Below are 55,744 nucleotides of genomic sequence, written 5' to 3' on the forward strand. Positions count from 1 at the left end.
CGACCCGCTACCTCAACATGGATCATCTGCGCGAGCACAAGAAGGAGAACCTGAGGGCACTGGCCGCCTGAGACGCGCCCGCCATGTCCGCCGGGGGCTGCGCGGCGGACACGCCAACGTCACCGCTGAATGCCACGCCATTTTTGCAGAACTTGACGCACACAACTGCCGGGATAATGGCCGATCTCCCCCCGTGTGGGGGAGATGTCCGGCAGGACAGAGGGGGGCGCTGTCCCTCCGGCTTCCACCGCTAGGTCACGGCACAACCGGCCCTTAAGCCGCCTCGGCCAGGCATTTGGCACACGTCCCGCGAAATTCGATCACCGCCTTCTTGGCGGCGAAGCCGGTCGAGCGCACCCATTCGTCGAGCCGGTGTCCGACATCATGGTCGGAAAATTCGGTCACCTGCCCGCATGTGTCGCAGATGGCAAAGGCGGTCATCGAATGGCTGTGGTCGTGCGGCTCGGCGCAGGCGACAAAGGAATTGAGGCTTTCGAGCCGGTGCACGAAGCCGGACTTCACCAGCGTGTCGAGCGCGCGATAGACCTGCAGCGGTGCGCGAAAACCCCGATCGCGAAGCTGGTCGAGCAATGTATAGGCGCTGAGCGGCCCGCTGGCGGCCTCGAGTTTCTCGAGCACGCACAACTGGTTTTTCGTCAGCACATCCCTTGCCGCCATGATCCTGTTTCCAACCCGTTTTGCGCCGCTCGCACGTCATTTCCGCATGCAAGCGGCTCCATTTCTCTCCAGATAGCGACGAACCGGCCTCTTTGCTACTGTTTCTGTGTCGGCATGGCCCAGAAGCCGGCCAACTCCGAGGCATTGTTTGGCTATGCCAATCGATGCAAACCTGAAGTGATTGTCACTTCCGAGACGGACCCTTGCGCTCGGCGGAGGCGGCCCACAGATTGATGTCGGCCTCGCGCGCGTAGGTGTCGATTTCGGCGAGCTCGGCATCGCTGAAGTCGAGCGCCTTCAGCGCGCCGACTCAATCCTCGACCTGTTCCGGCCGGCTGGCGCCGATCAGCGCCGAGGTCACCCGGCCCTTGCGCAGCACCCAGGCCAGCGCCATCTGCGCCAGCGTCTGGCCACGTCGGCCGGCAATCGCGTTCAGCGCCTTGATGTTGGCGATGGTCTTGTCGTTGATGAATGCCGGCCGCAGCGACTTGCCCTGGCTGGCGCGGCTGCCCTCAGGGATGCCGCCGAGATATTTGTCGGTCAGCATGCCTTGCGCCAGCGGCGTGAACACGATTGAGCCGACGCCGAGCCCCTCCAGCGTGTCAAGCAGACCATCGTCCTCGACCCAGCGGTTGAGCATCGAATAGCTCGGCTGATGGATGATGCAAGGCGTGCCGAGTTGCTTCAATATGTCGGCGGCCTCGCGTGTGCGCTGCGAATTGTAGGAGGAGATGCCGGCATAAAGCGCCTTGCCCGAGCGCACCGCGTGATCGAGCGCGCCCATCGTTTCTTCCAGCGGAGTATCAGGGTCGAAGCGGTGCGAATAAAAGATGTCGACATAGTCGAGCCCCATCCGCTTCAGGCTCTGATCGAGGCTGGCCAGCACATATTTGCGCCCGCCCCACTCGCCATAGGGTCCGGCCCACATCTCATACCCGGCCTTGGTCGAGATGATCAGCTCGTCACGAAAAGAGGAGAAATCCGTCCGCAGGATTTCGCCGAAAGCCGTCTCCGCCGAACCGGGCGGCGGGCCGTAATTGTTGGCGAGGTCGAAATGCGTGATGCCGAGATCGAAGGCCTTGCGCGCGATCGCCTGCTTGGTCCGGTGCGGCGTGTCGTCACCGAAATTGTGCCAGAGCCCGAGCGAGATCGCTGGCAATTTCAGGCCGGATCGCCCGCAGCGATTGTAGACCATGTTCTCGTAACGGTTTTCGGCGGGCACATAGGGCATGGAATATCCTCAAATCAAAAGCGAGCCCGGCATTTGCCACCGCGAAAAAAGGGTGAGTCGGCTCTGCCTCTCACCCTTAGCCTCTCGCCGTTCCTATGGGGAGAGGGATCGCTGAAGCGCTTGCGTTACTTCTTCTTCGCCAACAGCCCTTTCTTCTTCGCCAACAGCCCTTCCGCATCCTTGACGCCCAGTGCCGCAGGCCGTTCGCAGGTGGTCTGCATGGCAACGAACTTTCCGCTCGCGCCCGACCGCAACATGCCGGTCATCACATCGACGGCATGCAGCGCCAGTTCCATCGAACAGCGATGCGGCCGGCCCTCCGCGATCGCCAGCGCCATGTCGGCGAGACCGGCGGTGCGGTAATTCGCCATCATGCCGTGCGAATGCATCTGATTGGCCACGCCGAACGGATGCTGCCACTTTGGCAGCTTCTTGACCAGCTTGGCGCCATTTGTGAAGCGAACGTCGCCGCCGAAGAAATTCGGATCCGGCAAAAACACCGTGCCCAATTCGCCGTAGAGTTCCATCGGCGCATGGCCATGGCTCCACACGTCCCAGCTGGTATTGAGCGTCACCACGGCGCCATTTTCGAACTCCATCACCCCGTGGATCGTCGTCGGCGTCGCGACCAGGATTTTTTCACCCGCGCGCGGCTTGGACGAGATCGTCCGTTCCATCGACGGAATCGTCGCCAAGGCCGCCACCTGCTTCACCGGCCCGATCAGCTGGATCAGGTTGGTGATGTAATAGGGTCCGATATCGAGCACCGGACCAGCGCCAGGCTGGAAGAAAAAATCCGGATTGGGGTGCCAATGCTCCATCCCATGGCTCATCACGTGGCATGTGCCGCTGGTGATCTTGCCGAGCTTGCCACTGTCGATCAGGTTGCGGACAAGCTGGTGCGCGCCACCGAGGAAAGTGTCGGGCGCCGAGCCGATGCGCAGTCCGTCTCTCTCCGCCAGTTTCTTCAGGTCGAGCCCTTCCTTGACCGACAGCACGAACGGCTTTTCCGAATAGACGTGCTTGCCGGCATCGAGGATCTGTTTCGACACCTCATAGTGCACCGCCGGAACGGTGAGGTTGACGATGATGTCGATGTCGTCGGCCTTGAGCAGCCCTTCGACTGTCTCGGCGCGCAGCTTGAACTCCTTCGCCCGCGCCTTGGCTGCATCCATGTTGATATCCGCGCAGGCGCGCATCTCGATGCCGCGAAACAGCGGCGCCAGTGAAAAATACGCCTTCGAGATGTTGCCGCAGCCGATGACGCCGACCCCAAGTTTTCTTGCCATGCTGGTTTGCTCCTAATAGGTCTTGGCGGCTGCGATCGAGCGGCGGGCGAAGCGCTCGATGTCGTTGGGGTTGTCGTGTTCCATGACGTAGTATTTGGCGGCGCTTTTGGCGCGCAGCGCCTGGATCAGAGCGGCCCAGTCGATCGTGCCGTGGCCGACATCCGACCAGCCGTCCTCGTCGAGGCCCTCGCCGGGCTTGGCGATGTCCTTGACATGGACGGCGGCGATGCGTTTGCCATGCTTCTCGATCCAGGGCAGCGGATCGTCGCCGCCGCGCACCACCCAGGCGACGTCCATCTCCCAGCCGATGTCGGGCGCTGCCGCCAGGATATGGTCCTGCGGCACCGAACCGTCGGCAAGCTTCTTGAACTCGAAATCATGGTTGTGCCAGGCAAAGCCGTAGCCGGCCTTTTCAGCCGTCTCGCCGACCTTGGCCAGGCGTGCGCCGAAGCCGCGCCAGCCGGCGGCATCGGTCGGCCTGCTCTCGGCGACCAGATAGGGGCAGATGAGCAGCGTGATGCCGAGCGCGTCGGCGATTTTGCGCACGCCGTCAAAATCGTTCTCGAGCGCATCGATCGAGAAATGGCCGGTCGGCATGGCGAGGCCGTTCTTGTCGAGTTCGGCACGAAAAGCCTTGGGGTCGTCATAGACGCCGCCGAACCCTTCGACTTGCGCGTAGCCGAGCTCGCCCAGCATCTTGAGCACCCCTGCCCAAGGCTGGAAGTTGCGGGCGCTGTAAAGTTGGAATGACCAATTCATCGTCTCTGTCCGTTCTCTGGGGGATGGATGTGCTTGAGGGTGAAATTCCCGGGGTATTACAGGCGGGTGTTACAGGCGGGTGCCGGTGGCAGCGTCGAACAGTGAAGCGCGCATCGGGTCAAAACCGATGCTCACGGTGTCGGCGTTGTTTGGCGTGCGCTCAGATGTCACCCGCACGGTGAAATTCTGATTTGCGAGCTTCAGCCAGACCAGCGTGTCGGACCCCATGGGTTCGACGACGACGACATTTGCCGAGGCTGTGAACGGCCATCCGGAGCCGCTGTTGAAGGCGACATGCTCGGGCCGGATACCGAACACCGCCGATCCCGGCACGGGCTCCTTTTCGAAAGCGTAGGTGGCAAGCGGGATCCGCACATCGTTGGCGACGAAGTGCCAGTTGCCATCGTCCTTCTCCAGCCGGCCGTCGAGGAAATTCATCGCCGGCGAGCCGAGGAAGCCGGCGACGAAACGGTTGACCGGGCGGTTGTAGATGGTCTGCGGTGCGTCGAGCTGCTGGATGACGCCGCCCTTCATCACCGCGATACGGTCGGCCAGCGTCATCGCCTCGATCTGGTCGTGGGTGACATAGATCATCGTGTTCTGCAGCTTGCTGTGCAGCAGTTTGATTTCGACACGCAGCTCGGCGCGCAGCTTGGCGTCGAGATTGGAGAGCGGCTCATCGAACAGGAAGACGTCGACGTCGCGCACCAGCGCCCGCCCGATCGCCACACGCTGGCGCTGGCCGCCCGAAAGCGCCGACGGCTTGCGTTGCAGCAATGGCTCGATCTGCAGGATCTCGGCGGCCCGCGCGATGCGCTTGGCGATCTCGTCCCTGGGAATGCCGGCAACGCGCAGCCCGAACGACAGGTTCTTCTCCACCGTCATCTGCGGGTAGAGCGCATAGGACTGGAACACCATGCCGATGCCACGGTCCTTGGGCTCCTCCCAGGTGACGTTCTTGCCCTTGATGAAGATGCGGCCGTCCGAAACGTCGAGCAGACCGGCGATGCAGTTGAGCAGGGTCGACTTGCCGCAGCCGGACGGCCCGAGCAGCACGATGAACTCGCCCTCGGCGACGTCGATGTTGAGTGTTTCCAGCACCGAGATTGCGCCGAAATTCAGCGAAAGGTCCTGGATTGAGACGCTGGGATTTTCGAGTCTTGTCATCATCATCCTTTCACCGCGCCGGCGGCGATGCCACGCACGAAAAGCTTGCCGGAAACGAAGTAGACGACGAGCGGTACCAGGCCGGTCAGGATGGTGGCGGCCATGTTGACGTTGTATTCCTTCACGCCTTGCACCGAGTTGACGATGTTGTTGAGCTGCACCGTCATCGGATAGGTGTCGGGGCGGGTGTAGACGACGCCGAACAGGAAGTCGTTCCAGATGCCGGTCACCTGCAGGATGATGGCGACGACGAAGATCGGCAGCGACATCGGCAGCATGATCCGGAAATAGATGCCCCAGAAGCCGGCGCCGTCGACGCGCGCCGCGCGGAACAGTTCCTCCGGCATGGAAGTGAAATAGTTGCGGAACAACAGCGTCAGGATCGGCATGCCGAAGATGGAATGGACGATCACCAGGCCGCTCAGGCTGCCATAGAGGCCGATCTCGCGCAGGATGATGACGATCGGATAGATCATCACCTGATAGGGGATGAAGGCGCCGACGATCAGGATCACGAAAGAAAGTATCGGCGCCCTTGAAGCGCCAGTTGGCAAGCGCGTAGCCATTCACCGAAGCGATGGCGATCGACAGGACGACCGACGGGACGGTGATGCGCACCGAATTCCAGAAGCCGCGCGAGAGCCCGTCGCAGTTGAGACCGGTGCAGGCGCTGGACCAGGCCTTCACCCAAGGCTCGAAGGTGATCTCCAGCGGCGGCGAGAAGATGTTGCCGAGGCGTATCTCCGGCATGCCCTTGAGCGACGTCACCACCATCACATAGAGCGGCAGCAGATAATACAGCGCCACCACGATCAGCGTGCCATAGAGGAAGATGTTGCGGCGCGAGAACACATGCCGCGGCTTGGGCCCTCGCGGCCCGGATGCCTCAAGCCCGATAGAGCCCGTACCGGCAGGCAGGGGAGCGGCAAGATCAGCCACGCTTCTTGCCTCCGAATTCGAGATAGGCCCAGGGAACGATGACGACCACCACCGACAGCAGCATCATGGTCGAGGCAGCAAAACCCTGGCCGAGGTTCTGGGCGAAGAACATGTAGTCATAGACATATTTGGCCGGCACTTCGGAGGCGATGCCGGGACCGCCGCTGGTCTGGGCGACAACCAGGTCATAGACCTTGACGATGCCGGCGGCGATGATGACGAGCGCGGTGATGAAGACCGGTCGCATCATCGGGATGATGATGAACAGATAGGTTTTTAGGGTGGGTATCCCATCCACCCTCGCGGCCTTCCAGATATCCTCGTCGATGCCGCGCAGGCCCGCCAGCATCAGGCACATGATCAGCCCGGTGCCTTGCCAGAGCGCGGCGATCAGGATGCCGTAGATGACGATGTCGGAATTGTAGAGCGGATCGAAGCTGAAGCTTTCCCAGCCGAGGCCGCGCACCACCCCCTGGATTCCGAACTCCGGGTTGAGCAGCCACTGCCAGACCAGGCCGGTGACGATGAAGGAGAGCGCGAACGGGTAGAGGAAGATGGTGCGGAACGTGTCCTCGAAGCGGATCTTCTGGTCGAGCAGCGCCGCCAGCATGAAGCCGATGACCAGAGAGAACACCAGCGACAGCACGCCGTAGACCAAGAGGTTCTCGATCGAGACCAGCCAGCGCGGCGTCGACCACAGTCGATAATACTGGTCGAGCCCGACGAAGTTCAGCCGCGGCAGCAGTTTTGAATTGGTGAAGGAATAGAGCACCGTCCACGCGCTGCCGCCAACGAAGATCACCAGTGCGGTGAGGACCATCGGAATAGAGGCGACCTTGGCATTAAGGTTGCGGAAGAGTTGGTTGGGGCGTTCGCTCTTGCTCATCTGCACAGCCGGGCTGGATCGGGTAAGGGCGGGAGGGTCAAAGCCGAAGAGTCTCTTGACCCGGAGCTCCCGGCCCCGCGGTCGCGGGCCGGGAGCGAGCGGTTCGTCGGTCGTCAGTCCGCTGAGGCGACGATGTCGGCGAAGCGCTTTTGCGCCTCTTCCACGGTCATGTCCGGCTTGGCGAAGAACTCGGAGAAAAGGTCCTCTTTCTGCTTTTGGGTGTCTTGCGACAGCAGCTGGTCCGTCCACGGCATGACGCTACCCTTGGCCAGGATGTCGAGTCCTTTCTTCATGCAGTCGTTCGCCGCCTTGAGGTCGATATCGCCGCGCACCGGCAGCGAGCCCTTCTTGAGGTTGAAGGCGACCTGCGTCTTGGGATCGAGCAGCGTTTTAGCCAGCGCTTCCTGCGCCTTGGATTTTTCAGCGTCCTGCAGCAGCGGGAAGTAGAAGGCGTCGCCGCCGGTGGCGATGACCTCGTTCAGCCCAAGGCCGGGAAGGCACGTATAGTCCTTGCCGGCGGCCTGCCCGGCAACCTGGAATTCGCCCTGCGCCCAGTCGCCCATGATCTGGCCGCCGGCCTTGCCGGAGATGACCATATTGGTAGCCTGGTTCCAGTCCTGCACATTGGTGTTCTTCGCCATCTTGCGGGCATCATCCGCGGCCTTGAACACCTTGGCGACCTCGGGCCCGGCGGCGAATCCGGCATCCTTGTCGCGATAGACCTTCAAGAAAGCGTCCGTGCCGCCGACGGCCGTAAGCAGCACGTCGAAGGCGCCTGAGGATTGCCAGGGCTGCCCGCCGACCGCCAGCGGTATGATGCCTGCCTTCTCCAGCGCAGGGGCAGCCGCGACATATTCATTCCAATTCTTCGGCACCTGCACACCGGCCTTTTCGAAGGCCGCGTTCGACAGCCACAGCCACTGCCAGGAGTGAATGTTGACCGGCACGCAATAGATCTTGCCGTCGAGGGTGCAGCCGTCGAGCAGGCTCTTCGGCTGCACGATTTCCGCCCACTTGTCCCTGGTGGCGAGCTCGGTCAAATCGCGCATCAGACCGGCCTGCACCAATTCTTCCGCTTGCCTTCCGTGGTTGAACTGGGTGGCGCCCATAGGGTCGCCGCCAGTGATGCGGCTGATCATGATCGGCCGCGCCGTGCCGCCGGAGCCGGCGATGGCGCCGTCGACCCAATGATTGCCTGTCGCGTCGAACGCCTTGGCGAATTCGGCGACCGCCGCGGCCTCGCCGCCCGAAGTCCACCAATGGGTGACTTCCAGATCGGTCGCTGCCGCCGGGGCGGCGAGCGCGGTTGTCACTGCCAACGCAGCGGTCATGATTTGGTATCGCATTTCGGCTCCTCCCAGAATCTGAAACGTTACAGATTTTCGATACGGCAATTGTTGGAGGCGCGCAACCCCCGAACAGGAGCAGCTCGGCATTTTTTTCGAGCCGCGAACAAACCCGCCGCGCAATGTCCGCCTACTGCACCGCAGCAAGGCAGGTTGCCTTGCAAGAATGATGCTGCAATGCGTGAAATTCAGCAAAACCTTGCTCGGCGGGCAAGCCTTGCCGACGCACACCGACTTTGCGCCGAACGAAGCGCCGCTCATCCAGGCCAGCTTTTATTGGCCGCTGCGCGATGGCAAGTGACAATCTGTAACGTTTCAGTGTATAGGATGTTCATCGCCGATTGCCGACCTGCACGGCAACTGCTATGCGGCTGACGGGCGGGATGAATGGACAGAGATCAGACGGAAAAGGACGAGGCCTCGGCACTGGGCAGGCCGACATTGAAGACGCTTGCCTTCATGACCGGGCTGGGCGTCACCACCGTGTCGCGGGCGTTGAAGGACGCGCCCGAGATCGGCGCCGAGACCAGGCGACGCGTCCAGCTCGTCGCCAGGCAGATCGGTTACCGCCCCAACCGCGCCGGTGTGCGCCTGCGGACCGGCAAGACCAACGTCATCAGCCTCGTGCTCAATACCGAGCGCGAGATCATGAGCTTTGTCTCGGACATCATCTACGGCGTCTCGGAAGTCATCGCCGACACACCCTATCACCTGATCGTCACGCCCTATTCACGCTCTCAGGATCCCCTGGACCCGATACGTTATCTCGTGGAGACCGGCTCCGCCGACGGCGTCATCATTTCGCGCACCCAGCCGAACGACCCCAGGGCCCGTTACATGCTCGAGCGTGGCATCCCCTTTGCCACGCATGGCCGCACCGACATGGGGCTGATCCACCCCTATCATGACTTCGACAACTACGCGTTCGCGACCGAGGCTGTGCGCCACCTGGCCGGCATCGGCCGCCGCAGGCTGGCTCTGCTGGCACCTCCAGTCGAGCTGACCTACCACAGTCACACGCTGAACGGCTTCACCGATGCGCTGAGCGAGGTCGGCGCCAGCGAGATCCCGTTCAACACCGTTTCGGTCGACCATTCGATCGAGCAGATCAGGATGAGGACCGCGCAGCTGATGCGCCGTGATGTCAGGCCGGACGGTTTCGTCAGCAGTGCCGCTGCCGCGACACTCGCCATCGTCGCCGGCATCGAGGACGCCGGCCTCAAGCTCGGCCGGGACGTCGACGTGGTGTCCAAGCAGTCGTCCGACCTGCTGCACCTGTTCCGCAGGGAATTGCTGGTGGTCAACGAGAACTTCCGGCTGGCCGGCGCCGAGCTCGCCCGCTCGGTCCTGGGCTGGATCGGCGGCGCAACACCTGGCTCCTTGCAGAGCCTGAGCAAGCCGACCGAGGTTCTGGCCTATCGCCGTCCCGACTAGAGCGGATACGTTCAAATTGAACTGGCATCCCGCTCCATCTATTTGTCTTAGCCGCATTTCTGCGGCGCCAAGTGATTCCACTTGGCTGCAAAGTGCGCGCTGCTGACTGGCAGGTTTGGGGCAGAAAACGGACCGGCAGCTGCGGAACCTGGACCTTCAGAATCGGACAGGGGTGACGGCGACGGCCGTAAAAGGAGCATCGAAGACAGGTGGATGCTCGGAGATGATGGCGCCACTCCAATCAGCTTCCCAATGCTAGCCTTACGGCTGAGATCTGAAGCGGTTCATCTCGGCCTCTAATCGCATGAAATCCGAGGTTCTCCGCGACGAGATGTGGAGGTAGAACACGGATACCGGCGAGAATATCTGCGGAGACCAGAATAGGTTGACCGAGAACCTTGGATAGCGACTCCAGACGTCCAGTGGTATTCACGACATCGCCGAAATACGCAATCTTGTGTCGCTCAAGGCCAATCTCAGCCGTAACCACCGACCCGCAATGCAGGACGGCGCGAAACTCCGGCACTTGCCCGAAACGCGCTTGCCACGCCGCCGCCTGATCCCTTATGGCCGCCGCGAAGTCGAAGACGCAACGAAGACACGCGGCGTCCCGCATGCCGCGATCCATGGGCCAGGTGACCAGCGCCATATCGCCGATATAGTCGTCAATAGAGCCCTGGGAGCGACGAACAGGCGACGCAAGTGCGTTGAATATCTGTCCGAGATAGGCCTGGGTTTCCAGATCGCCGTATCGCTCCGCGAAGTGCGTGGATCCGCTGACATCGAGAAACAGAAAGATGCGCTCCTCCTCGATGGGCCGGTGATAGCGCCCAAGAAGCAGGCTGGTGAACAGGCTCGGCCCGATAAGGTCACGCAGTCGGAACACGAATGCGACGAGCGTGGAGACACCGAGTGAATACAGAAGACCGGACTCCGACATCACCATGGCTTCCCGCGCGGTGCTCATATAGCCGATGAGATGGTGAAGCGCTGTGCCGGCGGCGGCGTTGCCGATCAAGATCATCAAAACGTAGGTCGCGATCGTAGTCACGACGAAGACTGGCGTTGCCGCTTGCCGGATGATATCGCGCCATCGGCGCAAGATAACGCCGCGCTCATACAACAGAATAGGAGTTCCGATGAACACGCCCCTGACTGCGGAGTGCAGGGCCTCGACGTCGAACATCAGTGCGTAGGCCAAGCCGGCCACTGCCCCCACAATGGGTGCGAGGAGCCACTGCAAAGGGCGACGAAAGCGGTCCCGGCCGCGCCAAATGTTCATTTCGTATCGGAGGGGTTGCCCCGGGTGTGATTTCATCAGTTTCGCCCTGGGCACCCTCGATCATGTATCGTGGCATGCCGTTTGCTCAGGCTAGACTCGCCACCTGAATTATGGCGTCTGCAAATGCCTTCGGTGCTTCCTGAGGAAGATTATGCCCTATGCCGCCGGATATGAGCCGGTGCTCGTATTTGCCGGAGAACATCTTGGCGTAGGCGCTGGGGTCGGGATGCGGCGCGCCGTTGGCGTCGCCCTCCAGTGTGATCGTCGGCACGGCGATGACCGGAGCTTTCGCAAGTCGCTGCTCCAACTCGTCATATTGTGGCTCGCCTTCCGCCAACCCGAGCCGCCAGCGGTAGTTGTGTACTACGATGTCGACATGATCCGGATTGTCGAAGGCGGTAGCGCTGCGCTCGAAGGTTGCGTTGTCGAAATTCCACTGCGGAGAAGCGAGCTGCCAGATCAGCTTGGCAAAATCCCGCGTGTATTTTCCGTAGCCAACGCGGCCCCGCTCAGTGGCGAAGTAATATTGGTACCACCATTGCAGCTCGGCTTTCGGCGGCAGCGCCATCTTGTTGGCCTCCTGGCTGCCGATCAGATAACCGCTGACCGAAACCAAGGCCTTGCAGCGTTCCGGCCACAATGCCGCGACGATGTTGGCCGTGCGTGCGCCCCAGTCGCAACCGCCGACGATCGCCTTATCGATCTGCAGTGCATCCATCAGCGCAATGACATCAACCGCGACCACCGCCTGCTGGCCATTGCGTGGCGTTTTGTCGGAGAGGAACCGCGTGGTGCCATAGCCGCGCAGATAGGGGACGATGACCCGAAAGCCCCTCGACGCCAAGATCGCCGCAACGTCGACATAGGTGTGGATGTCGTACGGCCATCCATGCAGGAGGATGACGACCGACCCTTTGCCAGGACCGACCTCGGCATATCCAATGTCGAGTACGCCAGCTTGAACCTGCTTCAACGGACCGAACGACGTGTTTGCTTGTGGTTCGATTGTGCTGGCGTCCGGTTTCGTAATGCTGGACTGCGCATTTGCCGAGCCCGTCATGGCAAACTGAGCGGCCGCGACGGTGGTGACGGCCACGCCCAAAAAGTGACGTCGATGGAGGTCGATCTGTTCGGTCATAGTGGTTTGTACCCGTTGATAAGGCATGGTGCCTGGTGGAGGATTATCTTCGGTCGACTGTCACATCGGACACGTCGACCGTGATCGGTGCGAATGCTTGGTTTGCGACCCCTCGGCGTCATGTAGGAGCACACGCCGCCGTGTCGGGAATACGAACCCGTCTTTACTCAGGCTGACTCATTGAGTTTGGCTACGCAGCCACGGCGATGCCGTACCGCGCCGGCGAGGTGTTGAGCGAAAGGTTCGGGATGAGTTTCTGCCGGGCCGCTTCATAGGCGTGCCAGTCGGCTACGTCGGGAAGCGAGGGAATAGTCACCAACTCGCCCCGGTCGAGGCCGGCAAGGGCCGCGTCGACGAGGTCATCGGACTGCATGATCGCCTTGCTCGGCAGATCGTCGAGTGAACCTCCTGACACGTCCCAGAAATTGGTGGCGATGGCGCCGGGCAGAACCGCCTGGATGCGCAGCCTCTTGTCCGCAAGCTCCTTGTGGAGCGACAGGCTGAAAGCGAGCACAAAGGCTTTCGTCGCGCCATAGACACCGTTGAGGATTTCCGGCGCGATGGCGACCGCTGACGAGATGTTGATGATTGTGCCGCCGCCGCGCGCCACAAAGGCGGGAGCCGCGGCATAAGTCAGGCGGGTCAGCGCCGTGATGTTGAGCCCGATCATCGCTTGCATCTTGTCGATGTCGGATTCCAGGAGCGGCGCGACGGCGCCGATGCCAGCGTTGTTGACCAACATCGTGATGGCGGGATCGGCGCCGAGCAAGGTCGCGATCCGGCCCAGATCCGCCTTGTCGTTGAGGTCAGCGGCAACGGCGCTGACGTTGCAATTCGTTGAGCCGGCGATGCGCTTGGCCACTTCGTCCAGCCTCTCCTGGCTGCGCGCCACGAGAATGAGGTCATAGCCGCGGCGCGCCAGCCGGTCGGCGTAGATCGCTCCGATCCCGGCCGAGGCGCCGGTCACCATCGCGATGCCCATTTTGGAGTGCGTCATGATCGTTCTCCCATTCGATTGCGCCGGCAACAGCGCGTGAAACATCAGCGGCAAACCAGGCTTGGATCGCCGGTTGAGCTGGGCGGCGGGACGGCGACCCGTCCCGCTCACCCGATTTGGGTTGCTGCTTAGAGCGGCAGCGGCTTGCCCGCCTGCTCCGCCACCATGTACTTGGCGTACCAGTCCGGCCAATTCTCATCGCGTTGGCCGCCATTGCGCTTCTCGTGCTCGCCATGAGCCTCAGATGCCCGCCGCATCGCAGAGGCCAGATCGGCCTCAGAAGCGTAACTCGTCATGTTGGTGTCGATCCGGCCGGGAAACCGGGTGGTGACTTCCTGCAGCAGCCATTCATTGCCGTCGGGATCGCTGAATGTCGCGTATGTGAAATAGCTGCGGCGCTCGGGATCCGGACCGCTGATCACAGGCTTTCCAGGCCCGGCGCGGTGGAAGATCTCGCCCACCTCGACACCGTGAGCGATGAGCTCGGCACGCGCTGCGACGATGTCCGAGACGACCAGATACAGTCCTCGAGCCGATCCCGGGGTGGCCGACGTGATCCCCTTTCCGAAGTGAATCGAGCTCGGCGAACCTGGGGGCGTGAACTGAACGGCGTGAAAGTCGTCCCCGACGGCAAAGTCGGCGTCAAGCCGCCAGCCCAGCTCGCCGTAGAAGCGCTTGGAACGCTCGACATCCGAGATTGGGATAACGACGACCTCGAGCTTCATGTCTGTCGCCTGCGTGGAGGACGCGACATCTCTTGCAATAACAGCCTGGTTCATGATGGTCTCCTATTTCCCGTTGGTTGTGTTGACGTGCGCATGCTTCGCTGGGGGTCACTTGCTAGGCGCTATTCATCCAGCGCGACGAGCGGCTTTCCTTTTTCGACGATGTAGGTAGCGAGCTCGAGCGCTTTGCCGCTGCCCACGTTCTTGGCCGTGTGGCTTGTTCCCTGGGGGATAAAGAGCGTATCGCCGGCGTTGAGTGTCAGCGGCGGCTTACCCTGGAGCGTGTACTCCAGCTGGCCCTCGACGACATAGGCGATCTCTTCGCCAGGATGCGCGTGCCAAGGCGCCGTCACGCCCGGTGCGAATTCGACAAGCACCTGAATGACTTCACGTCCGGGGGTGCCGAGGTCCGCCCGCAGCAAGTCGGTGCGCCCAACACCGGGCAATTGTGCCTCTTCGGTTTGCGCTAGCAACGGCGTGAGAACAGCGCCGGCGAAAAGCGTCGCCGCCGCGATCATTCGAAACGTTTTCATGGCTATTTTCCTTTGGCGTTCGCGGTTTGAGTATTAGTGTGCCGGCCGCAGAGACCTGAACGCGGCGCGCAGTTCGGCCGAGAAGAGTTCCGGCTCCTCCCAGGCGGCGAAGTGGCCGCCCTTGTTCACTTCCTTGAAGTAGATCAGGTTGGGATAGGCGCGGCGGGCCCAGGTCTCGGGCGCTCGATAGACCTCTTCGGGGAATACCGAGATGGCGACCGGGAGCCCGATATCGGAGGTTTTCTGCGCCGCTGCGAGAAGGACACTCTGGCCCATCGTCTCCCAGTAGAGCCGGGCCGCCGAAGTCGCGCTGTTCGTCAGCCAGTACAGGGTGACGTCGTCCAGCATCTCGTCCTTGCTGAGCAGGCGCTCGGGTTCGCCGTTGTTGTAATCGTACATCCAGCCGGCGAGCCCGGCCGGCGAATCCGTCAATGCGTAGCCGATCGCCTGAGGCCGCGTGCCCATCATTGCCGCGTAGGCCCGATATTTCTTGTAAAAGGTTTCGAGCGAACCAAACGCCACACCTTCCTTCTCGGTGAGGCTGGCTGGCGCCGGCCCGCCGGCGGCAAGGACTGCGGCCACGTCCGCCGGTATCGTTGCCGGCAAATTGATGTGGATGCCAAGCAATCCCTTTGGCGCCTGGCGTGCCATCGCGCTGGAAACGGGCGCGCCCCAGTCGCCGCCCTGGGCAACAAAGTGGTCGTAGCCCAGGCGCTGCATCAGTTCGGTCCAGGCACTTGCGATGCGGTCTGGATTCCAGCCCACGCCGCGCGGCTTGCCGGAGAATCCGTAGCCGGGCATCGAGGGCAGCACCAGGTCGAAGGCATCCTCAGGCTTGCCGCCATGCTGCGCGGGGTCCGTGAGCGGGCCGACCGTCTGGAGCAGTTCGAAGACGGAGCCGGGCCAACCATGCGTCATGATCAGCGGCAGGGCGTTGGGTTGCTTCGACCGAATGTGCAGGAAGTGGATATCGAGCCCGTCGATCTCGGTCATGAACTGCGGCAGGGCATTCAGCTTTGCCTCAGCCTTGCGCCAGTCGTACTCGGTTCCCCAGTAGCGGACGATCTCCTGCAATCGTGCGAGCTGAATGCCCTGCGACCGATCGGCGACTGTCTCCTGGTCAGGCCACCGTGTCGCCATGATGCGCCGGCGAAGCTCGTCAATCTCTTCCTGCGGGATGTTGACCGTGAACGGACGGATCGAACTGCTGGTGGCTGCAGCGTTAAGCGTTCCCGGAAGCAAGCCCACGGCCCCGGCGGCGGCGGTCGCAACAAGAATTTCGCGCCGAGTAAGTGACCGTGCCGACATGACACCCTCCCTGTTTGCTGATGCTTTTGGACGGCACACAGATCGACTGTCAGGCGAGGCAAATCTATTGCACGATGGTATCGGCGATACCTTTGTATTGGCCCGGCGATGCCTCATCGTCCCGTCGGACCGACACCAAGGCACAATGGACGCCGCTATCACGCCGGCGCATTGTCACGGCACGCGATAATCGCGAAAGGACCGCAATGGAGATCGAGCAGAGCCGCGTTTTGGATGCACTTCCGGCTATGGTGTGGACCGCGAAACCGGACGGGCATGCCGACTTCGTCAATCGATGCTGGTCAGACTATACGGGGCTCGATCTTGATCAAGTCCGCTTCTCCGGGTGGCAGGCTGCGATCGACCCGCAAGACTTGCCGAACCTGACCGAGAGTTGGCGATCGATACTGGCTTCCGGGGAACCCGGCGAAATGGAAGCGCGCATGCGGCGCGCCGACGGACAATACCGATGGTTCGTGATCCATTGCAGTCCGCTGCGTGACGATGTTGGTCGTATCGTCGAGTGGTATGCGATCAACACCGACATCGATCAAAGGAAACGCGCCGAAGAAACGCTTCGGCAGGACGAGGCGAGGCTGACCGCCGCAGAGCGAGATATTCGGCAGACGATCGATACGATCCCCGTATTCGTTGCAACATACAGTCCGGACGGAACGCGCACTTTCGTGAACCAGACGTGGCAAGACTACATGGGCCTGACGCTTGAGGACGCCACAGGTCCATCTGGGAAGACATTTCCGCATTTCTATCAAGATGATGTAGAGCGCAACGATGCGGCGTGGAGAGTTGCACTGGAAAGCGGCGAGCCGCTTACCATTGACGTGCGGGTTAGGCGCGCCGATGGACAATATCGCTGGCACACATCTCGCCGCGTGCCCCATCGCGACGAAAACGGACGCGTCATCCGTTGGTATTCGGTCGGCATAGACATTGACGACCAGAGGCGCGCCGAAGAGGCGCTGCTTGCGAGCAGGCACGATCTTGGCCTCATCATCAACACCATACCTGTGATGGCATGGTCGGCTCGTCCTGACGGGTCACCTGAATTCTTCAACCAGCATTATCTCCACTATGTCGGCCTCTCCATTGGCCAGTCGAAGGATTGGGAGCCGGCCGGTCCATTGTCCGAGTATTGGGACTTGACTGCGGCTGTCCATCCCGACGACGTGGACCGGCTTGCCGCCACATGGGAGGCCATATTGGCGTCAGGCAAGTCGGGGGAAGCGGAGGCGCGCCTCCGCCGCTTCGACGGCAAGTATCGGTGGTTCCTGTTTCGGGCCAATCCCCTGCGCGACGAAGCCGGAAACATCGTCAAATGGTACGGCACGCATACCGACATCCACGGGCGAAAGCGTGCGGAAGACGCGCTCAAGCGCAGCGAAGCGTTCCTGTCGGAGGGTCAGTACCTTGCCCGCATGGGGAATTTGTCCTGGCAAGTCGCAACGGGCAAGATCACCTGGTCCGAGCCTCTTTACCGCATCTTCGAGTTCGAGCCGGGTACGCTCGTAACGCTCGAAAGAATAGCCAGCCGAGTTCATCCCGAAGACCTGCCTCTGATGGGGGACATGGTTGAACGGGCGCTGCGCGGTGATAGCGACTTTGAATACCAGCACCGGATTCTCTTGCCCGACCTGTCGGTCAAGCACCTGCACTTGATCGCCCACCGCGCACACAACGATTCCGGCCCCATCGAGTATGTCGGCGCGGTTCTTGACATCACACAACGGCGGCGCTCCGAAGAGGCGCTGGAGAAAGTCCGATCCGAACTTGCACAAGCTACGCGGACTATGAGCTTGGGTGTGTTGACCGCGTCGATTGCACACGAAGTGAACCAACCGCTCTCGGGCATCGTCACCAACGCCGGCACCTGCCTTCGCATGCTGGCGGCCGACCCGCCTAACGTTGACGGCGCGCGGGAAACTGCGCGGCGCACAATCAGGGATGGCAACCGCGCGGCTGATGTGATCGCCCGGCTTCGCGCGCTGTTCGCCAAAAGGGCCACGTTAGTTGAACCGATCGATCTCAACAACGCTGCGGCAGAGGTGGTCGCATTGTTTTCCGGAGACCTTCAGCGCAACAAGGTGCTCCTTCAGACCCAGCTTGCAGACGGACTCCCGCTCGTCGGCGGCGATCGGGTCCAACTGCAACAGGTCATCATGAACCTGTTGCGCAACGCATCCGACGCGATGGTCGCCGTCGACGATCGACCAAGACTTGTCGTGCTTGGCACTCGGCTCGGGGAGGACGGTAAGGTGCACCTTTTCGTGCGGGATAGCGGAATCGGGTTCGATGCTCAGGGTGCGGAGCGGCTTTTCGAAGCCTTCTACACGACCAAAGCCGAGGGCATGGGAATAGGCCTGTCCGTCAGTCGTTCCATCGTCGAAAGCCATGGCGGGCGGCTTTGGGCGGAGGCGAATGTCGGTCCTGGATCGACCTTCTCGTTTTCGATCCACGAATATCTACGCGCAGAACCACCACCTGCCCATCCGTCTGGCGCCATATCGGCGCCGACCAGCAGCAGCGCCTCAATCCAACGAGGTTTTTCATGAACGCTCGCCGCCCACTCGTGTCGATCGTCGATGACGATGAATCCGTGCGCGAGTCCCTGCCCGACCTGTTGAGCGAGTTCGGCTTCCGTGCCGAAGCGTTCTCTTCGGCGGAGCAGTTTCTGCGGTCAGGCATCATCAACGAGACCGAGTGCCTGGTGCTTGACATCAGCATGCCCGGCATGACGGGGCCTGATCTCGAACGAGAGTTGGCGCGCCGGGGCCAGGCTATCCCAATCATCTACATTACGGCGCAGAGTTGTGAGACCGCGCGGCCGGACCTTTTAAAAAAGGGTGCGGTAGAATGCCTATCCAAGCCGTTTAGCGACACAGCCCTGCAGAAAGCGCTCAACCTGGCCTTCGCTAATGATTGAACGCGACTTGCTATGCCGATCCGCAACGGATACTTCCGCACACACGGATTTGGCAACTGCACCGAGCAAGGGCAAGGCCGGCATCATGTCACACGAAACGCCTGTCGTATTCGTCGTTGACGACGACATTTCTGTGCGTGAATCGCTCGAATTGCTCATCCGTTCAGCGGGCTTCCATCCGGAGCCCTGCTCATCGGCGCAGGAATTTCTCTCTCGGCCCCGAGCCCTGGTTCCGAATTGTCTGATTCTTGACGTCAACCTTCCCGATCTCAGCGGGCTCGACTTGCAACAACTTGTTTCCGTCGAGCGAACCGACATGCCGATTATCTTCGTCACCGGCTACGGCGACGTGCCGATGACAGTCAAAGCGATGAAGGCTGGAGCCGTAGAATTCCTGACCAAGCCGTTTGGGGACGACGTGCTCATGACGGCCGTCGAGTACGCACTTGAACGTAGCCGGGCTGCACGTGCGAACGAGTTGGACAAGCAAGTGCTCCGTGAGCGCTATTCATCACTCAGTCACCGCGAAGCGGAGGTGATGGCGCTGGTCGTAACGGGACTGTTGAACAAGCAGGTTGGCTTCGAGCTCGGCATCAGCGAGATCACAGTAAAAGCCCATCGCGGCCAGGTTATGCGAAAGATGAAGGCCGGTTCCCTTCCCGAACTGGTCAACATGGCTGCACGGCTGAATCTCGGGCAGTCACCGCATCTCAGCTAGTGCGTCCTGGCGCGACGGCTAAATAGCCAAATCAAAAATTCGGTGCACACTGTTGGCGCGCAATTCACCACCATGACCGCTATCCAGCAAATAGCAACGCGGGTTCCGATTTCGCGGCGCAAAGCGGAACGGCGCTTATACAGCCGTGTTTCGGCCTTTTGATCCGAGTTCCCGTGCCAGCTCAACGAATGCTCTGTGCGCCGCGGATGGATTCCGTCGTCCCGGGTAATAGATGCAGAGTTCGTCGGAAGGCGGCAGCCACTCCTTCAGAACACTGATCAGCCGCCCTGCCTCAATATCCTCGCGCACGTCACGTTCCATTACGTAGCCCAGCGCCACACCTTCTAGCACGGTGCCGCGGGACAGGCTTGCCTCATCCAAAGTCATCGGTCCGTTCACATCGATCAATAGCGGTTCCCCATGCTTCTCGAAGCGCCAGCGAAAGAGCGCGCCATTCGGCAGCCGGATACGGATACACCGATGTTGAAGCAGGTCAGTCGGCGTGGAAGGCGTACCATAGCTTTTCAAATAGTCGGGCGAGCCTATGACCACATTTCTCTGCGGCCGACCCAGCGAGATCGCAATCATGTCACTCGGCACGAGGGTGGCGCGACGCACGCCCAGGTCGAAGCCTTCCGCGACGATGTCCAAGAGCCGTCCCTCGGTGACCAGATCGATATGGACCTGCGGGTAACGCCTGATGAACTCCAGAAGCAGGGGTGAAAGGATTTCTCGCGCGGCAGTGGCATAGGAATTGATGCGGAGCGTTCCCGTGGGGTTTGCCTGCTTTGAGCGCGCTGCATCCATGGCACCGTGGATGTCCTGCAACGCAGGACCGACGTTCTCGACGAACAGGCGACCGGCATCCGACAGGGATACGCTGCGTGTGGTTCGGTTGAACAAGCGAACGCCAAGGTGGGCCTCCAACTTGCCGACGGCATTGCTAAGGGCAGTCGTCGACATTCCCAGTTCAAGCGCCGCGCCGCGGAAAGAGGATCTGCGAGCAACGGCTACGACAGCTTCCAGATCGTGAAGGCCAGGCCTCGCCAATATCCCACTTTCCGCAATTCGACATCCATGTTTATCCCAATTATCCGAACACCGGAATACGCCTACTTGTGGAGCGAACAACCCCAAGAGGAGATGAGAGATGCAACTGCCTCAGGCGATCCAGGCATATTTCGAAGCGGATCGGAAGAACAACTGCGAGGCTCTGCTGGCCTGTTTCGCGCCGAGCGCCGCTATCCATGACGAGGGCCGCTCCCACTCCGGGCACTATGCCATCGGCAGCTGGTGGGAATACTCGAAAGCCAGGTATCGGCACGTCGTCGAGCCGCTCGAGGCCCTTACCGACGAGCATGGAACGAAGGTGATCGCCAAGGTCACCGGTGAATTTCCCGGCAGCCCTGCAAATCTCACCTACGTTTTCCGTCTGATGGGCGACAAGATCGCAGCCTTGGAGATCGGTGCATGAGCGACTTCCTGAATCTCTCAGGCAAGCGCGCCCTGATCACCTCCGGCACAAGGGGAGCCGGGGCGGCGACCGTCGACCTGTTTCGCAAACTCGGCGCGCGGGTGCTGACGACGGCCCGCTCGTTCCCCGCAAGTTCTTCGGCGGACCTCTTCGTGGCTGCCGACCTCACCACCAGCGAAGGCTGCTTTGCGGTCGCCAAGGCAGTCAGGGGGCAGTTGGGCGGCGTCGATCTCATCGTTCACATGCTCGGCGGTTCTTCCTCGCCGGCCGGCGGCTTCTCGGCGCTTGGCGAAAGTGATTGGCACAAGGAACTCGATCTCAACCTGTTTCCCGCCGTGCGGCTCGACCGAGAACTGATACCGGGAATGATCGCGCAGGGCAGCGGCGTGGTGATCCACGTCTCTTCCATCCAGAGGCTGCTCCCCCTGCCGGAAGCCACGACCGCATACGCCGCGGCGAAGGCGGCGCTGTCGACCTACAGCAAAAGCCTCTCCAAGGAGGTGTCGCCGAAAGGCGTGCGTGTCGTTCGCGTGTCGCCGGGCTGGATAGAAACCGAGGCTTCCGTCAAGCTCGCCCGACGTCTCGCCGATGAGGCAGGCACCGACATTGAAGGCGGCAAGAAAAAGATAATGGCCTCCCTCGGTGGAATCCCCCTCGGTCGCCCGTCAAGCCCGGCCGAGATCGCCAATCTAGTTGCCTTTCTGTCTTCCGATCGTGCCTCTTCGATCACGGGTGCGGAGTACGTAATCGACGGAGGAACCGTGCCTACAGTGTAAAAAAGCCTCCCATGCTTGCCGGCTTAGGCCGTGCTCCTCCAGACGCCCGTATGTTCATAGATCGCGTCACGCAGCTCCCTGACGTCACGGTTGATCTGGTTGAGATGCGCTGGGCTTTGTCCTGAGGAGGAAAGCAGAGCGTCAGCAAGGCAGCCTGCACGAGATCTGAGTTCGCGTCCCCTGTCAGTCAGCGCAACCACGACCTGCCTCTCGTTCGCGGGATTCCGTGTCCGGCGCAGAAGTCCTGCCGCTTCGAGCCGTTTGAGCAAGGGCGTCAGAGTGCTCGACTCCAGCGCCAGCCTTTCGGCGATGCTGCCAACGGTCAGCTTGTCCTCGCGCCAGAGGACATTGAGTACGAGGTATTGGGGATAGGTCAGGCCCAAATCGTCCAGCAGTGGTTTGTACACTCTCTGGATGGCCATGCCGGCAGAGTAGATCGCGTAACAGAGCTGATCGTCGAGCGGCAATGGGTTGTTGAGTTTTTTCGGCGGCATGGGTGGCTCTCCTTGGACTCGATATAGCCTACCCGATCGCAAAAAAGAATATCGCGATAAAAATTATGCTGGACATATCGCGGCTGGAACCGTAGAGAGAAACATATCGCGATAATCATTATCCTACAAACAAGAGGAGATCAGCATGACTTCCAGGACGACAAACCTTCTGGCCGCAACTGCCGCTGTCGCAGGAATTGCCGCAGCCACGGCCGCGCACTCTGCCGAGATAATTCCCGACAACCAGACCGTCCGGAACGTGGTGCTGGTGCACGGCGCGTTCGCTGATGGATCGGGTTGGCGCGGCGTCTATGACGAACTGACCGCCCGCGGCTATCGCGTGTCGATCGTCCAGAACCCGCTTACCTCGCTAGCGGACGACGTTGCCGCCACCAAACGCATTCTTGACCGTCAGGATGGACCTGCGGTCCTTGTGGGACATTCCTGGGGCGGTACCGTGATAACGGAAGCAGGCGCCCATTCAAACGTCACAGGCCTGGTTTACGTATCGGCCTTGTCGCCGGATGCCGGAGAGACGACTGCGCAGCAGTACGAGGGTTTTCAGACCCTGCCTGAATTCGTCATCGAAACCACCGCGGACGGCTTCGGCTTCGTTTCTCCCGAAAAGTTCAAGATTGGCTTCGCCAACGACACGACGGACGCGGATGCCGCTTTCATGCGGGACTCTCAGGTGCCGATAAACATGTCCGCCTTCGCAACCCGGCTCGAGCATGCCGCCTGGCGAAGCAAGCCGAGCTGGGCAGTGATTGCAACCGACGACAAGGCCTTCGACCAGCGTATGTTGCAAGCGATGGCAAAGCGCATCGGGGCGACAATCACGGAGGTCGCGGCAAGCCATGCAGTCTTTATGACCCAGCCAAAGGTCGTCGCTGACGTGATCGACGGAGCTGCCCGCAAGAGATCTGTCGAAGCGCGATAGTTCGCCACGCACCGTGTGCGGACATTTCGAGCATTAAGGTGTCATAACGAAAATACGGCCGCCGGATGGCGCATCCGGCGGTTTTGTTTCGAGAGTGTTTCTCTCCAACGCCCGCAGACCGGTTGCGCGGGCAACGCCTATCGGCCGCGCTCGGCGCGCCACGTTTTGAACCGTTCGGCGTGTTCGTCTCGCGTGCAGGGATAGAGCCCGATTATCGGAACGCCCCCCTTGACCTGTTCGACCACGAAATCCTCGTAGACCGTCATCTCAGCCGCCTCATCGGCCACCTCGCCGGCGATTTCCCGCGGAATGACGATGACGCTATCATCGTCTCCAACCACGATATCTCCGGGGAACACAGCCACGTCACCGCAACCGATCGGCACGTTCAGGTCCAATGCCTCGTGCATAGTGAGATTGGTCGGGCTGGACGGCCGCGTATGGTAGGCCGGGATATCGAGTCCGCCGATCACCGCGGCGTCGCGGAACCCGCCGTCCGTAACGACGCCGGCGACCCCGCGCACCATCAGGCGCGTCACCAGGATGTCGCCCGCGGATGCCGCCCGGGGATCCTTGCGGCTGTCCATGACGAGCACGTGGCCCGCCGGGCAGGTTTCGACGGCGACGCGCTGCGGATGATCCGGCTTGCGGAATTCAGTGAGTTGGTTACGGTCCTCGCGCGCGGGGATGTAGCGCAGCGTAAAGGCCGGCCCGACCATGTTGCGGCCTTTTCGCTGCAGCGGACCCACGCCCTGGATTACCTGGTTGCGCAGGCCGCGCTTGAACAGCGCTGTGGCCAGGGTGGCGACGGAAACGCCCATCAGTTTTTCGCGCAGTTTCTCGTCCATGTTCGCTTCCTCAATTCAGGTGCTGGCACTGCAAGCGCCGTGGTTTCTCCGGTCGCCGGTGTGGGCGGAAGGCAATTCGTAATTCAGTTGGGATTTCCCGCCGCAAGGCGGTTCGCGACTAAAAAGGCGTCGAGCCTCGCCTGCTGCGCCGAAGTGAGCGGCCAGGCCGAGGGCGGGCGCGTCGGTCCGCAGCCAAGGCCCTGCGCGATCAGCGCCGCTTTTACGCCGGTCACGTTGGCGCCGCCCATCTCCTCCGCGCGGATGTCCTCGAAGACTCGCATTCCATCGATGAGCGCGTTCGCCTTCTCGAATTCGCCGGCCTCGAGTGCGGCATGGATCGCGACCGACCGTTCGGGCCATACGTTTATCAGCCCGGAGGTGAACCCTCGCGCGCCGACGGCATAAAAAACCGGCGCCCAGACCTCGGCGAGCCCTCCCACCCATACGATCGACGGGTCGCAGGCGGCCCGCGCTTCCGCCAGGCGCAGCGGGTTCGGTGTCGCCCACTTCACGCCCTTGACACCTGGAAGGCCGCACAGCTCGGCGATGGCGCGCGTGCCGATCGTGTCGTTGCGCAGATAGAGCATCATGGACAGGCCGCCCGACGCGTCGGCCACCGCGTTCAGGTAGTCGACCAGCCCTCGCGGCGCGACGAATGCGTCGGGCGGCTGGTGCACCATCAGCGCCGCGGCTCCGGCCTCGGCGGATGCTTTCGCCAGCTTTCGCGCGTCACGGATGCCCCGGCCGACGCCCGCGAGCACCGGCGCGCGGCCGGCTACCATCGAGACGACCTCACGCGCCATCGTCACCGCCTCGTCGGTTGTCAGCGCATAGAACTCGCCGGTGTTGCCGTTGACCACCGGCATGTGCACGCCGGCGTCGAGCGCCCTGTCGAGGATCGGGGAAAGCCGTTCGGGCGCGATGTCGCCGCGTTTGTCGTAAGGCGTAACCAGAATGCCCGATATGCCGGTCAGCGCCTTGTCGAGGGAAAATGTCATGCCTGGCCTTTCAGAAGATGTCCGGTTCGCCGGTTGAAGCGCCGAAATCGCGTTCGAGGAAGTCGAAGTCGCAACCTTTGTCGGCCTGCGTCACATGACGCGAGAACATCCAGCCCCAGCCCCGTTCGAAATGCGGCGCCGGAGGACACCGTTCGGCCCGGCGTCGCGCCAGTTCGTCGTCCGCCACCAGCATGTCCAGGCGCCGGTTCGGCAAATCCAGCCGCACGATGTCGCCTGTCCGCAGCAGCGCAAGCGGCCCGCCGATGTAGGCCTCCGGCGCGACGTGAAGCACGCACGCTCCGTAAGAGGTTCCCGACATCCGCGCATCGGAGATGCGCAGCATGTCGCGGTGACCCTTTCTGATCAGCGCCCTGGGGATCGGAAGCATGCCCCATTCGGGAAAACCCGGTCCGCCGAGCGGGCCGGCGTTCCTCAGCACCAGCACGTGGTCCGGCGTGACGTCGAGATTTTCGTCGTCGATCGCCGCCTTCATCGCCGGATAGCTGTCGAAGACAAGAGCCGGGCCTTCGTGAATATGGAATCGAGGGTCGCAGGCGGCCGGCTTGATGACGGCGCCATCTGGGCAGAGGTTGCCGCGCAGCACGGCGAGCGACCCTTCTGAATAGACCGGGTTGGACAGCGGGCGGATCACGTCGTCGTTCCACACCTGCGCGCCCTCGAGCGTTTCGCCGAGCGATTTGCCGGTGACCGTCAGCGTGGAAAGGTCGAGCCGCTCGCTTAATTGCGCCATCAGCGCACGGAGGCCGCCGGCGTAGTAAAAATCCTCCATCAGGTAGTCCTTGCCGGCGGGGCGGACGTTGGCGATGAGCGGGGTGGCACGGCCGAGCGCGTCAAGATCGTCGAGAATCAGCGGCACGCCGGCGCGGCGCGCCATCGCGATGAGGTGAACCACGGCGTTCGTCGAACAGCCGGTGGCCATCGCGACGATAGCCGCGTTCCTGACGGCTGCCGCGGTGACGATCTTATCGGGGGTGAGGTCGTCCCAAACCATGTCGACGATGCGCCGTCCGCATGCTGCCGACATGCGCTGGTGGTCCGAATCGACGGCGGGTATCGAGGAAGCGCCCGGCAGCGACAGCCCCAGCGCTTCCGTGATCGCGGTCATCGTCGAGGCCGTGCCCATCGTCATGCAAACGCCGGCCGACCGCGCGATGCCGCCCTGGATACCCGTCCACTCGTCATCCGAAATCTTGCCCGCACGCCTCTCGTCCCAGAATTTCCAGGCATCCGAACCGGAGCCCAGCGTCTTGCCGGCGTAGTTGCCGCGCAGCATCGGGCCGGCGGGAAGGAAGATCATCGGCACGCCGGCGCTGAGCGCGCCCATCACCAGCCCCGGCGTGGTCTTGTCGCACCCGCCCATCAGCACCACGCCGTCGAGCGGATGCGAACGGATCATTTCCTCTGTCTCCATCGCCAGCATGTTGCGGTAGAGCATCGAGGTGGGCTTGGTGAAGCTCTCGTCCACAGAGAGCGCTGGCAATTCCACGGCGAAACCGCCGGCCTGGGCGACACCTCGCTTCACGTCCTGCGCGCGTTCGCGAAAATGCGCATGGCAAGAGTTCAGCTCGGACCATGTGTTGAGAACCCCAATCACTGGCCTGTCGCGAAAATCCTCCTCGGAATAGCCGAGCTGCATCAGCCGCGACCGATGGCCGAAGCTGCGCAGATCGTCCGGCGCAAACCAGCGTGCCGACCGCAGCGACGCCGGTGTTCTGCGCTTGTCGTTGGGCATGACATCCTCCACGCGTATCGATGGATGTATGCGGTAACATTCACGTTTGTCAATTTGGCACGCGGGCCAAAATTAGAATTGCGGCTGCAAATGCCGATGTTGTTGACAGAAACACTCGTTTTCGTGCATGAAGATGTATGCGCTAACATAGACGCGCACGGGAGAGGGTTGTGTGGCAGCGGGAGACTGCCGCGCGACCCTGAGATCGCGCCGCGGGTTCCGCGGCCCAGGGAGGACATCATGAAACTGACCCGCAGATCACTTCTCGCAACAGGGGCCGGGGCCGCTGTTGTACTAGCTACTCCGTTCGTTGCGCGTGCGCAGAGCTTGCCGCGCAACATCCGCATGGTCATTGGTTCGACTTCGACGGGCGGCGACACCTACCAGAACTCGTCGATCATCGCCGAAGCGCTGGCGCAGAAGCTGGGCGTGAACATTCGCGTCGACCCGGTGGGCACCAATGAGGCGCTGAATGCGACCGGCCGCGATTCCCGCGGTACGACGATCATGCTGCACCACGACCAGATCTATCTCTCCTATCTCTACGGGGTGCCGGGCGTCCCCGATGCCTTCGCCGATTTCGCCATCGGGCCGACGGTAGCGATCAACCCCGGCGACTGCTTCCTCGTCCCCAAGAAGTCCCCTTATCAGTCGATGGAGGACATCTTCGCAGCGGCCGCAAAAGGCGAGAAAGTTCGCGTCGCCATCCAGCCGGGCGGCGTCTCGGAGATCGGCTTCACCGGCATGCGCAATGCTGCTCGGGTGCGAAATCCGGGATCGGAAGCCAACATCGTGGCGGTCAACACCGGCTCGCAGGCAGACAAGAACCAGGCGATGTGGGACGATTTGGCCGACGTGATCAACGGTTCGATCCAGGCCAACGAGCAGTTCACCCAACTGCCGGAGGACGACCGCACTGCAATGCGCTTCGTCTGGATCACTGCGCGTCCCGAGACGCTGGCGCAGGCGCCGAAGGCAGGGATGGGTGGAACAAGCCGGGAAGATATGCTCAAATTCGCCAGCCCCCAGACCAGCGTCACGCTCGACGGCAGCAAGGATTTCACCTTCGACAAGGAGTTTTTCCTGCTGTTCAACAAGGAGATGGACGCCGCCATGGCGTCCGAGATCGACGCCGCGCTGAAGGAGATCTACGCCGCCGGCGAGATCCAGAAGCGGCAAGCCAAGGCCTTCTTCATCCCCAACTACCTGCCGCAGGCCGAGGCGAAGGCGCATCTGACGTCCAAACGGGATACGGTGGCCTCGATCATCGAGAAGCTGAAGAGCTAGGCCTCTTGTCCGGCCTGCACGCAGGCCGGACGCAGCTCACGCATGGAGGAGCACGCGGCAGATGGGCGATTTCACGCGCGTCACGATCGATTTCCAGACATCACACCTGGTGTTTCCGACACTGATCGGCGGCATCCTGCTTGCGCTGGGGATGGCCATTCTCGTCACGCGCCGGCAGGCGATCGCCGGCGCCGGCCGCTACTGGTCGCAGACCCTGGCGGCGATGGACAAGCCGCGCTTCTTCGGGACGATCGTTTTGACGATGGTTTATTTCCTGCTGATGGTCCCTGTCGGCAATTTGTGGCCCAATACGGGCATGGGCTTCCTCATCTGCTCGATCCCATTCGTGGCGCTCAGCGGGCTGCTCTACCTGCAGGAGCGTACAAGCTCCGCCGTCATCGTGCTTGGCGTGGTGGCGGTCGCCGCGCCCGTGCTGGTGTGGTGGGTGTTCGCGCACGTCTTCTTCCTGACGCTGCCCTGACAGGGAGAGCCCAATGGAACTGTTCGGTTTCGTCACGCCTCTGTTCGTGCTGCTGATCGCCGGCGGAACGGCAATCGGCATTGTCTTCGGCGTCATTCCCGGCCTGACGGCAACGATGGCGGTTGCCGTCTGCCTGCCGATGACCTACTCGCTCGGCCTCGAGAACGGCCTCGCCCTGCTGATTGGCCTCTATGTCGGCGGCATCTCGGGCGGGGTGGTGCCGGCGATCCTCATCGGCATACCCGGCACGCCGTCGTCGGTCGCGACCACGTTCGACGGCTTCCAGATGGCCCGCCAGGGCAAGGGCGAGCAGGCGATGCGCATCGCCATCATCGGCTCGCTGATCGGCGGCCTGATCTCGCTCGCCGCGCTATACATGTTCACGCCGTGGCTGGCCGATTTCGCGATCCGTTTCTCCTATGTCGAGAAGTTTTTGATCATCCTGTTCGCGCTGACGGTAATGGGCGCGCTGTCGAGTGACATGCTGCTGGGAATCTTCTCCGGCTTTCTCGGCATCTTCGTCAGCCTCGTCGGGGTCTACGATGTCACCGACGGCGGCAACGGGCACTTTCGTCTCATACCGCCCGGCATGGAGGACGTGCTCTACAGCGGCTTTGCGCTGCTGCCGGTGCTGATCGCGCTGTTCGGGCTGACAACGGTCCTAGAGGAGGCCGAGATCGGCATGCCGAAGGGACCCTCGATCAAGGAGCTGGAGTCGGGCGGCAGGTCGAAATTCTCGTGGTCGATCTTTCGCGGTCAGACGCTCAATCTCATTCGTTCTTCCGGCATCGGCACGTTCGTCGGCATCCTGCCGGGGATCGGCGGGTCGGCGGCGTCTATCCTCGCCTACACGGCGGCGAAGACGAGTTCGTCGCATCCGGAAACCTTTGGCAAAGGCGAGCCCGCCGGCGTCATCGCCTCGGAGACAAGCAACAACGCGCTGACCGGCGGGGCACTGGTGCCGCTGCTGTCGCTCGGTATCCCGGGCGATTCGACCACTGCCCTTCTGATCGGCGCCTTCGCGCTTCAGGGTATCCAGGTCGGGCCGCTGTTCATAGGCCAGCATCCGGAAACGTGGAACTCGATGATCATCGCGATGCTGCTTGCCAACCTGGTCACGTTCGCGATGATGTACTACGCGATCCGCTGGTTCTCGCTGGCGGTGGCGATTCCGAAGGCGATCCTCTATCCGGTGATCCTGATGATGTGCGTCATCGGCGCCTATACAATCAACTACGGCATCATGTTCGACGTCTGGACGCTGCTCTTCTTCGGCGTCGCGGGCTGGATCGGCGTCAAGCTGGGGCTCGAAACCGCTCCGTTCATCATCGGTTTCATCCTCGGGCCTTCGGCCGAAATCTACTTCGTCAAGAGCCTGGAGTCGTTTGGCGACCTGACGATCTTCTTCACCAAGAGCTGGATCGCAGCCTTCCTGTGGGTCCTGATCGTGGCGTCGATTGCGGTTTCGGTCGTCATCGGCCGCCGCCAGCGCGCGGAGAAGCTCGCCGCCGGTTGAAACTTGCCTTTCGGGCCGTCCGAAGAAATAAGTCGTACATGGTTGAGGAGGAGACTTCGACTCGCGCCAGGCGCAGACGCTCGTCAGGGGCGGTGACCATGCAGACGGTCGGCCGTATGGCCGGCGTCTCGCAGGTCACGGTCTCGCGCGCGCTTTCCGAACCCTCAAAGGTCTCTGCTGAGACGCTTCGGCGCATCCACGAGGCGATCCGCGTCACCGGCTTCGTTCCGAATGCGCTCGCCGGCGCGCTCGCCTCCCAGAGGAGCATGCTGGTTTCGGCGCTGGTTCCGTCGATCTCGAACATCGTCTACGCCTCGATGATCACCTCGTTCAACGAACGCATGCGCGCGCGCGGCTACCAGATTCTGCTGTCGGAGACGGGTTTCGACCCCGGCGACGAGGAGGCGTTCATCGCCACCCACCTTTCGCGCCGGCCCGACGCGATGCTGCTCACGGGCATTCACCACTCCGCGCAGGCGCGGCGCATGCTGCTGGCGGCGGGCATTCCGGTCGTCGAGGTCTGGGACATCAGCACCACGCCGATCGACATCTGCGTCGGCTTCTCGCATGTCGAGGCGGGCCGCGCGGCGGCCGACTTCGCGATCGACGCAGGCTACCCGCGCGCGGCCTGCGTGTCGGCCGGCGACGAGCGGGCGCGCCGGCGCCAGCAGGCGTTCTCGGACCGCTTCGAGCGGAGTAGCGGCCATGCCGTCCTGAAATCGGCTTTCGACGCGCCGGCGACTCTGGCCAACGGCCGGGCCGGGCTTTCGCGCCTGCTGCGGGAAGGCTTTTCGGACGGCGTCGTGTTCTGCAGTTCCGATCTGCTCGCGCACGGCGTCCTAATCGAGGCGCTTGCGCGAGGACTTTCCGTACCGGGCGACGTGGCGGTGATCGGCTTCGGAGACCAGGACTATGCCGCCGCGGTGGAACCTGCGCTGACCACCGTACGCGTCGACCGCGAAGCGCTCGGCGCTGCCGCCGCCGAGGCCATCCTGTCGCGCTTCCGCGGCGAGGAGCAGGCGGAGAACGTCATCGACATCGGGTTCAGGATCATTCGGCGAGCATCAGCCTGAGCACGTTTCGACGGCAACCCCGTGGACCCTGTGAAGCGATGTCAGGTTCCACAAACCAGTTGTAACGACGACTTCTCGCGCGACCACGACCTCTAGCTGGTCACGCACAATATCTGCTTCCAGGGGCCGGCAAGGTGATTCTTACGACCGACATTAGGCGCTAACCTGCCGCTCCGCTCCCCCAAGGGCCATGGAAAGCGCCCGGCCCGTCGATGCGTTCGAAGCCGTGCGCGCCGAAGAAATCGCGTTGCGCCTGGATCAGGTTCGAGGTGCCGCGGCCCTGGCGATAGCTGTCGAAATAGGCAAGCGCCGACGACAGCGCCGGCACCGGCGAGCCGGCTTCCGACGCCCTTGCCACGATGCGCCGAAGCGATGGATGCGCCTCCTGCATCATCGCGATGAAGGCCGGTGCCGTCAAAAGATTGGTGGCCGCCCCGCCGGTGCCGAAGGCTTCCGCCATCGTGTCCAGCAATTGCGAGCGGATGATGCAGCCTGCCCGCCAGATCTTGGCGATGGTCGGCATCGGCAGGTTCCAGTTGAATTCCTTCGATGCGCCGCTCATCACCGCAAAGCCTTGCGCATAGGCTGATATCTTGCCGGCGAACAGCGCCAGTTCGAGATCGCCAAGAAGCGCGTCCTTGTCTCCGGAAATCCTGGTCACGCCGCCTTTGCCATAGGCGTTTTCGGCGGCCAGGCGCTCGTCCTTGATCGACGACAGGACGCGCGCCGCCACCGCGGCCTCGATCGCGGTGGCCGGAATGCCGAGCTGCTGCGCTTCGATGACCGACCATTTGCCGGTGCCCTTCTGGCCGGCGCGGTCGAGGATGATATCGACCACCGGCTTGCCTGTCTTCGGATCGTCGGCGTCCAGCACCTTGGCGGTGATCTCGATCAGGTAGGAGTTGAGCCGGCCCTTGTTCCAGCCGGCAAACACCTGTGCGATCTCCTTCGGCCCCATGCCTAACCCGTCGCGCAAGATGCCGTAGATCTCGGCGATCATCTGCATGTCGGCATATTCGATGCCGTTATGGATGGTCTTGACGAAGTGCCCGGCGCCATCGGTGCCAAGCCATGCCGCACAGGGTTCATCCCTGAACTTGGCCGAAATGGCGGTCAGCACCTTTTCGACGCGTTTCCAGGACTCTTCGGTGCCGCCGACCATGATCGACGGTCCATGGCGCGCGCCCTCCTCGCCGCCGGACACGCCCATGCCGATGAAGGTGAGACCCGAATCGGAAAGCTCGGAGAAGCGCCGCATCGTGTCGCGGAAATTGGCATTGCCGGCATCGATGACGATGTCGTTGGCCGACAGCGCGCCGCGCAGTGCCGCGATCTGCTCGTCGACCGGCTTGCCGGCCAGCACCATGATGATGATCGGCCGCGGCGGCCGGATGGCGGCGGCGAGTTCCTCCAGGCTGTAGCATGGCACCACCATATCCCTGAGCGCCCCGGCATTCTCGACAAAGGCGTCGGTGCGTGCCGTGGTGCGGTTGAAAACGGCTATGCGGTGCCCCTTCTCGGCGATGTTGAGCGCCAGGTTGGAGCCCATCGTACCAAGGCCGATCAGACCGATTTCGGCTTTTTCCATCGTTTCTTCCCTGTTTTCGGATCTTTTGTTGAGGCGGCGATTTGTGGCGACGCCAATTCTTGTCGGGATGCCATTCTTTGCCGGGATGCCATTCTTGCCGAAATGAATGACGGGCCTTCAGAGCCGCGTCAACCGCCTCGCCGAATTGTGTTGCAAACGGCAAGCTTGTCTCACGGCCTGATGTCGATCGGCGCCTCGATCTTCACCATCTCGAAATCCGAGACGAGAATATCGAGCCGCGCTGTCCATCGGCCGGAAACCGGGACGACGAGATCGTTGACGCGCCAGCTGCCGTCGCCGCGCTTTGTCGCCGCGCGCTTGATCGGCTCGATGCCGGAGTCGGGTTTTGACAGCACCAGCGTCACTTGGCTTGCATCGAGCGGGCCGAAATCCCCGGTCATGATGACGATCGAGGCGGCAACCGGCCCAACATGGCCGGGTGTGATGCTGAGGTCGGCCATCGCCTTCGGCGTGTGGATATGCACCGATGCCGGCTGCACTGCTGCGGCCGCCAGGGCACGTGGCGGCGGCGTGAAGCGCCAGCCGGCGGCAACGCCTGATATCGCCAAAACGATCAGCATCTCAATGCCGATCGAGCGAACCAGCCTCCTCTGTGCTTCCGTCTTCCCCGCTTCCGCCGGACTGGTCAGCCTCCAGCGGTTTATGGCGGCCAGAGTGAACAGAAACAATAGCAGCGCCAGCTTGACCAGCAGCAGCCGACCATAGGCGGTCTCGAGCAAAGCTGCGGGCGCCTGCACCTGGATGACAGCCAGCGCGATGCCGGTGGCCGCAAGCACGGCCACGACAGGCAGGATCGCCTGGGAAAACCGACGCAGGAAAGCCGCGGCCTCGGCCGGCTTCCGCCTGATAGTGAGACCGAGCGGCGCCAGCGCCCCGGCCCAGAATGCGATGGCGGCGCCGTGCAGAAACACCATCGGTCTTGTCAGCCATTGCGGTTCGGCCGCACTTGCATGCCCGCTGGCGGCGAGGGCGGCGCCGACACCGGCCAAGCCGGCAGCGGCAAACAGTTTTGCGCCGCCGCGCGGCCCGACCAGCGACAGCAGGCCAAGCCCAAGCGCCACCAGCGCGATCAGCACCGTCCAGCCGAAGCTGGTGGCGAGCCCGGCCCGCCAGATGTCCGGCTGCGCCAGTCGGGCGAGCGCTGCACCGAGCGCGTCCAGTCCCTGCAAGTCGAGCGACAACGGCGCCGCGACGAGGCCGCACAGGATCGCGGCGATGACGAAGCGCCGGCCGGAATGCCCGCCTTTTGCCCACCAGGCGATGGCAAAGGTGCCGCCGACGCCGAGAAACAGGCCGATATAGAGCAAGACCTTGCCGATCCAGATTGCCGATCTCAGGCCCCGGTCGACAGCTTGGGAGACGGCCGGCGCAGCACTCGGCGCGCCGATGGAAAACAGCACTGAGCCGCCGACCGGATGGCCATCGGCGGAAATCACCCGCCAGCTCAGCACATGGGTGCCGGATCCGAGCCCTTGCGGACTGTCGATGTTGAGGGTCTGGCCATTGAGCCGAAACGACCTCAGCCGAATCGGCGTTCCATCAGGCCGCACCAAGGTCAGCACCAGCGGTGACACCGGCTCGCTGAAGGTCAGCGACAGCTGCGCCGGGCTCTGCGCCAGCACGGCGCCGTCCGTCGGCTCGGTTGTGACCAGCGCCGCGTGGGCGAAGGCCTGATTTGGCGCGGCAATGGCGGCAAGCAGCACGATCGCAGCCAGCAGGCAGATCGCAAATCGGCCGGCTGTGCAGACCGTTCGCAGCAGGGATGCAGCACTCATGTCACGGTCACAAAAACAGCGGCGCGCTCTTTCGAACAAAGCGCGCCGCCAAAAAAAAATCACTTCTTCGGCAGCAGCTTGAGGCCGGGCGCCGGATATTCCAGAGAATCCTCATCCTGGCCGGCCGCTGGAATCTCGATCCAGCGTTCGGCGGCGCCCTCGCATTCCTGCACCACCGGGAAATAGAGCATCTGGCCGGCCGGCAGATCCGCCGCCAGTGTGCCGCGGAAGACGAATTCGTCGTAGAACTCGTCCGGCAGGCTGCCGCCGCTCCAGTCGATTTGCTTGGCGCCTGATGTCACCGCCTGGCCGTGGAGCTGGTAGGATTTTTCGTATCTGCCTTGCTTGGCCTGCAACGTCCAGCCGGGCTTCGGCATCGGCTTTACCGAAATCACCCCTTCCGGGATCTGCACGCGCACGGCGGTCGTCGCCTTGCCCTCGCAGCCATGCGGCACGCGCAGGATCGCCTTGTAAGTCGAGCCGACAGGCGCCTCCTGGGTTTCGAGCGTGACATGGGCGAAAGCTGCACCCGTCCCGAAGACGAGAAACGCGCAGGCCGACAAAAGATGCTTGTTCATGATGGTCTCTCTGAGTTGCTTCTGGTTACGAATTTAAGCTTTTTGCCGGATCAATTGGCATGGTCGTGCATGCCGCCCGTCTCGCCCATGCCCTCGACAGTGAACTCGACGGTCACCGTGCCGGCCTTCTCGAAGGTCAGCGTGGCGGGAAACGTCTCGCCCTGCTTGGGCTGACGCTTGAGGCCGATAAACATCAGATGATAGCCGCCGGGCGCCAGCGCGACCTTGCCGCCGGCCGGGATTTCGAGGCCGCCGCTTACCGGCCGCATGGTCATGACGCCGTCCTTGACGCCCATTTCGTGCAGTTCGGCCTTGGCCGAAACATCCGAGGAGATCGACAACAACCGGTCCGGCGAACTGCCGGTGTTGGTGACGGTGAAATAGCCGCCGGCCACTTTGGCGCCGGGCGGCGTGGCGCGCGACCAGGGATGCACGATCTCGAGGTCGCCAACCCTGAACTCATGCGCGAACACGGCTTGGGCGCTGATGGACAGGAGGGCAAGGAGGAACACGGTGATGCTGAGTCGCCGCAAGAACGAGTTGTTGCGGCCGAACCGCGCGCGAAAAGTGTGAGACATGATAGCTCCAGGAACTGAGAGACCCGCGCCGTCGGCCGGTCGCGAACAGTTTTGATATTGAACGAATTCGCCCGCGAAAAATTCCGCTAGGCGAACTGGGACGGATCAGGCCGTCACCGGAGGCGCGCGCGGATTCGACGGAGAGCGGTCGCGCGCAAAGTCGAGATGCCTGAACGCCGGCAGCACAAAGGCCACGGTTTCGACGGAAAAATTGCCGGACAGCGTGGCGGCGGCGGGCGGCGGCGCGTAGACAGCCGAGGCCATGCCGCAGCCGAGCATGCAGCAGGTCGGCGTGTGCTGCTGGTGCGGATCGCCGCCGGGACGCTGGGCGGCGCCCTCCTGGGTGCAGATGATGTTGCCGAAAGCGTCGCGTTGCAAAGCATCCGGTCCGATGCCGAAGGCGAATGCGCCAAGCACCGACTGGAGCACAAGCAAATAGGCCGCGGCGAATGCCGCCGGCATGCTCCATCGTCTCCGCCGGATATTCAAACGCCTGCCTCCTCACGCAGCAACGGCAAGATATCTAGCACGCGGCCGGCAGGTGGAAAATCGCCAAATCACCACTGCGGCAACGCGGCGCTTTAATGCAACAACCTAAAGCTCGCTACGCTTGCTGGCCTTCTGGAATCGACGTCAGCAGCGTGTGCCGCGCGGACTTCAGATGCTTGCGGCAGGCGGCGTCTACCTTGCCGAGATCGCGCGATTTGAGCGCCGCGATATAGGCCAGGTGTTCCGCGACCGCCACTTCGTTGCGCTCCCGCTCCTGCGCCTTGTTCCACTGATAGTGGTAGTGGAAGATCATGGCGATGACGTCGTAGAAATCGACGATGAAGCGATTGTGCGACGCGCGGTGGATCAGCCGGTGAAAGCGCTCGTCGAGTTCCGAGAATTCGTTGAAGCGCGTGGCGATCTCGCGCGCCAGCAGGCGATGCTCGTCCTCCAGCAGGTCGAGGTCGGCCCACACCGGGCTGTCTTCCGGCAGCGCGGCGAAGGCGGCGGCCGAGCGCAGTTCGAACATCTCGCGGATTTCGGTCAGTTCCAGCGCGAAAGCGCGGGTAAAGCCTTTCAGCACCCAATGGCTGTTGCGGCGCTTCTCGATCAGCCCGAAGCGGGAAAAGCGGATCAGGAACTCGCGCACGCTGGTGGTGCCAACGCCGATCTCGCGCGCCAGCTCGAGTTCGTTGATCTGCATGCCGGGCTCAGCACCGCCGGCAAGCAGCCGCCGCATGAAGGAGCGCTCGATGATCTGCGAGAGCGTGTCGGTTTCTTCCTCGGGAAAAAAGTCGTCCGGCCGCGGCACGCGCAAAACCGTCTTGCTGCGCTTGTTCCAGGCGATCAGCCCGGTCTCTTCCATGCGCGCAAGGATGGTGCGGATCGTCGTGCGGCTGACGCCAAGCAGGGTGCCCAGCTCGGGCTCCGACGGCAGGCTTTTCGTTTCGTCGAGCAGCCGCAAACCGCGATTGTAGGCGTCCTTGTAGACGTTGTTGCTCTTCGACATCCCCTGCCCCGTTGCGCGCCGGCGCTTGCGGCGGCCGGCTTGAAGCGCGATATGCAGATGCTTCTGGCGCAGGCTCCCGGGAAGCGGAATCGCTTTTCGGAAGTCAGGCCTGGTTCCAGTGTCCGGTCCTCTGCGCATTCACGAGAACGCGCGGCTTCGTCACGAAAAAACAATTGACGCAAAACTGTTTTTTCACGATAAAAGACATTAACTGTTAACAGGCGCGTGTCAATCGCTTGCCGATCCCAGGAACACCCAGGAAACTCCCCGTGAACACCGCAAACAGCATTCTTCTGTCCCCCGCCGACAATGTCGCGGTCGCCAACGGCCGCATCGAGATCGGCGCGGTGCTGCCGGGCGGCGCCGTTGCCACGGCGCTGATCGAACCCGGCCACAAGGTGGCGATCAGGCCGATTGCCGCCGGCGAGGCCGTGGTCAAATACGCCCAGGCGATTGGCCGCGCCACTGAAGCCATTGCGCCCGGCGAGCATGTCCATTCGCACAATCTGGTCTTCGAATCCGGGCGTTTGCCGGTGGTGCCGCCGAGCGAGGCCGTGCACGCCACAGAGGCCGATCGCGCCCGCACCTTCATGGGCTACCGCCGCGCCGACGGCCGTGCCGGCACGCGCAACTTCATCGGCGTTCTCGCCAGCGTCAATTGCTCGGCCACCGTTTGCCACGCCATCGCCGACGAGGCGAACCGGACGCTGCTGCCCAGATATCCGGGGATCGACGGCTTCGTTCCCATCGTTCACGGCCAGGGCTGCGGCATGAGCGCCACCGGCGACGGCATGATGGTGCTGCACCGCACGCTTGCCGGCTATGCCCGTCACCCGAATTTTGGCGGTGTGCTGATGGTCGGTCTCGGCTGCGAGGTCAACCAGCTCACCCTCTATGGCCAGAAGGGCGTCGCCGCGGGAAAGCGCCATTTCAACATCCAGGAAGCCGGCGGCTCGCGCAAATCTGTCGAGAAGGCGTTGGTCGTGCTGGCCGAGATATCAGAGGAGGTCGGCAAGCTTGAGCGTGAGCCGATCCCGGTCAGCGAGATCGTCGTCGGCCTGCAATGCGGCGGCTCCGACGGCATGTCCGGTATCACCGCCAATCCGGCGCTGGGCGCCGCCGTCGACATCCTGGCCGGCGTCGGCGGCATTGGCATCCTTTCCGAGACGACGGAAATCTACGGCGCCGAGCATCTTCTGGCCTATCGCGCGGCGACCCCGGAGATCGCCGCCAAGCTCGATGGCTATGTAAAATGGTGGGAAGACCATGTTGCCAAGCATGGCGCCTCCATCGACAACAATCCGTCGCCAGGCAACAAGCGGGGCGGCCTGACCACCATTTTGGAGAAGTCGCTTGGCGCGGTCGCCAAGGGCGGCCAAACGCCGCTCAACGGCGTCTTTGGCTACGCAGAGAAGGTCGCCGGCCACGGGCTGGTGTTCATGGACACGCCCGGCTACGACCCGGTTTCCGCCACCGGCCAGGTGGCAGGCGGCGCCAACGTCATCGTCTTCACCACCGGCCGCGGTTCCTGTTTCGGCTGCCGGCCGACACCGTCGATCAAGGTCGCCAGCAACTCGACCATGTACCATACGATGGAAGAGGACATGGACGTGAATTGCGGCGTCATCGCCTCGGGCGAAAAGACCATCGCCGGCATGGGCCGCGAGATTTTCGAGCTGATCGTCGAGACGGCTTCCGGCCGCAAGACCAAGAGCGAGGAGTTCGGCTACGGCGACAACGAGTTCGTGCCGTGGCACCTTGGAGCGACCCTCTAGAACAGCCACCAACTGACTTAAGACATGGACGGGGCCGGCAAATGGCCGGTGGGAGGCTTTGCATGAAGAAACGCCGTGTCGGCAGCACCGGGCTGGAAATAACCGAGGTCAGCTTCGGCGGCGCGGCGGTCGGCGGACTCTACCGAGCCTGCCCACGCGAGACGGCGATGCAGACGCTGCAGGTCGCCTGGGATGCCGGCTTGCGCTATTTCGATACCGCGCCGTTCTACGGCTTCGGCCTTTCGGAACGCCGCTTCGGCGATTTCCTGCGCGACAAGCCGCGGGACTCCTACGTGCTGTCGACCAAGGTCGGGCGCCTGTTGCGGCCGGTGCCGGAAGACCGGATTCCGGACCATTCCTATGTCGATCCGCTGCCCTTTGCGCCCGACTACGACTATTCCTACGACGGTATCATGCGCTCGGTCGAGTTCAGCTATGCGCGGCTTGGCCTCAATCGAATCGACGTCCTGTTCGTCCACGACATCGGCGTCTATACGCATGGCGTCGAGAAAACGAAGCTGCATTTCCGCCAGTTTATGGATGGCGGGCTGAAGGCGCTGGAAGAGCTGAAGTCACACAAGGTCATTTCCGCCTACGGCCTTGGCGTCAACGAGGTTCAGATCTGTCTCGATGTGCTGCGCCAGGCGCCGCTCGACTGCATCCTGCTCGCCAGCCGCTATTCGCTACTCGACCGCACCGCCGAAGCCGAATTGCTGCCGCTTTGCCGGCAACGGCAGACCTCGCTGATCATCGGTGGCGTCTTCAACTCGGGCATCCTGGCGACCGGCCCGGTGCCGGGTGCGCATTTCGACTACCTGCCGGCCACCGAGGACATTCTCGACCGCGTCGGCGCCATGGAAAAAATCGCCGCCGAGGGCGGCTATCCGCTTGCCGCGGCGGCATTCCAGTTCCCGCTGCACGAGCCTGTGGTGGCTTCTGTGCTGACGGGCACCGCCAAGCCGGCCAATCTGGAACGAAATCTGCAACTGCTCGACATCCAGGTGCCCGAAACAGAATTCGCCAAATATGATCCCTACACGGTCGTTCAGAAGCTCGGCTGATGCGTTGCGGCCTTCGCCGGTTGAACGGCGGACGGTGCGATCAGGAGGCGCCCCACCCTATGCTTCAAAAAAGAATGAATATTCCATCTTGACCGGAAGATGGAATTAATATTCCATACCTTTTTGGAGAGGATTTGTGGGGTTTGACAATGAGGATCGGCACTCCCTTTCCGGTCGAGGCATAGGCAGGACGACACGAAACACCGCTTGCGTCGACCGGACCGATGCACTATCAAAATGCGGTAAATGTTTTTTATTGATAAAGTTCCGTTTGGCCAGCGCCTATCCAAACCGAGCTTCCGCTACGTTCACCAGGCGACCTAGGGAGGAAGTCTAAATGAAATTCATGACCAGCATTCTCAACCGCCGCGTATTCGTGGCGCTCGCCGCCGCCTCGATGCTTGCCGGCGTGATGCATTCGGCGCCGGCTTCGGCGGCGGATGTAACCATTCCGATCATCGTCAAGGACACCACCTCTTTCTACTGGCAGATCGTGCTGGCCGGCGCCCGCAAGGCCGGCAAGGACCTCGGCGTCAACGTGCCGGAACTCGGCGCCCAGGCGGAGACCGACGTCAACGGCCAGATCTCGATCCTTGAAAACGCCGTCGCCGGCAACCCGGCTGCCGTGGTCATCGCACCAACCGAGGCCAAGGCGCTCGGCAAGCCGATCGACGAGGCAGCCACCAACGTCAAGATCATCGGCATCGACTCCGGCGCCGACTCCAAGGCCTTCACCTCGTTCCTGACTACAGACAATATTCAGGGCGGCCGCGTCGCCGCTGACGGGCTGGCCGCCGCGATCGGCGAAGCCAATGGCGGCAAAATCGAGGGCGACGTCGCCCTGATCACCGCGCTTCCGGGTGCAGGCTCGCTCGAGCAGCGCGCCCAGGGCTTCAAGGAACAGCTTGCCGCCAAATATCCCGGCCTCAAGCTCATTGCCGACAAATACGCCGACGGCCAGGCCACCACCGGCCTCAACATCGCAACCGACCTGATCACCGCCAACCCGAACCTCAAGGGCATCTTCGCCTCCAACCTGATCATGGCGCAGGGCGTCGGTCAGGCGATCGCCGAGAACAGCCTTGCCGGCAAGGTCGGGCTGATCGGTTTCGACAGCGATGAGAAGCTGGTCAAGTTCCTCAATGACGGCGTCATTTCCGGCCTCGTCGTCCAAGATCCGTACCGGATGGGCTATGACGGCATCAAGACGGCGCTCGCTGCCTCGAAGGGCGAGAAGGTAGAGGCCAATGTCGATACCGGCGCCAACCTCGTCACCAAGGCTAACATGAAAGATCCGAAGATCGACGCGCTGCTCAATCCGAAGCTCGACTGAGCACCGGCATTGGCACACCGTTTCCGGGGCTTTTTCCCCGGAAACGACCTACACGCGTGCCACTCGTGAGGCCGATCTGGGAGGCCAATCTGGGAGGCCAATTGGGAGGAACGTCATGACGTCGACGGCGCAGGAACTGCATCCCGCCCCAACGCTGGAACCGGGCAGGACGATCCTCGAACTCAAGGGACTGGAAAAACGATATCCCGGCACGCACGCACTGAAGCCGGTTAACCTCGCCTTCAAGGCCAGCGAAATCCACGCCATTGTCGGCGAGAACGGTGCCGGCAAATCCACCCTGATCAAGCTTTTGACCGGCGTCATGCCGCGCACCTCCGGCGATGTCATCTGGGAGGGAAAGCCGGCAGCGCTGGCGACGCCGCATGAGGCGATGGCGCTCGGCATCAATGCCGTGCACCAGGAGGTCGTTCTGTGCCGCCATCTCACTGTCGCGGCCAACATGTTCCTCGGCGAGGAGGATTCCCGCTTCGGCATACTGCAGCAGCGGGCCATGGTCAGGGAAGCGCAGAAGATCATCGACGATCTCGGCTTCGATCTGCCGGCGCATGTCGTGCTGGGTGACCTGACCATAGGCCAGCAGCAGCTGATCGCTGCCGCCCGCGCCACCGTGCGCGGCACCAAGTTCCTGATCTTCGACGAACCGACTGCCTATCTCACCCGCAAGGAAGCCGACCAGCTGTTCACGCTGATCCGCCGGCTGAAGGGCGAAGGCGTCACCATCATCTACATCAGCCACCGCATGGAAGAGGTGTTCGAACTCGCCGACCGCGTCTCGGTGCTGCGCGACGGCACGCTTGTCGGCACCAGGAACATCGCCGAGACCAACGACGCCGAGCTGGTCAAGATGATGATCAACCGCTCGATCGAGCAAGTCTATCACAAGGAGCATTTTACCCCGGGCGCGACGCTGCTCGAAGCCAGGAATCTCTCCGGCAAGGGCTTCGAAAATGTCTCGATGACGGTCCGTGCCGGCGAAATCGTCGGGCTCTACGGGCTGATCGGCGCCGGGCGCAGCGAGTTCGTCACCACGCTCTACGGCCGTCACCGCAAGTCGGCCGGCCAGATCCTCTGGGAGGGCAAGGAGGTTCAGGTCAACTCCGAGCATGACGCCATCAGGCTCGGCATGGCGCTAGCGCCGGAAAGCCGCCGTGACCAGGGCCTCTGCCTCAACCTGCCGGTCGGCCTCAATCTCAATCTGCCGATCTACAAGCGCATCTCCAGCAATCTGCTGATCTCCAGCGCACAGGAGAAGACCGAGGCGGATCGCCAGATCGCCAATCTCAGGATCAAGACGCCGACGCGTCACGCCCTCGCCTCCAGCCTGTCCGGCGGCAACCAGCAGAAGATCGTCATCGGTAAATGGCTGGCGCACGGCGCCAAGCTGTTCATCTTCGACGAGCCGACAGTGGGCGTCGATGTCGGCACCAAGGCCGAGATCTACCGCCTGTTCGGCGAACTGTTGTCAAAGGGCGCCGGCATCATCCTGATCTCGTCCTATCTGCCCGAGGTCTATGAACTGGCCGACACGCTGCATGTGTTCCGGCGCGGCAAGCTGGTGGCCACTCATGGTTTCCACACTGCCGACCATGAGGAAATCCTCACCCAGGCGCTGGCCGAGAAACAAGAAAAACCGGGAGGACAGATATGAGCACCGAGGCGATTGCCGCCGAAAGGCCGAAACGCAACTACAACGCCCTGTTCGGGCTGACGCTGCTGGCGCTGCTGGTGCTCTTGTGGGTCATCCTGTCGGTGGCGACGCCGAGCTTCGCCTCCGCCAACAACATCTCCAACCTGCTGCGGCAAGGTTCGATGATCGCCATCCTGGCGGTCGGCCAGACCTTCGTTATCATCACCGGCGGTATCGACCTTTCCGTTGGCGCCGTGGTTGGTTTCGCCACCGTCATCGTGGCGATGCTGATCAATGCCGGCGTGCCAATTTACCTCGCCATCCTGATCACCTTGCTGGTCGGCGTCGCCATCGGCCTGTTCCACGGTTTTGGCATCGTCAAGATGGGCCTGCCGCCCTTCATCATCACGCTGGCGACGCTGACCTCGCTGCGCGGCATCGGCCTTTTGATGACCAACGGCAACTCGATCTCGATCAACAACGACGCCTTCCAGACATTTTCGCGCAGTTCCTTCGCCGGTGTCCCCAATCTGTTCTGGATGGTGATCCTGGTCGGCATCCCCGCCTACATCTTCCTGCATCACAGCCGCTGGGGCCGGTATCTGTTCTCGGTCGGCTCCAACGCCGAGGCCTCGCGTCTGTCCGGCGTCAACGTCCAGCGCACCATCTACATGGCCTATACGCTGTCTGGCCTCTGTGCGGCTTTTGTCGGCGTGCTGCTTGCGTCGCGCATCGGCATCGGCAATCCGACGCAGGCCGAGGGCTGGGAGTTGCAGGCGATCGCCTCGTCGGTGATCGGCGGCACCTCATTGTTCGGCGCCGTCGGCTCGGTGCACGGACCGCTGCTCGGCGCCTTCATCCTCGCCACTATCAACAACGGCGCCAATCTCTTGAACGTCAATGCCTTCTGGCAGCGCATCATTACCGGCGTGCTGATCATCGTCATCGTCTATTTCGACGGCCTGCGCCGCCGCGGCAAATAGACCATCTTAACAACCGCCGGCCCGGCGATCGGGCCGGCGGCGCCATGAACCGACTGGATCAAAGCATGAAAGCCGTCATCTGCCGTTCGCCCGGCGATCTTGTTGTGGAAGACCGCCCGGCGCCGAGCACACCACCGCCGGGCTGGGCGCTGGTCGCGGTCAGTCATGTCGGCATCTGCGGCACCGACTATCACATCTTCGAGGGCAAGCATCCGTTCCTCGCCTATCCCCGCATCATGGGTCACGAGGTCTCCGGCACCGTGATCGAGGCCGGCGAAGGCGTCGATCTGGCTGTGGGCGAGCCGGTGATCATCAATCCTTATCTCGCCTGCGGCAAATGCATCGCCTGCCGGCAGGGCAAGCCGAATTGCTGCGTCAGGATCGAGGTGCTCGGCGTCCACCGCGACGGCGCCATGTGCGAACGGATCCTGGTGCCGGCGCAAAATCTTTACCCGGCCAACGGCCTGTCGCTGGCCGATGCCGCCGCCGTCGAATTCCTGGCGATCGGGGCGCATGCCGTGCGGCGCTCGCTGGCTGATCCCGGCGCGCGCGCGCTGGTCATCGGCGCCGGGCCGATCGGCCTCGGCACAGCGCTGTTTGCCCGCATCGCCGGCCTCGACGTAACGCTGCTCGACATGAGTGCGGAGAGGCTGGGTTTTGCTGCAAGCGAACTCGGCTTCGCCACCCTCGACGGTTCACGGCAGTCTGCGACCGATTTGGTGCGCGAGGCGACCAACGGCGAAGGTTTTGACGTGATTTTCGATGCCACCGGCAACACCCAGTCCGTGCAGTCGGCCTTCGCCCATGTCGCGCATGGCGGGACGCTGGTCCTGGTCAGCGTCGTCAAGGACGACATCGTCTTTTCCGATCCCGAATTCCACAAGCGTGAGATGACGCTGATCGGCAGCCGCAACGCGCTGCGCGCCGACTTCGACCATGTCGCTGCCTCGATCCGCGATGGTGCTGTGCCGCTGGAAAAGCTCGTCACCCATCGCACGACGCTTGTCGACACGCCGCGCGACCTCGCCCGCTGGGCGCGTGAGAAATCCGGCCTGATCAAGGCCGTCATCCAGGTCGGATAAGACCAGACCTAAAGCGCCGATATCTTGAGCTCGACCCGCTCGGCCGGAAACCGCGTTTCGGCGAACTGGATCGGCTGGCCGTCCGGCGTGACGTTGACGGCGACCGTGACCAGCACGATGGCGCCGGGCTGCAGATCGAGATCGGCAAGGTCGGCGGCGTCCGCGTGGCGGGCCGACAGCACCGTCGATTGCCTGAGATAGTCACCGATGCCGAAACGCTGGAATGAGGCGGTCACCGATCCGGTTTCGGCCATGGCGGCATCGATGCCGGCGAAGCGTCCCGCGTCGAACCAGCCGGTGGCACGCGAGACCGGTTGCCCATCGGCTTCGCCGCGTGTCTCGAGGCGTATTACATCAGAACCCCTGGCAAGCCCCAGCCCTTCGGCGACGCGCCGGCTGGCCGGCTCGACCGCCGATTCGAGCAGCACGCTGCGACGCTCCGACGCCTGCCCTTGCAAGCCCTCCGAAAACCGGGTGCGGGCGCCTATCGGGTAGGACAGGCGCTTGCGCGACAGCACGAAAGTGCCGCGCCCCTGTTCGGCCCTGAGCACGCCATCCTGCACCAGTGCGGCGATGGCGCTGCGCACCGTATGGCGGTTGACGCCATAGCGCTCGGCCAGTGCAACTTCCGGTGGCAACGCAGCATTCTCGGCAAAGTCGCCAACGGCGATCGAATGCAGGATCTGGTCGGCGATCTGCCGCCACAGCGCGACGCCGCTGCGCCGCTCCAAGCTGCTGGCCATCTGCTGACCGATCATCTCTTTGCCCCGATCTTTTTCGCTGTCATCCATCCGTCATGGACACGCTTTAGAAAATAGATATAATTTGTATAATTGTCTATATCAATAGATGAATTTTCGATGCAAGGGAATGTTAACCATGCGAGGACAGGAAGCGCGCGATCAGCAGCTTGAGCGCAAGGCCGTCATGGCGACGTTGGCGCAATCGACCGGCGACGATATCGTCCGCCTCTGGAACGAAGCCGGCCTGCCTTCGGAAGCAGAGCTCCTGCGCGGCCCCGAAACCGGCCTGGTCACCGTGCGTGGCCGCATCGGCGGCGGCGGCGCGCCGTTCAACGTCGGCGAGGCGACGGTCACCCGCGCGACGGTGCGGCTTGCCTCGGGAGAAGTCGGCCACTGCTACGCGCTGGGCCGTGACAAGCAGAAAGCAAGACTGGCGGCGATCGCCGACGCGCTCTGGCAGGATCCCACCCGCCGCAACGAGGTCGAGAGCAAACTCATTGCGCCGCTGCAGGCCGCACTGGCCAGCCGCCGTGAGCGGCGGCGCGCCGAGACGGCGGCAACGAAGGTCGATTTCTTCACCATGGTACGCGGAGAAGACTGATGGACATCGCAACCCAGGCGATCGAGGGCGGCTTTGCCGATCCGGTGTTCGACGCCCAGACGGTGTTCCGCGCCGTGATGGACGCAATGGCGCGGCCGGGCACCCTGCAGCCTCTGCCAGTCTTTGCCCGCCCGCCGGCGCCGCTGTCGGCCACCGCAGGCGCCATCGCGCTGGCGCTGTGCGACAACGACACGCCGCTCTGGCTCGACCTCGTTTTGCAGGCCCCAGCAGCGGTGAAATCCTGGCTCGGCTTCCACACCGGCGCGCCACTGGCCCACACGCCAGCCGATGCGCATTTCGCGCTGATCGCCACGCCGGCCGAGATGATGGCGCTCGACGGCTTTTCACAAGGCACCCAGGACTATCCCGACCGCTCGACGACGCTGATCCTGCAGGTCAGCGATCTCGTCTCAGGCGCCCCGCTGCTGCTCGAAGGGCCCGGCATCGAAACTACCGCGACAATCGCGCCGGCGCAGATGCCGCGCCACTTCGTCGAACAATGGAAGCAGAACAATCAGCGTTTCCCCCGTGGTGTCGACATTATCCTCGCCACCCCGGAAGGCGTTGCCTGCCTGCCGCGCACGACGCGCATCAAGATGATGGAGGCGTGATATGTATGTCGCGGTAAAAGGCGGTGAAGCGGCCATTGCCAACGCCCACGCCCTGCTCGCCGACCGCCGCCGCGGCGACCGTTCCGTGCCGGCGCTTCGCCTCGACCAGATCGTCGAGCAGCTGGCGCTCGGCGTCGACCGGGTGATGAGCGAAGGTTCGCTCTACGACCGCGAATTGGCGGCGCTGGCCATCGTTCAGGCGCGCGGCGACATGATCGAGGCGATCTTCCTGGTTCGCGCCTATCGCACCACGCTGCCGCGCTTCGGCTACACCAGGGCGATCGACACCGGGGCGATGCTGGTCGAGCGGCGCGTGTCGGCGACCTACAAGGATCTTCCCGGCGGCCAGCTGCTCGGCCCGACCTTCGACTACACCCACCGGCTGCTCGATCCCGAACTCGCCGCCGCCGGCGACGTCGCCGAGCCGCTGCAGCGCGCCAGCGACGCGGAAGCCATGCCGCGCGTCTCCGCCATCCTCGCCCGCGAAGGCCTGATCGAGCCCGACGGCGACATGCCGCAGGACCATATCCCCGGCGACATCACCCGCGAGCCGCTGGAATTCCCGATGGCGCGCGACATCCGCCTGCAGGCGCTGTCACGCGGCGACGAGGGTTTTTTGCTGGCGCTCGGCTATTCCACCCAGCGCGGCTATGCTCGCAACCATCCGTTCGTCGGCGAGGTTCGCATCGGCGAGGTCGAGCTGGAACTCGACGTGCCGGAGCTGCCATTCGCCGTACCGCTGGGTACTGCGCGTGTCACAGAGTGCCAGATGGTCAACCAGTTCAAAGGCTCGGCCAAGGCGCCGCCGCAATTCACCCGCGGCTACGGTCTCGTCTTCGGTCAGAGCGAGCGCAAGGCGATGGCCATGGCGCTATGTGACCGGGCGCTTCGTGCAACCGAATTCGGCGAAGATGTCGTCGCCGCTGCCCAGGACGAGGAATTCGTCATCTCGCATTCCGACAATGTCCAGGCGACCGGCTTCGTCGAGCATCTGAAGCTGCCGCACTATGTCGACTTCCAGGCCGAACTCGACCTGGTGCGCCGCATGCGGGCCGAGCACGACGCCCGCGAGAATGGCAAGATGGAAGAAAAAAGGGAGGCCGCGGAATGACCGCACAACCGACCGACATCGCCACCTACAACTTCGCCTATCTCGACGAACAGACCAAGCGGATGATCCGCCGCGCGATCCTCAAGGGCATCGCCATTCCCGGCTATCAGGTGCCGTTCGCCTCGCGCGAAATGCCGATGCCCTATGGCTGGGGCACCGGCGGCGTCCAGGTTACCGCTTCGATCATCGGCCCCGACGATGTGCTGAAGGTCATCGACCAGGGCGCCGACGATACCACCAATGCGGTTTCGATCCGCGCCTTCTTCAAGAAGGTCGCAAATGTCGCCGTTACCACCGACACGGCGAAGGCGACCATCATCCAGACCCGCCACCGCATCCCCGAGCACCCGCTGACCGCAGGCCAGGTGCTGGTCTATCAGGTGCCGATTCCCGAGCCGCTGCGCTTCCTCGAGCCGCGCGAGACGGAAACGCGCGAAATGCATGCGCTGGAGGAATACGGCCTCATGCATGTAAAACTCTACGAAGACATCGCCCGGCATGGCCGCATCGCCACCACCTATGCCTACCCGGTCAAGGTCGAGGGTCGCTATGTGATGGACCCGTCGCCGACGCCGAAGTTCGATAACCCGAAAATGCACCGTTCGCCGGCCCTGCAACTGTTCGGTGCCGGCCGCGAAAAGCGCATCTATGCGCTGCCGCCTTTCACCGAGGTAGTCAGCCTCGACTTCGAGGACCATCCGTTCGAGGTGCAGACCTTCGACCAGCCCTGCGCACTGTGCGCGGCCGAAAACGTCTATCTCGACGAGGTCATCCTCGACGACCATGGCGGCCACATGTTCGTCTGCTCCGATACCGACCATTGCGAGAAGCGGCGCGAGCAAGGCCATCGCGGCCACCTTGCGCCCGAGACCCCTCCTGCCCTGGAAAAAAGGGAGCCGGCGCAATGACCGACGAGCCGCTGCTGCGCGTTTCCGCGCTGTCCAAGTTCTACGGTTCGCGCATAGGTTGCGAGAACGTCAGCTTCGACCTGTGGCCGGGCGAGGTGCTGGCAGTGGTCGGCGAATCCGGATCCGGCAAGACGACGCTGCTCAACTGCCTGTCGACCAGATTGCTGCCGAGCTCCGGCACCGCCAGCTACCGCATGCGCGACGGCCAGTTCCGCGAGCTTTACCGCATGAGCGAGGCCGAGCGCCGCTTCCTGATGCGCACCGACTGGGGTTTTGTCCATCAGAACCCCGCCGACGGGCTGCGCATGACGGTTTCGGCCGGCGCCAATGTCGGCGAGCGGCTGATGGCGGTCGGCGACCGCCACTACGGAAAAATCCGCGCCACCGCCGTCGACTGGCTGTCGCGCGTCGAGATCGACAAGGACCGTATCGACGACGAACCGCGCGCCTTTTCCGGCGGCATGCGCCAGCGCCTGCAGATCGCCCGCAACCTCGTCACCGGGCCGCGGCTGGTGTTCATGGACGAGCCGACCGGCGGCCTCGACGTTTCCGTGCAGGCGCGCCTGCTCGACCTGTTGCGCGGCCTGGTCACCGATCTCGGTCTCGCGGCGATCGTCGTCACCCACGACCTTGCGGTGGCGCGTCTGCTGTCGCAACGCATGATGGTGATGAAGGACGGCCGCGTCGTCGAAAGCGGCCTCACCGACCGCGTGCTTGACGATCCCCGCGCGCCCTACACCCAGCTTCTCGTTTCTTCCATTCTGCAGGTGTGATCATGGCAACCCCGCTCGTCGTCTCCGATGTCGCCAAGAGCTTCACCATGCATCTGCGTGACGGCATCAGACTGCCGGTCGTCGCCGGCGTGTCGTTCTCGATCAGGAGCGGCGAATGCGCCGTGCTCGGCGGCCCCTCCGGCGCCGGCAAGAGCTCGATCCTGAAGATGCTCTACGGCAACTATGCCGTCGATGCAGGCCAGATCATCGTCCAGCACGAGGACGGGCTCATCGATCTGGCGACGGCCAGCCCACGCACCGTGCTTGCCGTGCGCCGGCTCACGATCGGCTATGTCAGCCAGTTCCTGCGCACCGTGCCGCGCGTCTCGGCGCTGGATGTCGTCGCCGAACCGCTGGTCGAGCGCGGCGAGGACCGCGAGGTCGCGCGCGGCAAGGCACGCGCCTTGCTGGCGCAGCTCAACCTGCCGGAAAAGCTCTGGGCACTGCCGCCGGCGACCTTTTCCGGCGGCGAGCAGCAGCGCGTCAACATCGCGCGCGGCTTCATCACCGAGCACCCGATCCTGCTGCTCGACGAACCGACCGCCTCGCTCGACGCCAGCAACCGTGACGTGGTGATTGCGCTGATCGCGGCCAAGAAGGCGGCCGGCGTCGCCCTGCTTGGCGTCTTCCACGATCACGACGTGCGCGAGGCAGTGGCCGACCGCGTCATCGACGTGACCGCTTTTGCCGCCGGGAAAATCGCCGCATGACCAGAAAACTGTCGGAAACGCCGCTGGTCCACGAGACAGCGGAAGTCGACAACTCGACGCTCGGCCGCTGGACCGAGATCGCCGAACGCTGCCGGCTTTCGGAAAGTACGCTCAGTGACTATTCCTACATGATGCAGGACTGCAGCGCCTGGTGCGCGACGATCGGCAAATTCGCCAACATCGCCGCCAGCGTGCGCATCAACGCCACCAACCATCCGACCTGGCGGCCAACGCTGCACCATTTCACCTATCGCGCCTCTGACTATTGGGACGACGCCGAGCACGAGAGCGAATTCTTTGCCCAGCGCCGCGCCAAACGGGTCACCATCGGCCACGACACCTGGCTTGGCCACGGCTCGACCATCCTGCCCGGCGTCAGCGTCGGCGACGGTGCGGCGGTCGGCGCCGGCGCCGTGGTGTCGAAAGACGTCGCGCCCTACACCATCGTCGGCGGCGTGCCGGCCAAACCGATCCGCGAACGCTTCGACCGCCGCACGGCGGAACGCTATCAGGCGCTTGCCTGGTGGGATTGGGACCACGCCCGCCTGCGCGCCGCGCTCGACGATTTTCGCGCGCTTTCGGCGGAAGCATTTCTGGAAAAATACGGCGGCTAGTGAATGGTGAATGGTGAATAGTGAATGGCGGCAGGGAAGCCGTTCTTGTCAGCATTCACCATTCACCATTCTCTTGATCGAACAGCGGCCGCCGGCTCGCCCCTTTCAGCCTGTGGACGGTAACAAAACTGACATCAATCCGACACCGCGGTTTCATGCGGCTGCGCTAGCCAAAGGTTAACAGACCTTCAACTGCGACTGGACTGGAACTTGCCTATGTCAGCAATCTCAGCCACGCTCGAAATCCGCGGCGTCACCCGTCGGTTTGGCAGGAACACCGCCGTCAGCAATGTCGACATCTCGATCCCGCACGGCCAGATGGTCGGCATCATCGGCCGCTCGGGCGCCGGGAAGTCGACGCTTTTGCGCATGATCAACCGCCTCATCGATCCGAGCCAGGGCTCGATTTTCTTTGACGGCGCCGAAGTCTCCAGCCTGCGCGGCTCGCTGCTCAGGCGCTGGCAGCGCGACTGCGCCATGATCTTTCAGCAATTCAACCTGGTGCCGCGTCTCGACGTGCTGACCAATGTACTGCTCGGCCGGCTCAATCACCGTTCGACCGTTGTCAATCTGCTCGGTGTCTTCTCCCGCGAGGAACGGGCCGAGGCGATCGCGGCGCTCGAGCGTCTCGACATCGCCCGCACGGCGCTGCAGCCGGCCGGCACCTTGTCCGGCGGCCAGCAGCAGCGCGTCGCGATTGCCCGCGCCATGATGCAGCAGCCGAAAGTCATCCTCGCCGACGAACCGATCGCCTCGCTCGACCCGCTCAATGCCAAGGTGGTGATGGATTCGCTGCAGGACATCAATCTGCGCGAGGGCCTCACCGTGGTCACCAATCTGCACACGCTGGATACGGCGCGCAACTATTGCAACCGCATCATCGGCATGGCCGCCGGCAAGGTGGTGTTCGACGGCCCGCCCGAAGAGCTCAATCGGGAGGCCGTGCGCATGGTCTATGGCGCCGACAGCAATGGCGGCGAAATCTCCGAGGCGATCACCTCGACCAGCGTCGCCCTCAAGCAAAAGATCGCCGCATCCGCCGGACCGCTCGAGCCGGCATTTCCCGGCTACTAGGTCGACGATCCGGCAAGTGGATACCGGTATACGAGTATACGAAAGCAGACGACGAAAGAGCGCCTGGACCGCCAGTCCGCATCAAGGCCGGGCATAAAAAAGCCCGTCAAAATTCGAACGCTGCCGGCGCGATGCCGGAACCAACAGGAGAGACGCGAAATGTTTAGAAAAATACTTTTCGGTGCCGTTTCCATCATCGCCATGGCGGTGGGCGCGGTTCAGGCACAGGATCTGAAGGAATTCCGCGTCGGCATTCTGGGCGGCGAGAACGAAGCCGACCGCCTACGCAACTACCAGTGCTTCGCCGACCACATCAAGCAAGTCCTCGGCGTCGAAAAAGTTTCGCTGTTCCCGGCCGCCGACTACGACGGCGTCATCCAGGGCCTGCTCGGCGGCACGCTCGACTTTGCCGAGCTCGGCGCTTCCGCCTATGCCAAGGTCTATCTCGAAAACAAGGACGCGGTTCAACCGATCCTGACGACGATCCAGACCGACGGCTCGACCGGCTACCGTGCGGTCATGGTCGCGCGTGCTGATTCCGGCATCAAGACGCTCGCCGACATGAAGGGCAAGAAACTCGGTTTCGCCGATCCCGATTCGACTTCTGGTTACCTGATCCCGGTCACGTCACTGCCCAAGGACATCGGCATGGATGTGAAGAGCTACTTCGCGTCGACCGGTTTCGGCGGCGGCCATGAACAACTTGTCCTTGAAGTCCTGAAGGGCACCTTCGACGCCGGCACCACCTGGGCCTCCGGCGTCGGCGACTTCAACGACGGCTACAGCTCAGGCAATCTGCGCAAGATGGTCGACAAGGGCGTCCTCAAGATGGATGACCTCGTCGAACTGTGGCAGTCGCCGCTGATCCCGAACGGCCCGCTGGTATTGCGTACGTCGATCGACGCCGGCGCCAAACAGAAGATCACCGATTTCCTGACCAAGCTCCCGGAAACCGATCCGGCCTGTTTCTCGGCAATTCAAGGCGGCGAGTACAAGGGCTATTCGCCGGTTACCCCGGAATTCTACCAGCCGATCATCGACGCCCGTAAGGCGAAGATCGGCTCGTAAGGCAAACTGCCAAAACGCCGCCGGGGCCACGTGCCGCCGGCGGCGTTGCCGCATCAGGGGCCGGGGATCTATCGATGAGTGCGACCGAAATTTACCGCGCGCCCGCGCTTTCACCGGAGGGAGCCACCGTCGAGCGGCACTGGCGCGATCTTGCCGCCCGCCGGCGCCTTTACACGATCGGCGGCCTGGTTTTCCTGTTTCTTGCACTCTCCGGCTCGCTCTGGTTCGCCAACGAAACCAACGCCGGAAAGTTCTTCGACCGCCTTCCCTACGTCGCCGACTTTTTCGCCGAATTGAAGCCGCGCGACTGGTTCGACCCGGTGCGCGCACTGTTCGACCTGCCGTCCCCCTATGACGACGGCAGCCTCAAGTTCGACTACCCGGAGGGCCGGGTCTACCTCACCCAAAGCATCTACATTCCGGAGTATTTCCACCGGATGGTCGAGACGCTGAACATCGCCCTGTTTGCGACGCTCGTAGGCTCTACATTCGGTTTCCTGCTCTGCTTCCTCGCTGCAGGCAATATCACCGCCAACCGCTGGCTCCGTTTCTTCACGCGCCGCTTCCTTGAAATTGTCCGCGCCTTTCCGGAAATTGTCATTGCCGGCTTTTTCCTGGCGATTTTCTCATTAGGGCCGATTCCGGCGATCATTGCGGTCAGCATCCATACCGTCGGCGCGCTCGGCAAAATGTTCTTCGAAGTCGTCGAAAATGCCGACATGAAGCCTGAAGAAGGCTTGCGCGCCGTGGGCGCCAACTGGGTCGAGCGGGTGTGGTTCGGCATCGTGCCTCAGGTCCTGCCCAACCTCGTCAGCTACTTCCTGCTCCGCTTCGAGATCAATGTGCGCGCTTCGACCATACTTGGCGCCGTTGGCGCCGGCGGCATCGGCGAGTCCCTGCGTCTTTCGATCGGCCGGGGCCATGAGGCCAAGACCATCGCCATCGTCTTCCTGCTGTTCTGCACGATTGTCGCCGTCGACCAGCTTTCGGCATGGCTGAGACATCGTCTTGTCGGCCGGCAGGCGTTCGCATACGGGCGCGGAGAGTAGTGCAATGAATGCTGACGCCATCAACGACATCGCCGCTCGCCATCCGGATGCTTTCCGGCGCTCGCTGTGGAAGCGCTACGCCACCCCGATCGGCATCCTTCTTTGCATTCTCTACACCTTCTATTGTTCGTGGTTCTTCTCGGTCGCCGGAGTTCTCGAAAAGGCGAACTGGAACCTTGCCGGCGCGTATCTCGCCGACTGGGTGTCTTACGAAATCCGGCCCGACATCGAATTCAAGGACAATCATCTGACAATCGACTACTCCCGCTTCTCCAAGCTGGGATCCAATCCAGATCCCGACTGGGTGGCCAAGCAGATGGCCATCATCGAGCGGCAGGTCGAGGCAGTGCCGGCACCGGCGGTCGCGACCAACAAGTCGTCGCAGGATTCGTTCATGGCGCCTGGTGCGCCAACTGCCGAGAAGCCGGCCGCCCCCTCGGGCCAATCCGCTCCTGCGGTGCCTGAAACGGTGCGCGAAAACGCCGTCGTGGCGGCGACCGTCACCCTTGGCAATGGCCAGATCGCCGTCACGCCAAACCTGGTCACCGTGACGCGCGGCGCCGAAACCGTCGTCTTTGAGATCGCCAAGGGCAGTTCTGTGACACCGCGCACACCGCTGCCTGACTGGATCGAGCAACGCAGGCCAGGCTCGACAGCCTATGTCTCGTTCGGATTTCTCGGCCGCGCTGAGGTGCAGAACGACGAGGTGGTCGCCTGGCGACGTTTCTTCGGCTGGGCCAATTTCGTGTTCGACACGAACTCGCCATTCTGGGGAAAGCCGTTCAGCGAGGTCGTTTCACTGATCGTCGCCGGGGCTCGCATCGACCCGTCGCGGTCAAACGCGGCGCTCGCCTGGGACAACATTTTGAACAACGCCGAGTGGCAGCACGGCGACGTCTGGATGAAACTCTTGCAGACCATCGTCATGGCTTTTGTCGGCACCGTGCTGGCCTCGATCGTCGCCTTTCCGCTCGCCTTCCTGGCTGCGCGCAACGTCACGCCGAGCCGCATAGCCAACCAGGTGACAAAGCGCTTCTTCGATTTCCTGCGCTCGGTCGACATGCTGATCTGGGCGCTGTTTTTTACGCGCGGCTTTGGTCCTGGGCCGCTGGCCGGCATGTCGGCTATCTTCTTCACCGACACCGGAACCCTGGGCAAACTTTATTCCGAGGCGCTGGAAAACATCGACGACAAGCAGCGCGAGGGCATCCGCTCGGTTGGCGCCACCCCGGCAATGGTGCAGCGCTACGGCGTGCTGCCCCAGGTTCTGCCGGTATTCCTCAGCCAATCCCTTTATTTCTGGGAATCCAACACTCGGTCAGCGACGATCATCGGCGCTGTCGGCGCCGGCGGCATCGGCCTGAAATTGTGGGAGGCCATGCGCACCAACACCAACTGGGCCAATGTTTTCTACATGGTTCTGCTGATTCTGCTCGTCGTTTTTATCTTCGACAGCATCTCGAGCTATCTCCGCCGCAAGCTGATGGGGACTGTCGCAAACAGCAATGATGAGCGGCGCGTTTCCGCCCGGCCGCCGGCAGTTCAGATCGC

General features: G+C 62.8%; 52 protein-coding genes and 2 pseudogenes (1 of these 54 cut by a window edge). 28 read left to right on the forward strand and 26 right to left on the reverse strand.

All coding sequences use genetic code 11. From position 1 onward, the window contains the following. Positions 1-273 precede the first annotated feature (273 nt). From AC0L3H_RS19830 to AC0L3H_RS19865, 8 genes and pseudogenes are all read right to left on the reverse strand, one after another. Positions 274-678, reverse strand: a complete 405-nt coding sequence (locus tag AC0L3H_RS19830; RefSeq protein ID WP_023797411.1) for a Fur family transcriptional regulator — start codon at positions 676-678, stop codon at positions 274-276. 184 nt (positions 679-862) lie between these two features. Beyond that, positions 863-1,909, reverse strand: a pseudogene (gene mgrA / locus AC0L3H_RS19835) (L-glyceraldehyde 3-phosphate reductase). A 125-nt stretch (positions 1,910-2,034) separates the two neighbouring features. Next, a complete protein-coding gene (locus tag AC0L3H_RS19840; protein ID WP_473586609.1) occupies positions 2,035-3,198 on the reverse strand; it encodes a Gfo/Idh/MocA family protein in 1,164 nt (387 codons plus the stop codon). 12 nt (positions 3,199-3,210) lie between these two features. After that, positions 3,211-3,957, reverse strand: a complete 747-nt coding sequence (locus tag AC0L3H_RS19845) for a sugar phosphate isomerase/epimerase family protein (RefSeq protein WP_473586610.1) — start codon at positions 3,955-3,957, stop codon at positions 3,211-3,213. A gap of 69 nt (positions 3,958-4,026) precedes the next feature. After that, positions 4,027-5,124 carry an ABC transporter ATP-binding protein gene (locus AC0L3H_RS19850; RefSeq protein ID WP_473586611.1) on the reverse strand — a complete coding sequence of 366 codons (1,098 nt, stop codon included), beginning with the start codon at positions 5,122-5,124 and terminating at the stop codon, positions 4,027-4,029. A gap of 2 nt (positions 5,125-5,126) precedes the next feature. Further along, a pseudogene (locus AC0L3H_RS19855) lies at positions 5,127-5,898 on the reverse strand (carbohydrate ABC transporter permease). Positions 5,899-6,055: 157 nt separating this feature from the next. Next, the gene (locus AC0L3H_RS19860; protein ID WP_027153094.1) at positions 6,056-6,949 is read right to left on the reverse strand and encodes a carbohydrate ABC transporter permease; all 894 of its coding nucleotides are present in this window, start codon (positions 6,947-6,949) and stop codon (positions 6,056-6,058) included. 113 nt (positions 6,950-7,062) lie between these two features. Beyond that, positions 7,063-8,295, reverse strand: coding sequence for an ABC transporter substrate-binding protein (locus AC0L3H_RS19865; protein WP_473586612.1), 1,233 nt, complete (start codon positions 8,293-8,295; stop codon positions 7,063-7,065). A 387-nt stretch (positions 8,296-8,682) separates the two neighbouring features. Here AC0L3H_RS19865 and AC0L3H_RS19870 point away from each other — a divergent pair, with 387 nt between their 5' ends. After that, a complete protein-coding gene (locus AC0L3H_RS19870; RefSeq protein WP_473586613.1) occupies positions 8,683-9,729 on the forward strand; it encodes a LacI family transcriptional regulator in 1,047 nt (348 codons plus the stop codon). Between the two features lie 241 nt (positions 9,730-9,970). On the opposite strand, the gene AC0L3H_RS19875 is transcribed toward AC0L3H_RS19870, so the two are convergent. The 6 genes from AC0L3H_RS19875 to AC0L3H_RS19900 form a co-directional block, all read right to left on the reverse strand. Further along, entirely contained in the window at positions 9,971-11,011 is a 1,041-nt protein-coding gene (locus tag AC0L3H_RS19875) for an adenylate/guanylate cyclase domain-containing protein (protein ID WP_473586614.1), read from the reverse strand. Between the two features lie 85 nt (positions 11,012-11,096). Then, entirely contained in the window at positions 11,097-12,149 is a 1,053-nt protein-coding gene (locus AC0L3H_RS19880) for an alpha/beta fold hydrolase (RefSeq protein WP_473586615.1), read from the reverse strand. 190 nt (positions 12,150-12,339) lie between these two features. Continuing rightward, positions 12,340-13,146, reverse strand: a complete 807-nt coding sequence (locus tag AC0L3H_RS19885; RefSeq protein ID WP_473586616.1) for an SDR family NAD(P)-dependent oxidoreductase — start codon at positions 13,144-13,146, stop codon at positions 12,340-12,342. A gap of 128 nt (positions 13,147-13,274) precedes the next feature. Continuing rightward, positions 13,275-13,871 carry a VOC family protein gene (locus AC0L3H_RS19890; protein ID WP_473586617.1) on the reverse strand — a complete coding sequence of 199 codons (597 nt, stop codon included), beginning with the start codon at positions 13,869-13,871 and terminating at the stop codon, positions 13,275-13,277. Positions 13,872-13,993: 122 nt separating this feature from the next. After that, positions 13,994-14,404 carry a cupin domain-containing protein gene (locus AC0L3H_RS19895; RefSeq protein WP_287223215.1) on the reverse strand — a complete coding sequence of 137 codons (411 nt, stop codon included), beginning with the start codon at positions 14,402-14,404 and terminating at the stop codon, positions 13,994-13,996. Between the two features lie 33 nt (positions 14,405-14,437). Next, positions 14,438-15,712 carry an epoxide hydrolase family protein gene (locus tag AC0L3H_RS19900; protein ID WP_473586618.1) on the reverse strand — a complete coding sequence of 425 codons (1,275 nt, stop codon included), beginning with the start codon at positions 15,710-15,712 and terminating at the stop codon, positions 14,438-14,440. A 206-nt stretch (positions 15,713-15,918) separates the two neighbouring features. On the opposite strand from AC0L3H_RS19900, the gene AC0L3H_RS19905 reads away from it, so the two are divergent. The 3 genes from AC0L3H_RS19905 to AC0L3H_RS19915 all read left to right on the forward strand — a co-directional run bounded on the left by AC0L3H_RS19905 (position 15,919) and on the right by AC0L3H_RS19915 (position 19,371). Next, positions 15,919-18,282, forward strand: coding sequence for a PAS domain-containing sensor histidine kinase (locus AC0L3H_RS19905; protein WP_473586619.1), 2,364 nt, complete (start codon positions 15,919-15,921; stop codon positions 18,280-18,282). Beyond that, a complete protein-coding gene (locus tag AC0L3H_RS19910) occupies positions 18,279-18,653 on the forward strand; it encodes a response regulator transcription factor (protein ID WP_473493303.1) in 375 nt (124 codons plus the stop codon). Before AC0L3H_RS19905 ends, AC0L3H_RS19910 begins: the two co-directional genes overlap by 4 nt. An 85-nt stretch (positions 18,654-18,738) precedes the next feature. Next, positions 18,739-19,371 carry a response regulator transcription factor gene (locus AC0L3H_RS19915; protein ID WP_473493382.1) on the forward strand — a complete coding sequence of 211 codons (633 nt, stop codon included), beginning with the start codon at positions 18,739-18,741 and terminating at the stop codon, positions 19,369-19,371. Positions 19,372-19,506: 135 nt separating this feature from the next. Here the strand turns inward: AC0L3H_RS19915 and AC0L3H_RS19920 are convergent, their stop codons facing one another. Continuing rightward, on the reverse strand, positions 19,507-20,421 hold the full coding sequence (locus AC0L3H_RS19920; RefSeq protein WP_473493304.1) for a LysR family transcriptional regulator: 915 nt from the start codon (positions 20,419-20,421) through the stop codon (positions 19,507-19,509). A gap of 100 nt (positions 20,422-20,521) precedes the next feature. Between AC0L3H_RS19920 and AC0L3H_RS19925 the strand changes: the two genes are divergently transcribed. Both AC0L3H_RS19925 and AC0L3H_RS19930 read left to right on the forward strand, forming a co-directional pair. Then, positions 20,522-20,845: a nuclear transport factor 2 family protein gene (locus AC0L3H_RS19925; protein ID WP_473586620.1), complete on the forward strand. Its 324-nt coding sequence runs from the start codon at positions 20,522-20,524 to the stop codon at positions 20,843-20,845. Continuing rightward, positions 20,842-21,621, forward strand: coding sequence for an SDR family oxidoreductase (locus AC0L3H_RS19930; RefSeq protein ID WP_473493306.1), 780 nt, complete (start codon positions 20,842-20,844; stop codon positions 21,619-21,621). Before AC0L3H_RS19925 ends, AC0L3H_RS19930 begins: the two co-directional genes overlap by 4 nt. A 23-nt stretch (positions 21,622-21,644) precedes the next feature. Here the strand turns inward: AC0L3H_RS19930 and AC0L3H_RS19935 are convergent, their stop codons facing one another. Next, positions 21,645-22,115 (reverse strand): MarR family winged helix-turn-helix transcriptional regulator, encoded by a 471-nt coding sequence (locus tag AC0L3H_RS19935; RefSeq protein WP_473493307.1) that lies wholly within the window; start codon positions 22,113-22,115, stop codon positions 21,645-21,647. Between the two features lie 145 nt (positions 22,116-22,260). Between AC0L3H_RS19935 and AC0L3H_RS19940 the strand changes: the two genes are divergently transcribed. After that, positions 22,261-23,055 (forward strand): alpha/beta fold hydrolase, encoded by a 795-nt coding sequence (locus tag AC0L3H_RS19940; protein ID WP_473586621.1) that lies wholly within the window; start codon positions 22,261-22,263, stop codon positions 23,053-23,055. Positions 23,056-23,192: 137 nt separating this feature from the next. Here the strand turns inward: AC0L3H_RS19940 and AC0L3H_RS19945 are convergent, their stop codons facing one another. The 3 genes from AC0L3H_RS19945 to araD form a co-directional block, all read right to left on the reverse strand. Then, on the reverse strand, positions 23,193-23,903 hold the full coding sequence (locus AC0L3H_RS19945) for a ribonuclease activity regulator RraA (protein ID WP_473493309.1): 711 nt from the start codon (positions 23,901-23,903) through the stop codon (positions 23,193-23,195). An 83-nt stretch (positions 23,904-23,986) separates the two neighbouring features. Next, entirely contained in the window at positions 23,987-24,901 is a 915-nt protein-coding gene (locus AC0L3H_RS19950) for a dihydrodipicolinate synthase family protein (protein WP_473586622.1), read from the reverse strand. 10 nt (positions 24,902-24,911) lie between these two features. Continuing rightward, the gene (gene araD, locus AC0L3H_RS19955) at positions 24,912-26,654 is read right to left on the reverse strand and encodes an L-arabinonate dehydratase (protein WP_473586623.1); all 1,743 of its coding nucleotides are present in this window, start codon (positions 26,652-26,654) and stop codon (positions 24,912-24,914) included. A 240-nt stretch (positions 26,655-26,894) separates the two neighbouring features. Between araD and AC0L3H_RS19960 the strand changes: the two genes are divergently transcribed. The 4 genes from AC0L3H_RS19960 to AC0L3H_RS19975 all read left to right on the forward strand — a co-directional run bounded on the left by AC0L3H_RS19960 (position 26,895) and on the right by AC0L3H_RS19975 (position 31,011). Next, positions 26,895-27,941 (forward strand): ABC transporter substrate-binding protein, encoded by a 1,047-nt coding sequence (locus AC0L3H_RS19960; protein ID WP_473586624.1) that lies wholly within the window; start codon positions 26,895-26,897, stop codon positions 27,939-27,941. A gap of 61 nt (positions 27,942-28,002) precedes the next feature. Then, on the forward strand, positions 28,003-28,422 hold the full coding sequence (locus AC0L3H_RS19965; RefSeq protein WP_473586625.1) for a tripartite tricarboxylate transporter TctB family protein: 420 nt from the start codon (positions 28,003-28,005) through the stop codon (positions 28,420-28,422). 13 nt (positions 28,423-28,435) lie between these two features. Beyond that, positions 28,436-29,938 (forward strand): tripartite tricarboxylate transporter permease, encoded by a 1,503-nt coding sequence (locus tag AC0L3H_RS19970; RefSeq protein WP_473586626.1) that lies wholly within the window; start codon positions 28,436-28,438, stop codon positions 29,936-29,938. A gap of 98 nt (positions 29,939-30,036) precedes the next feature. Then, positions 30,037-31,011, forward strand: coding sequence for a LacI family DNA-binding transcriptional regulator (locus tag AC0L3H_RS19975; protein WP_473586627.1), 975 nt, complete (start codon positions 30,037-30,039; stop codon positions 31,009-31,011). 160 nt (positions 31,012-31,171) lie between these two features. Here AC0L3H_RS19975 and gndA read toward each other — a convergent pair whose 3' ends face one another. The 6 genes from gndA to AC0L3H_RS20005 all read right to left on the reverse strand — a co-directional run bounded on the left by gndA (position 31,172) and on the right by AC0L3H_RS20005 (position 37,049). Beyond that, on the reverse strand, positions 31,172-32,599 hold the full coding sequence (gndA, locus tag AC0L3H_RS19980) for an NADP-dependent phosphogluconate dehydrogenase (RefSeq protein ID WP_473586628.1): 1,428 nt from the start codon (positions 32,597-32,599) through the stop codon (positions 31,172-31,174). Positions 32,600-32,769: 170 nt separating this feature from the next. Then, complete coding sequence (locus AC0L3H_RS19985; RefSeq protein ID WP_473586629.1) at positions 32,770-34,395, reverse strand: copper resistance CopC/CopD family protein; 1,626 nt, start codon at positions 34,393-34,395, stop codon at positions 32,770-32,772. Between the two features lie 59 nt (positions 34,396-34,454). Then, positions 34,455-34,973, reverse strand: coding sequence for a YcnI family copper-binding membrane protein (locus AC0L3H_RS19990; protein ID WP_473493318.1), 519 nt, complete (start codon positions 34,971-34,973; stop codon positions 34,455-34,457). Positions 34,974-35,023: 50 nt separating this feature from the next. Next, positions 35,024-35,551, reverse strand: a complete 528-nt coding sequence (locus tag AC0L3H_RS19995) for a copper chaperone PCu(A)C (RefSeq protein ID WP_473586630.1) — start codon at positions 35,549-35,551, stop codon at positions 35,024-35,026. A 105-nt stretch (positions 35,552-35,656) separates the two neighbouring features. Continuing rightward, positions 35,657-36,013: a DUF2946 family protein gene (locus tag AC0L3H_RS20000; protein WP_473493320.1), complete on the reverse strand. Its 357-nt coding sequence runs from the start codon at positions 36,011-36,013 to the stop codon at positions 35,657-35,659. Positions 36,014-36,155: 142 nt separating this feature from the next. Next, positions 36,156-37,049, reverse strand: a complete 894-nt coding sequence (locus tag AC0L3H_RS20005; RefSeq protein ID WP_287054361.1) for a GntR family transcriptional regulator — start codon at positions 37,047-37,049, stop codon at positions 36,156-36,158. Positions 37,050-37,318: 269 nt separating this feature from the next. On the opposite strand from AC0L3H_RS20005, the gene AC0L3H_RS20010 reads away from it, so the two are divergent. The 6 genes from AC0L3H_RS20010 (at position 37,319) to AC0L3H_RS20035 (ending at position 44,931) form a co-directional block, all read left to right on the forward strand. After that, the gene (locus AC0L3H_RS20010; RefSeq protein ID WP_473586631.1) at positions 37,319-38,824 is read left to right on the forward strand and encodes a UxaA family hydrolase; all 1,506 of its coding nucleotides are present in this window, start codon (positions 37,319-37,321) and stop codon (positions 38,822-38,824) included. A gap of 62 nt (positions 38,825-38,886) precedes the next feature. After that, the gene (locus AC0L3H_RS20015; protein ID WP_473586632.1) at positions 38,887-39,885 is read left to right on the forward strand and encodes an aldo/keto reductase; all 999 of its coding nucleotides are present in this window, start codon (positions 38,887-38,889) and stop codon (positions 39,883-39,885) included. A gap of 337 nt (positions 39,886-40,222) precedes the next feature. After that, positions 40,223-41,218, forward strand: coding sequence for a substrate-binding domain-containing protein (locus AC0L3H_RS20020; protein WP_473586633.1), 996 nt, complete (start codon positions 40,223-40,225; stop codon positions 41,216-41,218). Between the two features lie 115 nt (positions 41,219-41,333). Continuing rightward, complete coding sequence (locus AC0L3H_RS20025; protein WP_473586634.1) at positions 41,334-42,887, forward strand: sugar ABC transporter ATP-binding protein; 1,554 nt, start codon at positions 41,334-41,336, stop codon at positions 42,885-42,887. Then, positions 42,884-43,849, forward strand: a complete 966-nt coding sequence (locus AC0L3H_RS20030) for an ABC transporter permease (protein ID WP_473493325.1) — start codon at positions 42,884-42,886, stop codon at positions 43,847-43,849. Before AC0L3H_RS20025 ends, AC0L3H_RS20030 begins: the two co-directional genes overlap by 4 nt. A 65-nt stretch (positions 43,850-43,914) precedes the next feature. Next, entirely contained in the window at positions 43,915-44,931 is a 1,017-nt protein-coding gene (locus tag AC0L3H_RS20035) for a zinc-binding alcohol dehydrogenase family protein (protein WP_473586635.1), read from the forward strand. 8 nt (positions 44,932-44,939) lie between these two features. Here the strand turns inward: AC0L3H_RS20035 and phnF are convergent, their stop codons facing one another. Further along, a complete protein-coding gene (gene phnF / locus AC0L3H_RS20040; RefSeq protein WP_473586636.1) occupies positions 44,940-45,689 on the reverse strand; it encodes a phosphonate metabolism transcriptional regulator PhnF in 750 nt (249 codons plus the stop codon). Between the two features lie 121 nt (positions 45,690-45,810). Here phnF and phnG point away from each other — a divergent pair, with 121 nt between their 5' ends. The 11 genes from phnG to phnE (AC0L3H_RS20095) all read left to right on the forward strand — a co-directional run. Beyond that, positions 45,811-46,275, forward strand: a complete 465-nt coding sequence (gene phnG / locus AC0L3H_RS20045; protein WP_473517717.1) for a phosphonate C-P lyase system protein PhnG — start codon at positions 45,811-45,813, stop codon at positions 46,273-46,275. Then, entirely contained in the window at positions 46,275-46,886 is a 612-nt protein-coding gene (phnH, locus tag AC0L3H_RS20050; protein ID WP_473586637.1) for a phosphonate C-P lyase system protein PhnH, read from the forward strand. The genes phnG and phnH overlap by 1 nt, the downstream gene beginning before the upstream one ends. A 1-nt stretch (position 46,887) precedes the next feature. Beyond that, positions 46,888-47,997 (forward strand): carbon-phosphorus lyase complex subunit, encoded by a 1,110-nt coding sequence (locus tag AC0L3H_RS20055; RefSeq protein WP_473586638.1) that lies wholly within the window; start codon positions 46,888-46,890, stop codon positions 47,995-47,997. Then, positions 47,994-48,905: an alpha-D-ribose 1-methylphosphonate 5-phosphate C-P-lyase PhnJ gene (locus AC0L3H_RS20060; RefSeq protein ID WP_473586639.1), complete on the forward strand. Its 912-nt coding sequence runs from the start codon at positions 47,994-47,996 to the stop codon at positions 48,903-48,905. The genes AC0L3H_RS20055 and AC0L3H_RS20060 overlap by 4 nt, the downstream gene beginning before the upstream one ends. Next, positions 48,902-49,678 (forward strand): phosphonate C-P lyase system protein PhnK, encoded by a 777-nt coding sequence (gene phnK / locus AC0L3H_RS20065; protein ID WP_473586640.1) that lies wholly within the window; start codon positions 48,902-48,904, stop codon positions 49,676-49,678. The genes AC0L3H_RS20060 and phnK overlap by 4 nt, the downstream gene beginning before the upstream one ends. Positions 49,679-49,680: 2 nt before the next feature. Then, a complete protein-coding gene (phnL, locus tag AC0L3H_RS20070; protein WP_473586641.1) occupies positions 49,681-50,388 on the forward strand; it encodes a phosphonate C-P lyase system protein PhnL in 708 nt (235 codons plus the stop codon). Further along, entirely contained in the window at positions 50,385-51,002 is a 618-nt protein-coding gene (locus AC0L3H_RS20075) for a DapH/DapD/GlmU-related protein (RefSeq protein ID WP_473586642.1), read from the forward strand. Before phnL ends, AC0L3H_RS20075 begins: the two co-directional genes overlap by 4 nt. 216 nt (positions 51,003-51,218) lie before the next feature. Next, positions 51,219-52,076: a phosphonate ABC transporter ATP-binding protein gene (gene phnC / locus AC0L3H_RS20080; RefSeq protein WP_473586643.1), complete on the forward strand. Its 858-nt coding sequence runs from the start codon at positions 51,219-51,221 to the stop codon at positions 52,074-52,076. 159 nt (positions 52,077-52,235) lie between these two features. Then, a complete protein-coding gene (gene phnD / locus AC0L3H_RS20085; protein ID WP_473586644.1) occupies positions 52,236-53,144 on the forward strand; it encodes a phosphonate ABC transporter substrate-binding protein in 909 nt (302 codons plus the stop codon). A gap of 74 nt (positions 53,145-53,218) precedes the next feature. Next, positions 53,219-54,193: a phosphonate ABC transporter, permease protein PhnE gene (phnE, locus tag AC0L3H_RS20090; protein WP_473586645.1), complete on the forward strand. Its 975-nt coding sequence runs from the start codon at positions 53,219-53,221 to the stop codon at positions 54,191-54,193. Between the two features lie 4 nt (positions 54,194-54,197). Next, positions 54,198-55,744: the 5' portion of a phosphonate ABC transporter, permease protein PhnE gene (gene phnE / locus AC0L3H_RS20095; RefSeq protein ID WP_473586646.1), read on the forward strand. It continues 4 nt past the right edge of the window; the window shows 1,547 of its 1,551 coding nt (coding positions 1-1,547); the start codon lies at positions 54,198-54,200; the stop codon falls past the right edge of the window.

It is taken from the genome of Mesorhizobium sp. WSM4816 (assembly GCF_055811535.1).

What these genes read in the sequence shown, in the direction of transcription:
- AC0L3H_RS19845 (WP_473586610.1), bottom strand. Translation starts at nt 3,957, where the DNA reads ATGAATTGGTCATTCCAACTTTACAGCGCCCGCAACTTCCAGCCTTGG.
- AC0L3H_RS20030 (WP_473493325.1), top strand. Translation starts at nt 42,884, where the DNA reads ATGAGCACCGAGGCGATTGCCGCCGAAAGGCCGAAACGCAACTACAAC.
- AC0L3H_RS20060 (WP_473586639.1), top strand. Translation starts at nt 47,994, where the DNA reads ATGACCGCACAACCGACCGACATCGCCACCTACAACTTCGCCTATCTC.
- AC0L3H_RS19985 (WP_473586629.1), bottom strand. Translation starts at nt 34,395, where the DNA reads ATGAGTGCTGCATCCCTGCTGCGAACGGTCTGCACAGCCGGCCGATTT.
- phnD (WP_473586644.1), top strand. Translation starts at nt 52,236, where the DNA reads ATGTTTAGAAAAATACTTTTCGGTGCCGTTTCCATCATCGCCATGGCG.
- phnL (WP_473586641.1), top strand. Translation starts at nt 49,681, where the DNA reads ATGGCAACCCCGCTCGTCGTCTCCGATGTCGCCAAGAGCTTCACCATG.
- phnF (WP_473586636.1), bottom strand. Translation starts at nt 45,689, where the DNA reads ATGATCGGTCAGCAGATGGCCAGCAGCTTGGAGCGGCGCAGCGGCGTC.
- AC0L3H_RS20015 (WP_473586632.1), top strand. Translation starts at nt 38,887, where the DNA reads ATGAAGAAACGCCGTGTCGGCAGCACCGGGCTGGAAATAACCGAGGTC.
- AC0L3H_RS19865 (WP_473586612.1), bottom strand. Translation starts at nt 8,295, where the DNA reads ATGCGATACCAAATCATGACCGCTGCGTTGGCAGTGACAACCGCGCTC.
- AC0L3H_RS19960 (WP_473586624.1), top strand. Translation starts at nt 26,895, where the DNA reads ATGAAACTGACCCGCAGATCACTTCTCGCAACAGGGGCCGGGGCCGCT.
- AC0L3H_RS19900 (WP_473586618.1), bottom strand. Translation starts at nt 15,712, where the DNA reads ATGTCGGCACGGTCACTTACTCGGCGCGAAATTCTTGTTGCGACCGCC.
- AC0L3H_RS19995 (WP_473586630.1), bottom strand. Translation starts at nt 35,551, where the DNA reads ATGTCTCACACTTTTCGCGCGCGGTTCGGCCGCAACAACTCGTTCTTG.
- AC0L3H_RS20020 (WP_473586633.1), top strand. Translation starts at nt 40,223, where the DNA reads ATGAAATTCATGACCAGCATTCTCAACCGCCGCGTATTCGTGGCGCTC.
- AC0L3H_RS19940 (WP_473586621.1), top strand. Translation starts at nt 22,261, where the DNA reads ATGACTTCCAGGACGACAAACCTTCTGGCCGCAACTGCCGCTGTCGCA.
- AC0L3H_RS20005 (WP_287054361.1), bottom strand. Translation starts at nt 37,049, where the DNA reads ATGTCGAAGAGCAACAACGTCTACAAGGACGCCTACAATCGCGGTTTG.
- AC0L3H_RS19950 (WP_473586622.1), bottom strand. Translation starts at nt 24,901, where the DNA reads ATGACATTTTCCCTCGACAAGGCGCTGACCGGCATATCGGGCATTCTG.
- AC0L3H_RS20055 (WP_473586638.1), top strand. Translation starts at nt 46,888, where the DNA reads ATGTATGTCGCGGTAAAAGGCGGTGAAGCGGCCATTGCCAACGCCCAC.
- phnG (WP_473517717.1), top strand. Translation starts at nt 45,811, where the DNA reads ATGCGAGGACAGGAAGCGCGCGATCAGCAGCTTGAGCGCAAGGCCGTC.
- phnE (WP_473586645.1), top strand. Translation starts at nt 53,219, where the DNA reads ATGAGTGCGACCGAAATTTACCGCGCGCCCGCGCTTTCACCGGAGGGA.
- AC0L3H_RS19975 (WP_473586627.1), top strand. Translation starts at nt 30,037, where the DNA reads ATGCAGACGGTCGGCCGTATGGCCGGCGTCTCGCAGGTCACGGTCTCG.
- AC0L3H_RS19890 (WP_473586617.1), bottom strand. Translation starts at nt 13,871, where the DNA reads ATGAAGCTCGAGGTCGTCGTTATCCCAATCTCGGATGTCGAGCGTTCC.
- AC0L3H_RS19965 (WP_473586625.1), top strand. Translation starts at nt 28,003, where the DNA reads ATGGGCGATTTCACGCGCGTCACGATCGATTTCCAGACATCACACCTG.
- AC0L3H_RS19840 (WP_473586609.1), bottom strand. Translation starts at nt 3,198, where the DNA reads ATGGCAAGAAAACTTGGGGTCGGCGTCATCGGCTGCGGCAACATCTCG.
- araD (WP_473586623.1), bottom strand. Translation starts at nt 26,654, where the DNA reads ATGCCCAACGACAAGCGCAGAACACCGGCGTCGCTGCGGTCGGCACGC.
- AC0L3H_RS19885 (WP_473586616.1), bottom strand. Translation starts at nt 13,146, where the DNA reads ATGACGCACTCCAAAATGGGCATCGCGATGGTGACCGGCGCCTCGGCC.
- AC0L3H_RS19925 (WP_473586620.1), top strand. Translation starts at nt 20,522, where the DNA reads ATGCAACTGCCTCAGGCGATCCAGGCATATTTCGAAGCGGATCGGAAG.
- AC0L3H_RS19905 (WP_473586619.1), top strand. Translation starts at nt 15,919, where the DNA reads ATGGAGATCGAGCAGAGCCGCGTTTTGGATGCACTTCCGGCTATGGTG.
- gndA (WP_473586628.1), bottom strand. Translation starts at nt 32,599, where the DNA reads ATGGAAAAAGCCGAAATCGGTCTGATCGGCCTTGGTACGATGGGCTCC.
- AC0L3H_RS19945 (WP_473493309.1), bottom strand. Translation starts at nt 23,903, where the DNA reads ATGGACGAGAAACTGCGCGAAAAACTGATGGGCGTTTCCGTCGCCACC.
- AC0L3H_RS19970 (WP_473586626.1), top strand. Translation starts at nt 28,436, where the DNA reads ATGGAACTGTTCGGTTTCGTCACGCCTCTGTTCGTGCTGCTGATCGCC.
- AC0L3H_RS19830 (WP_023797411.1), bottom strand. Translation starts at nt 678, where the DNA reads ATGGCGGCAAGGGATGTGCTGACGAAAAACCAGTTGTGCGTGCTCGAG.
- AC0L3H_RS19930 (WP_473493306.1), top strand. Translation starts at nt 20,842, where the DNA reads ATGAGCGACTTCCTGAATCTCTCAGGCAAGCGCGCCCTGATCACCTCC.
- AC0L3H_RS20035 (WP_473586635.1), top strand. Translation starts at nt 43,915, where the DNA reads ATGAAAGCCGTCATCTGCCGTTCGCCCGGCGATCTTGTTGTGGAAGAC.
- phnC (WP_473586643.1), top strand. Translation starts at nt 51,219, where the DNA reads ATGTCAGCAATCTCAGCCACGCTCGAAATCCGCGGCGTCACCCGTCGG.
- phnH (WP_473586637.1), top strand. Translation starts at nt 46,275, where the DNA reads ATGGACATCGCAACCCAGGCGATCGAGGGCGGCTTTGCCGATCCGGTG.
- phnK (WP_473586640.1), top strand. Translation starts at nt 48,902, where the DNA reads ATGACCGACGAGCCGCTGCTGCGCGTTTCCGCGCTGTCCAAGTTCTAC.
- AC0L3H_RS19850 (WP_473586611.1), bottom strand. Translation starts at nt 5,124, where the DNA reads ATGACAAGACTCGAAAATCCCAGCGTCTCAATCCAGGACCTTTCGCTG.
- AC0L3H_RS19915 (WP_473493382.1), top strand. Translation starts at nt 18,739, where the DNA reads ATGTCACACGAAACGCCTGTCGTATTCGTCGTTGACGACGACATTTCT.
- AC0L3H_RS19870 (WP_473586613.1), top strand. Translation starts at nt 8,683, where the DNA reads ATGGACAGAGATCAGACGGAAAAGGACGAGGCCTCGGCACTGGGCAGG.
- AC0L3H_RS19875 (WP_473586614.1), bottom strand. Translation starts at nt 11,011, where the DNA reads ATGAACATTTGGCGCGGCCGGGACCGCTTTCGTCGCCCTTTGCAGTGG.
- AC0L3H_RS19860 (WP_027153094.1), bottom strand. Translation starts at nt 6,949, where the DNA reads ATGAGCAAGAGCGAACGCCCCAACCAACTCTTCCGCAACCTTAATGCC.
- AC0L3H_RS19895 (WP_287223215.1), bottom strand. Translation starts at nt 14,404, where the DNA reads ATGAAAACGTTTCGAATGATCGCGGCGGCGACGCTTTTCGCCGGCGCT.
- AC0L3H_RS19990 (WP_473493318.1), bottom strand. Translation starts at nt 34,973, where the DNA reads ATGAACAAGCATCTTTTGTCGGCCTGCGCGTTTCTCGTCTTCGGGACG.
- AC0L3H_RS19880 (WP_473586615.1), bottom strand. Translation starts at nt 12,149, where the DNA reads ATGACCGAACAGATCGACCTCCATCGACGTCACTTTTTGGGCGTGGCC.
- AC0L3H_RS20000 (WP_473493320.1), bottom strand. Translation starts at nt 36,013, where the DNA reads ATGCCGGCGGCATTCGCCGCGGCCTATTTGCTTGTGCTCCAGTCGGTG.
- AC0L3H_RS20025 (WP_473586634.1), top strand. Translation starts at nt 41,334, where the DNA reads ATGACGTCGACGGCGCAGGAACTGCATCCCGCCCCAACGCTGGAACCG.
- AC0L3H_RS20075 (WP_473586642.1), top strand. Translation starts at nt 50,385, where the DNA reads ATGACCAGAAAACTGTCGGAAACGCCGCTGGTCCACGAGACAGCGGAA.
- AC0L3H_RS19910 (WP_473493303.1), top strand. Translation starts at nt 18,279, where the DNA reads ATGAACGCTCGCCGCCCACTCGTGTCGATCGTCGATGACGATGAATCC.
- AC0L3H_RS19935 (WP_473493307.1), bottom strand. Translation starts at nt 22,115, where the DNA reads ATGCCGCCGAAAAAACTCAACAACCCATTGCCGCTCGACGATCAGCTC.